The organism is Micromonospora sp. NPDC049102 (assembly GCF_043197485.1).
Classification (GTDB): Bacteria; Actinomycetota; Actinomycetes; order Mycobacteriales; family Micromonosporaceae; genus Micromonospora.
In genome coordinates, this window is sequence record NZ_JBICTE010000001.1 from 369,112 (window position 1) to 426,782 (window position 57,671).

Annotated in this window: 47 protein-coding genes and 1 riboswitch (2 of these 48 only partly in view); of the genes, 18 read left to right on the forward strand and 29 right to left on the reverse strand. The window is 71.9% G+C overall.

Annotation, left to right across the window (positions count from 1 at the left end; genetic code table 11):
- The 3 genes from alr to ACGFH9_RS01755 all read right to left on the reverse strand — a co-directional run.
- On the reverse strand, positions 1-784 hold the 5' portion of the coding sequence (gene alr, locus ACGFH9_RS01745; RefSeq protein ID WP_393213778.1) for an alanine racemase. Its footprint begins 335 nt before the window's first position; 784 of the gene's 1,119 nt are visible here — the first part of the coding sequence; the start codon lies at positions 782-784; its stop codon lies off the left edge, out of view.
- Positions 785-864: 80 nt separating this feature from the next.
- Positions 865-2,334 carry an NAD(P)H-hydrate dehydratase gene (locus ACGFH9_RS01750; protein ID WP_393213781.1) on the reverse strand — a complete coding sequence of 490 codons (1,470 nt, stop codon included), beginning with the start codon at positions 2,332-2,334 and terminating at the stop codon, positions 865-867.
- Between the two features lie 55 nt (positions 2,335-2,389).
- Positions 2,390-2,758 (reverse strand): holo-ACP synthase, encoded by a 369-nt coding sequence (locus tag ACGFH9_RS01755; protein WP_393213784.1) that lies wholly within the window; start codon positions 2,756-2,758, stop codon positions 2,390-2,392.
- A 175-nt stretch (positions 2,759-2,933) separates the two neighbouring features.
- Here ACGFH9_RS01755 and ACGFH9_RS01760 point away from each other — a divergent pair, with 175 nt between their 5' ends.
- Together ACGFH9_RS01760 and ACGFH9_RS01765 are read left to right on the forward strand one after the other, a co-directional pair.
- Positions 2,934-3,230: a hypothetical protein gene (locus ACGFH9_RS01760; RefSeq protein WP_393213787.1), complete on the forward strand. Its 297-nt coding sequence runs from the start codon at positions 2,934-2,936 to the stop codon at positions 3,228-3,230.
- Positions 3,227-4,954 (forward strand): alpha/beta hydrolase, encoded by a 1,728-nt coding sequence (locus tag ACGFH9_RS01765; protein WP_393213790.1) that lies wholly within the window; start codon positions 3,227-3,229, stop codon positions 4,952-4,954. Before ACGFH9_RS01760 ends, ACGFH9_RS01765 begins: the two co-directional genes overlap by 4 nt.
- A gap of 85 nt (positions 4,955-5,039) precedes the next feature.
- Here ACGFH9_RS01765 and glmS read toward each other — a convergent pair whose 3' ends face one another.
- The gene (glmS, locus tag ACGFH9_RS01770; RefSeq protein ID WP_393213793.1) at positions 5,040-6,953 is read right to left on the reverse strand and encodes a glutamine--fructose-6-phosphate transaminase (isomerizing); all 1,914 of its coding nucleotides are present in this window, start codon (positions 6,951-6,953) and stop codon (positions 5,040-5,042) included.
- Positions 6,954-7,192: 239 nt separating this feature from the next.
- Here glmS and ACGFH9_RS01775 point away from each other — a divergent pair, with 239 nt between their 5' ends.
- A complete protein-coding gene (locus ACGFH9_RS01775; protein ID WP_393213796.1) occupies positions 7,193-8,134 on the forward strand; it encodes an MmpS family transport accessory protein in 942 nt (313 codons plus the stop codon).
- A gap of 46 nt (positions 8,135-8,180) precedes the next feature.
- The gene (locus tag ACGFH9_RS01780; protein WP_393214232.1) at positions 8,181-9,365 is read left to right on the forward strand and encodes a pyridoxal phosphate-dependent aminotransferase; all 1,185 of its coding nucleotides are present in this window, start codon (positions 8,181-8,183) and stop codon (positions 9,363-9,365) included.
- A gap of 76 nt (positions 9,366-9,441) precedes the next feature.
- On the opposite strand, the gene glmM is transcribed toward ACGFH9_RS01780, so the two are convergent.
- The 7 genes from glmM to ACGFH9_RS01815 form a co-directional block, all read right to left on the reverse strand.
- Positions 9,442-10,800 carry a phosphoglucosamine mutase gene (gene glmM / locus ACGFH9_RS01785; RefSeq protein ID WP_393213799.1) on the reverse strand — a complete coding sequence of 453 codons (1,359 nt, stop codon included), beginning with the start codon at positions 10,798-10,800 and terminating at the stop codon, positions 9,442-9,444.
- 116 nt (positions 10,801-10,916) lie between these two features.
- Positions 10,917-11,408, reverse strand: coding sequence for a 30S ribosomal protein S9 (rpsI, locus tag ACGFH9_RS01790; RefSeq protein ID WP_393213802.1), 492 nt, complete (start codon positions 11,406-11,408; stop codon positions 10,917-10,919).
- A 20-nt stretch (positions 11,409-11,428) separates the two neighbouring features.
- A complete protein-coding gene (gene rplM / locus ACGFH9_RS01795; protein ID WP_053653864.1) occupies positions 11,429-11,872 on the reverse strand; it encodes a 50S ribosomal protein L13 in 444 nt (147 codons plus the stop codon).
- Positions 11,873-12,081: 209 nt separating this feature from the next.
- The gene (locus ACGFH9_RS01800; RefSeq protein ID WP_393213806.1) at positions 12,082-13,467 is read right to left on the reverse strand and encodes an MFS transporter; all 1,386 of its coding nucleotides are present in this window, start codon (positions 13,465-13,467) and stop codon (positions 12,082-12,084) included.
- Positions 13,468-13,598: 131 nt separating this feature from the next.
- Positions 13,599-13,892, reverse strand: a complete 294-nt coding sequence (locus tag ACGFH9_RS01805) for a hypothetical protein (RefSeq protein WP_393213809.1) — start codon at positions 13,890-13,892, stop codon at positions 13,599-13,601.
- A complete protein-coding gene (locus tag ACGFH9_RS01810) occupies positions 13,876-14,139 on the reverse strand; it encodes a DUF6364 family protein (RefSeq protein ID WP_393213812.1) in 264 nt (87 codons plus the stop codon). The genes ACGFH9_RS01805 and ACGFH9_RS01810 overlap by 17 nt, the downstream gene beginning before the upstream one ends.
- A gap of 83 nt (positions 14,140-14,222) precedes the next feature.
- The gene (locus ACGFH9_RS01815; RefSeq protein ID WP_393213815.1) at positions 14,223-14,918 is read right to left on the reverse strand and encodes a class I SAM-dependent methyltransferase; all 696 of its coding nucleotides are present in this window, start codon (positions 14,916-14,918) and stop codon (positions 14,223-14,225) included.
- A 458-nt stretch (positions 14,919-15,376) separates the two neighbouring features.
- Between ACGFH9_RS01815 and ACGFH9_RS01820 the strand changes: the two genes are divergently transcribed.
- The 6 genes from ACGFH9_RS01820 to ACGFH9_RS01845 all read left to right on the forward strand — a co-directional run bounded on the left by ACGFH9_RS01820 (position 15,377) and on the right by ACGFH9_RS01845 (position 23,610).
- Entirely contained in the window at positions 15,377-15,637 is a 261-nt protein-coding gene (locus ACGFH9_RS01820) for a hypothetical protein (RefSeq protein WP_393213818.1), read from the forward strand.
- 462 nt (positions 15,638-16,099) lie between these two features.
- Positions 16,100-18,220, forward strand: a complete 2,121-nt coding sequence (locus ACGFH9_RS01825; RefSeq protein WP_393213821.1) for a molybdopterin oxidoreductase family protein — start codon at positions 16,100-16,102, stop codon at positions 18,218-18,220.
- The gene (locus ACGFH9_RS01830) at positions 18,217-19,656 is read left to right on the forward strand and encodes an FAD-dependent oxidoreductase (RefSeq protein ID WP_393213824.1); all 1,440 of its coding nucleotides are present in this window, start codon (positions 18,217-18,219) and stop codon (positions 19,654-19,656) included. The genes ACGFH9_RS01825 and ACGFH9_RS01830 overlap by 4 nt, the downstream gene beginning before the upstream one ends.
- Entirely contained in the window at positions 19,653-22,175 is a 2,523-nt protein-coding gene (gene nirB / locus ACGFH9_RS01835) for a nitrite reductase large subunit NirB (RefSeq protein ID WP_393213827.1), read from the forward strand. The genes ACGFH9_RS01830 and nirB overlap by 4 nt, the downstream gene beginning before the upstream one ends.
- On the forward strand, positions 22,172-22,522 hold the full coding sequence (nirD, locus tag ACGFH9_RS01840; protein WP_393213830.1) for a nitrite reductase small subunit NirD: 351 nt from the start codon (positions 22,172-22,174) through the stop codon (positions 22,520-22,522). Before nirB ends, nirD begins: the two co-directional genes overlap by 4 nt.
- A complete protein-coding gene (locus ACGFH9_RS01845; protein ID WP_393213833.1) occupies positions 22,522-23,610 on the forward strand; it encodes a uroporphyrinogen-III synthase in 1,089 nt (362 codons plus the stop codon). The genes nirD and ACGFH9_RS01845 overlap by 1 nt, the downstream gene beginning before the upstream one ends.
- 86 nt (positions 23,611-23,696) lie before the next feature.
- Here the strand turns inward: ACGFH9_RS01845 and ACGFH9_RS01850 are convergent, their stop codons facing one another.
- The 4 genes from ACGFH9_RS01850 to ACGFH9_RS01865 form a co-directional block, all read right to left on the reverse strand.
- On the reverse strand, positions 23,697-24,320 hold the full coding sequence (locus tag ACGFH9_RS01850; protein ID WP_393213836.1) for an ATP/GTP-binding protein: 624 nt from the start codon (positions 24,318-24,320) through the stop codon (positions 23,697-23,699).
- On the reverse strand, positions 24,301-24,666 hold the full coding sequence (locus ACGFH9_RS01855) for a DUF742 domain-containing protein (RefSeq protein WP_007465174.1): 366 nt from the start codon (positions 24,664-24,666) through the stop codon (positions 24,301-24,303). The genes ACGFH9_RS01850 and ACGFH9_RS01855 overlap by 20 nt, the downstream gene beginning before the upstream one ends.
- Positions 24,667-24,755: 89 nt before the next feature.
- Entirely contained in the window at positions 24,756-25,163 is a 408-nt protein-coding gene (locus tag ACGFH9_RS01860) for a roadblock/LC7 domain-containing protein (RefSeq protein WP_007465177.1), read from the reverse strand.
- The gene (locus ACGFH9_RS01865; protein WP_393213840.1) at positions 25,160-28,354 is read right to left on the reverse strand and encodes a nitrate- and nitrite sensing domain-containing protein; all 3,195 of its coding nucleotides are present in this window, start codon (positions 28,352-28,354) and stop codon (positions 25,160-25,162) included. Before ACGFH9_RS01865 ends, ACGFH9_RS01860 begins: the two co-directional genes overlap by 4 nt.
- A gap of 446 nt (positions 28,355-28,800) precedes the next feature.
- Between ACGFH9_RS01865 and ACGFH9_RS01870 the strand changes: the two genes are divergently transcribed.
- Complete coding sequence (locus tag ACGFH9_RS01870) at positions 28,801-29,982, forward strand: ABC transporter substrate-binding protein (protein WP_393213843.1); 1,182 nt, start codon at positions 28,801-28,803, stop codon at positions 29,980-29,982.
- A 261-nt stretch (positions 29,983-30,243) separates the two neighbouring features.
- Here the strand turns inward: ACGFH9_RS01870 and ACGFH9_RS01875 are convergent, their stop codons facing one another.
- Together ACGFH9_RS01875 and ACGFH9_RS01880 are read right to left on the reverse strand one after the other, a co-directional pair.
- Positions 30,244-30,444 carry a DUF397 domain-containing protein gene (locus ACGFH9_RS01875; RefSeq protein WP_393213846.1) on the reverse strand — a complete coding sequence of 67 codons (201 nt, stop codon included), beginning with the start codon at positions 30,442-30,444 and terminating at the stop codon, positions 30,244-30,246.
- Positions 30,435-31,202, reverse strand: coding sequence for a DUF5753 domain-containing protein (locus ACGFH9_RS01880; RefSeq protein ID WP_393213849.1), 768 nt, complete (start codon positions 31,200-31,202; stop codon positions 30,435-30,437). Before ACGFH9_RS01880 ends, ACGFH9_RS01875 begins: the two co-directional genes overlap by 10 nt.
- A gap of 276 nt (positions 31,203-31,478) precedes the next feature.
- Between ACGFH9_RS01880 and ACGFH9_RS01885 the strand changes: the two genes are divergently transcribed.
- Entirely contained in the window at positions 31,479-31,814 is a 336-nt protein-coding gene (locus tag ACGFH9_RS01885) for a hypothetical protein (RefSeq protein WP_393213852.1), read from the forward strand.
- 133 nt (positions 31,815-31,947) lie between these two features.
- On the opposite strand, the gene ACGFH9_RS01890 is transcribed toward ACGFH9_RS01885, so the two are convergent.
- On the reverse strand, positions 31,948-32,808 hold the full coding sequence (locus tag ACGFH9_RS01890) for an ABC transporter permease (protein WP_393213855.1): 861 nt from the start codon (positions 32,806-32,808) through the stop codon (positions 31,948-31,950).
- A gap of 100 nt (positions 32,809-32,908) precedes the next feature.
- Complete coding sequence (locus ACGFH9_RS01895) at positions 32,909-33,937, reverse strand: ABC transporter substrate-binding protein (protein ID WP_355242072.1); 1,029 nt, start codon at positions 33,935-33,937, stop codon at positions 32,909-32,911.
- A gap of 268 nt (positions 33,938-34,205) precedes the next feature.
- Between ACGFH9_RS01895 and ACGFH9_RS01900 the strand changes: the two genes are divergently transcribed.
- The 4 genes from ACGFH9_RS01900 (at position 34,206) to ACGFH9_RS01915 (ending at position 39,218) form a co-directional block, all read left to right on the forward strand.
- Complete coding sequence (locus ACGFH9_RS01900; RefSeq protein ID WP_393213858.1) at positions 34,206-34,991, forward strand: ABC transporter ATP-binding protein; 786 nt, start codon at positions 34,206-34,208, stop codon at positions 34,989-34,991.
- Positions 34,992-34,993: 2 nt separating this feature from the next.
- On the forward strand, positions 34,994-35,944 hold the full coding sequence (locus tag ACGFH9_RS01905; protein ID WP_393214235.1) for an LLM class F420-dependent oxidoreductase: 951 nt from the start codon (positions 34,994-34,996) through the stop codon (positions 35,942-35,944).
- Complete coding sequence (locus ACGFH9_RS01910; RefSeq protein ID WP_266246239.1) at positions 35,941-36,249, forward strand: cupin; 309 nt, start codon at positions 35,941-35,943, stop codon at positions 36,247-36,249. Before ACGFH9_RS01905 ends, ACGFH9_RS01910 begins: the two co-directional genes overlap by 4 nt.
- Before the next feature lie 77 nt (positions 36,250-36,326).
- Positions 36,327-39,218, forward strand: a complete 2,892-nt coding sequence (locus tag ACGFH9_RS01915) for a hypothetical protein (protein ID WP_393213861.1) — start codon at positions 36,327-36,329, stop codon at positions 39,216-39,218.
- Positions 39,219-39,325: 107 nt separating this feature from the next.
- Here the strand turns inward: ACGFH9_RS01915 and thiC are convergent, their stop codons facing one another.
- The 7 genes from thiC to thiE all read right to left on the reverse strand — a co-directional run bounded on the left by thiC (position 39,326) and on the right by thiE (position 45,067).
- Positions 39,326-40,918 (reverse strand): phosphomethylpyrimidine synthase ThiC, encoded by a 1,593-nt coding sequence (gene thiC, locus ACGFH9_RS01920; protein ID WP_393213864.1) that lies wholly within the window; start codon positions 40,916-40,918, stop codon positions 39,326-39,328.
- Between the two features lie 17 nt (positions 40,919-40,935).
- Positions 40,936-41,721 (reverse strand): bifunctional hydroxymethylpyrimidine kinase/phosphomethylpyrimidine kinase, encoded by a 786-nt coding sequence (gene thiD / locus ACGFH9_RS01925; RefSeq protein ID WP_393213867.1) that lies wholly within the window; start codon positions 41,719-41,721, stop codon positions 40,936-40,938.
- A complete protein-coding gene (locus tag ACGFH9_RS01930; RefSeq protein ID WP_393213870.1) occupies positions 41,718-42,380 on the reverse strand; it encodes a thiamine phosphate synthase in 663 nt (220 codons plus the stop codon). Before ACGFH9_RS01930 ends, thiD begins: the two co-directional genes overlap by 4 nt.
- Complete coding sequence (locus ACGFH9_RS01935; RefSeq protein WP_393213873.1) at positions 42,377-43,156, reverse strand: thiazole synthase; 780 nt, start codon at positions 43,154-43,156, stop codon at positions 42,377-42,379. Before ACGFH9_RS01935 ends, ACGFH9_RS01930 begins: the two co-directional genes overlap by 4 nt.
- Positions 43,153-43,353, reverse strand: coding sequence for a sulfur carrier protein ThiS (thiS, locus tag ACGFH9_RS01940; protein WP_393213876.1), 201 nt, complete (start codon positions 43,351-43,353; stop codon positions 43,153-43,155). Before thiS ends, ACGFH9_RS01935 begins: the two co-directional genes overlap by 4 nt.
- Positions 43,353-44,447, reverse strand: coding sequence for a glycine oxidase ThiO (thiO, locus tag ACGFH9_RS01945; RefSeq protein WP_393213879.1), 1,095 nt, complete (start codon positions 44,445-44,447; stop codon positions 43,353-43,355). The genes thiS and thiO overlap by 1 nt, the downstream gene beginning before the upstream one ends.
- Complete coding sequence (gene thiE, locus ACGFH9_RS01950) at positions 44,444-45,067, reverse strand: thiamine phosphate synthase (protein ID WP_393213882.1); 624 nt, start codon at positions 45,065-45,067, stop codon at positions 44,444-44,446. Before thiE ends, thiO begins: the two co-directional genes overlap by 4 nt.
- Positions 45,062-45,171: riboswitch (TPP riboswitch) on the reverse strand. (Overlaps the previous gene by 6 nt.)
- A gap of 290 nt (positions 45,172-45,461) precedes the next feature.
- Between thiE and ACGFH9_RS01955 the strand changes: the two genes are divergently transcribed.
- Both ACGFH9_RS01955 and ACGFH9_RS01960 read left to right on the forward strand, forming a co-directional pair.
- Complete coding sequence (locus ACGFH9_RS01955) at positions 45,462-51,317, forward strand: ThuA domain-containing protein (RefSeq protein ID WP_393213885.1); 5,856 nt, start codon at positions 45,462-45,464, stop codon at positions 51,315-51,317.
- A 69-nt stretch (positions 51,318-51,386) separates the two neighbouring features.
- Positions 51,387-51,908 carry a hypothetical protein gene (locus tag ACGFH9_RS01960; protein ID WP_393213888.1) on the forward strand — a complete coding sequence of 174 codons (522 nt, stop codon included), beginning with the start codon at positions 51,387-51,389 and terminating at the stop codon, positions 51,906-51,908.
- A gap of 64 nt (positions 51,909-51,972) precedes the next feature.
- Here ACGFH9_RS01960 and ACGFH9_RS01965 read toward each other — a convergent pair whose 3' ends face one another.
- The 3 genes from ACGFH9_RS01965 to ACGFH9_RS01975 form a co-directional block, all read right to left on the reverse strand.
- Positions 51,973-52,935: an aldo/keto reductase gene (locus ACGFH9_RS01965; protein WP_393213891.1), complete on the reverse strand. Its 963-nt coding sequence runs from the start codon at positions 52,933-52,935 to the stop codon at positions 51,973-51,975.
- 37 nt (positions 52,936-52,972) lie between these two features.
- Entirely contained in the window at positions 52,973-54,652 is a 1,680-nt protein-coding gene (locus ACGFH9_RS01970) for an ABC-F family ATP-binding cassette domain-containing protein (protein WP_393213894.1), read from the reverse strand.
- 80 nt (positions 54,653-54,732) lie between these two features.
- Positions 54,733-57,671, reverse strand: the 3' portion of a protein-coding gene (locus ACGFH9_RS01975; RefSeq protein WP_393213897.1) for a hypothetical protein. 307 nt of this gene lie beyond the right edge of the window; 2,939 of the gene's 3,246 nt are visible here — the last part of the coding sequence; its start codon lies off the right edge, out of view; it ends in the stop codon at positions 54,733-54,735.

Below are 57,671 nucleotides of genomic sequence, written 5' to 3' on the forward strand. Positions count from 1 at the left end.
CGTAGGAGACGCCGGTGCCGGCGGGTACCCGTTTGGTGAGCATCACCCGGGCGCGGGCGGTCATCGCCGGTCGCAGCCCGTACGTCTCGCCGGCCACCGGGGACAGGCCGTAGATGGCCAGCCCGGGACGGACCAGGTCGAAGTGCGTGTCGGGGCGGGTCAGAGTAGCCGCCGAGTTGGCCAGGTGTCGCCAGTGGGGACGCAGACCGGCCCGCTCGACCATGGCCAGTCCCTCGTGGAAGACGGCGAGCTGCCGGTCGGTGGTCGGGTGACCGGGCATGTCGGCGTACACGAAGTGGCTCCAGACGCCGACCACCTCGATCAGGCCGTCGGCCTGGGCCTTGGCGGCGGCGTCGAGCAGGGCCGGCCAGTCGGCGACGGTGGCGCCGCCCCGGGACAGCCCGGTGTCGATCTTCAGGTGCAGCCGGGCGGGGCGGCCGGCACGCTGACTCGCCGCGACCATCTCGTCGAGCTGCGAGAGGCTGGCGGCGGCGAGATCCACTCCCGCGCCGACCCCCTCGTGCAGCGGCAGCCCGGGCGCGAGCAGCCACGCCAGCACCGGCGCGGTGATCCCGGCCTGACGCAGCGTGAGCGCCTCGTCGAGGGTGCAGACACCGAGCCAGTCGGCCCCCGCGCCCAGCGCGGCCCGGGCGGCCGGCAGCATGCCGTGGCCGTACCCGTCGGCCTTCACCACCGCCATCAGCTCGGCGGTCGTGCCGGCACGCAGTCGGCTCACGTTCTCGCGGATGGCGTCAAGATCGACGCGTACCTCGGCCTGCCACATGCGCCCAGCCTACTTTCCAGCCTGATCACCGTGGGCGGCGACGCACGGCCCGGCACACCGATCGGATGGGGACGGGACGATCAGCCCAGCCTGGCGATGACCGGGCGCAGCGCGGTCACCACGTCGGGCGCGGTCACCGGGCCGCCGCGGGCCGCCTCCCGACCGGCCAGCCCGTGCAGGTACGCGGCCCCGGCGGCCGCCCGGTCCGCCGGCACCCCGGCCGCCAGCAGCGAGCCGAGCAGCCCGGCCAGCACGTCGCCGGTGCCGCCGGTGGCCAGCGCCGGGGTGCCGGTCGGGTTGACGTACGCCCGGCCGTCCGGCGTGCCGATCACCGTGCGGTCCCCCTTGAGCAGCACGACCGCGTTCATCCAGGCGGCCAGTCGCAGCGCCGACCCGACCCGGTCGGCGCCGGGCTCCTCCCCGCACAGCCGGGTGAACTCCCGGTCGTGAGGCGTGACGACGATCGGGGCGTCCCGGCCGCGCAGCCGGTCGGCGAGTGCGCCGTCCACCAGCAGGGTCAGCGCGTCCGCGTCGAGGACCACCGGCACCGAGGTCGCGAGGACGGCCCGCAACTCGGCCGCCGCGTCGTCGCCGGTGCCCAACCCCGAGCCGCACACCCACGCCTGCACACGGCCGGCGTCGGCCACCCGCGGCGTGGCGATCACCGAGGGGTGCTGGTGCAGCACCTCGGCACGAGCCCCACCGGCGTACCGGACCAGGCCGGTCGGCCCGGCCAGCGCCCCGCCGACGGAGAGCACCGCGGCGCCCGGGTACGTCGCCGAGCCGGTCGCCACCCCCACCACACCCCGGGTGTACTTCTCCGACGCGGCACCCAGCTCGGGCCACCACCGCTGAAGGTCGGACCACTCGGTGACGTTCAGCGCGGGGGTGCCCCGCAGCCAGGGCCGCAGCCCGATGTCGACCAGCTCCACCTGCCCGGCCAGCGCGGCGGCCGGGCCGACCACGAGGGCGGGCTTGAGCGCGCCGAAGGCGACGGTCACGTCGGCGCGGACGGCGACAGGTCGGCCGGACGCGCCCAGTGGCACGTGCCCGGTGTCCACCGCCACCCCGCTCGGCACGTCCACGGCCAGGACGGTGGCCCGCTGGCCGTCGCGCCCGCGCAGGTCGTTCAGCCGCTGGGCGATCTCGTCCGCGTTCGCGCGCAACCCACCTGTGCCGCCGATACCGACGATGCCGTCGAGGACCAGGTCAACGGGACCGGCGGGGCGGTCGACCAACCGGCCGCCAGCGGCCCGCAGCGCGGCCAGCCCCGCGGCGTGCGCCCGTCCCGGAGTGAGCAGCAGGGCGGACACCTCGACGCCCCGGCAGGCCAGCCGCTCGCCGGCGTAGAGCGCGTCGCCGCCGTTGTCGCCGGAGCCGACGAGCAGCAGCACCCGGCCGCCGTACACGCCGCCGCGCTCGGCGAGCAGCAGCGCGGCCCGTCGGGCCAGCCCGGCCGCGGCCCGCTGCATCAGCGTGCCCTCCGGCAGCGTGCCCATCAGCCCCGCCTCGGCCGCCCGTACGTCGGCCACCCGCCACACCGGTCTCATGTCACCGTGTCCCATCCGTTCCGCGGGTCGGCCGACGCGGCCCACCCGGCCGAGGTCACCGTTCCGCGACCACCATCGCCGACGCGATCCCGCCGTCGTGTGACAGCGAGAGGTGCCAGTGGTTGATCCCACGCTCGGCGGCCACCGCCGCGACGGTCCCCGAGACGCTCAGCCAGGGCCGCCCGTCCTCGTCGGGCACGATCTCGCAGTCGTGCCACCGCAGGCCGGCCGGAGCGCCGAGCGCCTTGGCGACAGCCTCCTTCGCCGCGAAGCGGGCGGCGAGCGACTCCGGCGAGCGCGGACCGCCGGAGCGGGTGGTCCGCTCCGGCGCGGTGAAGAGCCGGTCGGCGAGCAGCGGCGTCCGCGCCAGCGACCGGGTGAACCGGTCCACCAGGACGACGTCGAGGCCGACAGCGACGATCACCAGATCACCCTACCGGCGGTCGGGGCGGCAGATTAGCCGTCGGGCCCGCCGTGGGCAACGCCTGTGGACACACCGGGGTACGGCCGCAGCCGGTGCGTCCACAGGGCACTCCGGGACGGTTCGGCGCCCCCTAGCGTTCAGCGCGTCGGTGCCGATCGAGCACGGGGGTGGGGTCATGGCCGAGGAGCCGTTCGACGTCCGGCCGCAGGAGCTGCGCGCTGTGGCCCGCGCGCTCGACGACGAGGCGTACCGGTTGACGGCGGGTCTGGCGCGGGTCCCGGGGCTGCTGGTGCCGGCACCGGGCTGGCGGTCGGCCGTGGCGCTGGCCGGGCTGGAGGCGGCCGGGCACGCCTGGTTCTGCCGGTTGGGCGCGGACGTGGCGGCGACCGCCGGTGGGGTCCGTGCGGCGGCCGAGGCGTACGAGACGGTGGACGACCGGGCGGCGGGCCGCTTCGCCGCCGTGCCCCGGTGAGCGGGGTCGGCTATCGGCAGCTCTGGGCCGCGGATCCGGCGGGTTGGCGGGCTGCCGGCACCGCCTGGGCCGGGTTGACCGGGCCGGTCGACCGGTACGCCGGTGAGCTGGCCGGGGCCGCCGGGCGGCTGCGGGGTGGCTGGTCCGGGGTGGCCGCCACGGCGGCCGACGGCCGGCTCGGCGGTCTCCGCGACGAGCTGACCTCGGTGGCACCGGCGCTGATCGAGGCGGACCAGGCGCTGGCCGAGCTGGCCCGGCAGCTCACCGTGGCGAAGGCCCAGCTGGCGGAGGCGGTCACCCGGGCCGAGGCAGCCGGCCTGGCGGTGGACCGCAACGGCGCTGTGCGGATGGATTCGGCGCAACCCGCGTCCGCCGGCGTGCCGGCACCCGGCTGGTCAGCGCCGGGATCGGGGGCGGGCGTCGGGGCACCGGCCGGGGCGGGAGACGGCGGGGCGGCCGGAGGCGCGTTGGCCGGCGCGGCGACGGCGTCGGCGGCCGGCGTGGGTGCGGGCGCGGCGGCGGGCATCGCGGCGGCGGGAGTGGCGGCGGCTCTGCGCACGGCGATCGGGCGGGCGGACGCGGCGGACCGGGCCGCCGCCGACCGGTTGGCCGAGCTGACCCGTTCCGCCGGCACCGGGTGGGCGTCCCCGCCACCGCCCGGCCGACCGGCCGCCGGTGCGTCGCCACCGGTGGTGCGCGCCTGGTGGTCCGGGCTGACTCCGGCCCAGCGGCGGTGGCTGGTCGGCCACGAGCCGGCGCTGGTCGGTGGTCTGGACGGGGTACCGGTGGCGGCCCGCGACCAGGCCAACCGCCTGCTGCTCGGCGTGCGGCGCGAGGAGTTGCTCATCGAGCGGCGGCGGTTGCTGGCCCGGGTGCCGCCGGGGCCGCTCGAATCGGTGCGACTGCGCGCGGTCGCGGGTCGGCTGGCCGGCCTGGACGCGCTCACCGAGCGACTGGCCGGCGGGGCACCGCGGGCGTACCTGCTGGGGTTGGACCCGACCGGTGAGGGGCGGGTGGTGGTGGCGCTCGACGACCCCGACCACGCCGATCAGGTGCTCACGTATGTGCCGGGGATGACCGCTGGGCTGGACGACGCCCCTGGCGAGCTGGGTCGGGCCGCCCGGGTGCTGGAGCGCTGCGCGGCGCTCGTGCCGGGTGAGCGCAGCGCGGCCGTGCTGTGGCTGGACTACGACGCACCGGACTTCCTGACCGAGGCGGCGTCGGCCAGCCAGGCCCGGGACGCCGGACCGGCGCTGCACCGTTTCCAGGAGGGGCTGCGGGCCACCCACGAGGGGCCGCCGGCCCGGCAGACGGTGCTCGGGCACAGCTACGGGTCGCTGGTGGTGGGCATGGCCGCCCGCGAGCACGGGTTGGCAGCCGACGCGCTGATGTTCGTCGGCTCCCCCGGGGTGGGCGTGGCGCACGCCGACGAGCTGGGCATTCCGGCCGGGCAGGTGTGGGCCAGCAGTGCCCCCGACGACGTGATCCGCCTGGCCCGGCCGGTGGACGAGCTGGTCCGTCCGGCCGTGCTCGGCGCCGCTCCGCTCGCCGCGGTACTGGGCTGGCCGGATCGGACCGGCCACGAGCTGTGGTTCGGCCACGATCCGGCGGATGCCGGGTTCGGCGGCCGGGTGTTCTCCAGCGGGCGGGGCGGGCATGCCGGCTACTGGGAGCCGGACAATCCGGCGCTGGACGGGATGGCCCGCGTCGTGCTGGGCCGGTGACGGCTCCGGTCCCGGGACGGGTACGGACGACGGAGCCCCGGCCACCGCGGGTACGGCGCGCCGGGGCTCCGGACGTGGGAGGCGTCTACTCGACGGTGACCGACTTGGCCAGGTTGCGGGGCTGGTCCACGTCGTGCCCCCGGGCGGCGGCGATCTCGGCGGCGAAGACCTGGAGCGGCACCGTGGTGACGAGCGGAGCCAGCAGGGTGGGCGTACGCGGCACGTAGATCAGGTGGTCGGCGTACCGGACGACGGCCTCGTCGCCCTCCTCGGCGATCACGATGGTCCGCGCGCCGCGCGCCCGGACCTCCTGGATGTTGGAGACGACCTTGTCGTGCAGCATGCCCCGGCCCACCGGGGACGGCACCACGCAGATCACCGGGGTGCCGTTGTCGATCAGGGCGATCGGGCCGTGCTTCAGCTCACCGGCGGCGAAGCCCTCGGCGTGCATGTACGCCAGCTCCTTGAGCTTGAGCGCGCCCTCCAGGGCCACCGGGTAGCCGACGTGCCGGCCGATGAACAGCACCGTCGGCTCGGACTTCAGCTCTCGGGCCAGCTCACGGACGGGCTCGATCCGGTCGAGCAGCTCGCGCAGCTTGCCGGGGATCTCCTGCAACTGCGCGACCACCGCGCCCACCTCGTCGGCGAACTTGATGCCGCGTACCTGGGCCAGGTGCAGGCCGATCAGGTAGCAGGCGACGACCTGGGTGAGGAACGCCTTGGTGGAGGCGACGGCGATCTCCGGCCCGCCGTGGGTGTAGAGCACGGCGTCCGACTCACGGGGGATGGTCGAGCCGTTGGTGTTGCAGATCGCCAGCACCCGGGCCTTCTGCTCCTTGGCGTGGCGCAGTGCCATCAGGGTGTCCATCGTCTCGCCGGACTGCGAGATCACCACGATCAACGTGGACCGGTCGAGGACCGGGTCGCGGTAGCGGAACTCGCTGGCCAGCTCCACCTCGCAGGGGATCCGGGTCCAGTGCTCGATGGCGTACTTGGCGACCATGCCGGCGTGGTACGCCGTGCCGCAGGCCACGATGAAGATCTTGTCGACGTCGCGCAGATCCTGGTCGCTGAGGCGGACCTCGTCCAGGGCGATCTCGCCGCTCTCGGTGAGCCGGCCGAGCAAAGTGTCGGCGATGGCCTGGGGCTGCTCCTCGATCTCCTTGAGCATGAACCAGTCGTAACCGCCCTTCTCGGCGGCCGACGAGTCCCAGTCGATGTGGAAGTCCTTGCCGCTGGCGGGCTGACCGTCGAAGTCGGTGATCTCGATGCTGTCGCCGGTGATCAGGACGATCTGGTCCTGACCCAGCTCCACCGCCTCGCGGGTGTGCTCGATGAACGCGGCCACGTCGCTGGCCAGGTAGTTCTCGCCGTCACCCCGGCCGACGACCAGCGGCGAGTTGCGCCGGGCGCCGACGACCGCACCGGGCACGCTGGCGTCGACCGCGAGCAGGGTGAACGCGCCCTCCAACCGCTGGCACACGACGCGCATGCCGGCGGCGAGCAGCTGCGGGCTGTCCGGTTGGCCGGCGGCCCGCAGGTCGGCCAGCGCGGCGGAGAGCAGGTGCGCGGCGCACTCGGTGTCGGTGTCGCTGGTGAACTGGACGCCGTCGGCCTCCAGCTCGGCACGGAGCCTGGCGAAGTTCTCGATGATGCCGTTGTGGATCACCGCGACGCGGCCGTCGGGGGCGAGGTGCGGGTGGGCGTTGCGGTCGGTCGGCCCACCGTGGGTGGCCCACCGGGTGTGGCCGATGCCGGTGGTGCCGTCACCGATGCCGATCGGACTGGCCGCGCAGGAGGTCGGGTCGTCGGCGGCACGCTCGGAGAGCACCTTCTCCAGGTTGGCGAGCTTGCCGGCCTTCTTCTCGGTCAGCAGCTGGCCGTCACAGACGATGGCGACGCCCGCCGAGTCGTAACCCCGGTATTCCAGCCGACGCAGCCCGTCGAGCACGATGCTCAGTGCCGGGCGCGCACCGGCGTATCCCACGATTCCACACATGGCCCGCAGCCTAACCCAGTTTCGCTCATCATGGGTGCTCGAAAGACGGCTAAACAAGCACCGGATTTGAGCGATCGGTTGTTGTCGGGCCGCAATGGGACGAGTGTCACGAGCCCGCTCACCGCGCCACCGACCGGACGGGGTTGCGGGACGGCCGGCGCGTACGACAGTCTGCCGGCGGGCTCGGCACGCGCTGCCCTGGCTCGTTGACCCCTTACCCACTCCCGCCCGGAGCAGCCATGTCCGACGCGCCGCCGCCCGATCCGTCTTCGACGCCATCACCCGACCCCACCCCGACGCCGCCGGAGCCGACGCCCGGGCAGACGCCGCCGGAGCCGACGCCCGGCTGGGCCGCGCCGGACGCCTTCCCGACGCCGGGTCCGATGGCGCCGGGCCAGCCCTGGGCACCCTCGGCGCCCTGGGCGCCCCCGCCCTCGTCCGCGTGGACACCCGACGCCACCGGCACCCAGTGGACGCCCGCTCCCGCCGCAGCCGGCCCCTGGCCACCACCCCCGCCGCCGGAGCACCCTGCGGCCGGCTATCCGCCGTCGGGCTACCCGGCACCGGGCTACCCACCGCCCGGCTACCCACCGCCCTATCTCTATCCCGGCTATCCGCCGGCCAAGAGTCCCGGTGGCGGAAGCGGTCGGGTGGTCGGGATCGTCGTCGCGGTCGTCGCGGCTCTCGCCCTCCTCGGCTGCGGTTGCGTGTGTGTGGCCGGACCCCTGCTCGGCCAACTGGTGCCGGATTCGGTCGCCGAGGACCCGTACGACAACGACCCGTTCGGCGACGACACCTGGCCGCCGAGCATGGCGCCGGAACCCAGCCCACCCGGCTCTCCCGTTCCGGACACCACCACCGCAGGGCCCACCAAGAAGCCGATCACCCGCCCGACCTCGGGTCCCGCGCCGGTGACGGTGGTCTACGAGGTCACCGGAGTCGGCAAAGCCGACATCGCGTACTTCGACGCCGAGAGCGATCTCATCCACGTCGACGGCGCGAAACTGCCCTGGCGCATGACCATCCGCACCAACGGCAAGAGCAGGGTCATGGTCGAGGCCGACTGGCCCGGCATCGACGATCCCGGGCCTCTCGGTTGCACCGTCACGATCACCGGCGCCGGCCAACCAGTGGCCTACGAGAGCGAGAGCTGGTACGGGGCCAGATGCGAGCCCGAGTGAGACTGGAGTCGGATCAGCGGGTGACCGTAGGCTGGCGCAGGTGACGATGAGCACCGATGTCGACCCGCTGGTGGCCCGGATGCGGCCGTTCGGCACGACGATCTTCGCCGAGATGTCCGCGCTCGCCGTGCGGACCGGGGCGGTCAACCTCGGCCAGGGCTTCCCGGACACCGATGGCCCGCCGGAGATGCTGGCCGCCGCCGCCGAGGCGCTGCGCGGCGGGCAGAACCAGTACCCGCCCGGTCCGGGCATTCCCGCTCTGCGCGCGGCCGTCGCGGCGCACCAGCGCCGGTTCTACGACCTGGCGTACGACCCGGACGGCGAGATCGTGATCACGGCGGGTGCGACCGAGGCGGTGGCGGCCAGCATCCTCGCTCTGTGCGAAGCGGGCGACGAGGTGGTGTGCTTCGAGCCGTACTACGACTCGTACGCCGCCTCGATCGCGCTGGCCGGCGCGGTCCGGCGGCCGGTCACGTTGCGTCCCGGTGCGGACGGCCGGTACGCCTTCGACCCGGCGGCACTGCGGGCGGCGTTCGGGCCGCGTACGCGACTGGTGCTGCTCAACTCGCCGCACAACCCGACCGGCAAGGTGTTCACGCCGGCCGAGTTGGCGTTGGTGGCCGAGCTGTGCCAGGAGTACGACGCGTACGCGGTCACCGACGAGGTGTACGAGCACCTGGTGTTCACCGACGCGTCCAGCCCTCACGTGCCGCTGGCGACGCTGCCCGGAATGCGGGAGCGGACGCTGCGCATCTCGTCGGCCGGCAAGACGTTCTCCTGCACGGGCTGGAAGATCGGCTGGGTGAGCGGCCCGGCGGCGTTGGTCTCGGCGGTGCTGCGGGTGAAGCAGTTCCTCACCTATGTCAACGCCGCGCCGCTGCAACCGGCGGTCGCCGTGGCGCTGGCCCTGCCCGACGACTACTACACGGGTTTCCGCGACGGGCTCCAGCAGCGCCGCGACCAGCTCATGGGTGGCCTCGTCGACGCGGGATTCGATGTGCTGACACCGGAGGGCACGTACTTCGTCACCGCCGACGTCACCGCCCTCGGTGGCACCGACGGGATGGAGTTCTGCCGGTCGCTGCCGGAGCGCTGCGGCGTCGTGGCGGTGCCCACCCAGGTGTTCTACGACGACGTCGAGGCTGGTCGGCGACTGGTCCGGTTCGCGTTCTGCAAGCGTCCGGAGGTGCTGGCCGAGGCGGTCACCCGGCTGCGCGCCCTGACCCGCTGACAGGCCGTGCCGGCCGGAAGCCCGGCCAGCACGGCGTGCAGACGGTGAAGACCCGGCGGGTCTGGCGTGCGGTCGACTACGACGCGGCGGGGCTGGCCGTACGCACCAGGGCGGCGATCCGCTCGGCGACCTCGCGGGCGGTCGCCTCGGTGGCGGCCTCGACCATCACCCGGACCAAAAGCTCGGTGCCCGACGGGCGCAGCAGCACCCGCCCGGTCTCCCCCAGCTCCGCCTCGGCACGCTCGACCTCGGCGCGGACGGCCGGCGCGTTGGCCCCGACGGTCCGGTCGCCGACCGGAACGTTGATCAGCACCTGCGGCAGCTTGGTGACCACCGAGGCCAGCTCGGCGAGCGACTGGCCGGTGGCGGCCATCCGGGCCATCAGGTGCAGACCGGTGAGCACCCCGTCGCCGGTGGTGGCGTGGGCGGGCATGACGATGTGGCCGCTCTGCTCGCCGCCGAGCGCCAGACCGGAGGCGCGCAGCTCCTCCAGCACGTAGCGGTCACCGACCTTGGTCTCGACCAGCCGGATGCCCTGCGCGGACATCGCCAGGCGCAGACCGAGGTTGCTCATCACGGTCGCCACCAGGGTGTCCTGGGTGAGGGTGCCGGCCTCCCGCATGGCCAGCGCGAGGATCGCCATGACCTGGTCGCCGTCGACCTCGTCGCCGTCGGCGCTGACCGCCACGATCCGGTCGGCGTCGCCGTCGTGGGCGATGCCCAGGTGGGCGCCGTGCTGCACCACGGCCTCACGCAGGGCCTCGATGTGGTTGGAGCCGCAGTCGTCGTTGATGTTCAGGCCGTCGGGCTCGGCGTGGATCGCGACGACCTCGGCGCCAGCCTCCCGGTAGGCGACCGGGGCCACCTCACTCGCCGCGCCGTTGGCGCAGTCGACGACGACCTTGATCCCTTCCAGCCGGTGCGGCAGTGCGCCGACCAGGTGCTGCACGTAGTGGTCAGCGCCGTCGAGCAGGTCGTGCACCCGGCCGACGCCGGCGCCGATCGGGCGGTCCCAGGCGGTGGTGGCGTTCGCCTCCACCGCAGCCTCGATCTTCATCTCGATCTCGTCGGCCAGCTTGTGACCACCGGCGGCGAAGAGCTTGATGCCGTTGTCCGGCATCGGGTTGTGCGACGCGGAGAGCACGACGCCCAGATCGGCCTTCGCCTCCGCGGTGAGGAACGCCACCGCCGGGGTGGGCAGCACTCCGACGCGCACCACGTTCGCGCCGGCGCTGGTCAGCCCGGCCACGACGGCGGCTTCCAGCATCTCGCCGCTGGCCCGGGTGTCCCGGCCGACGACGGCGAGTGGCGGGTGACTGCGGTCCGTCTCGGCGAGCGTGTGCGCGGCGGCCACAGCGAGCGCGAGCGCCAACTCAGGGGTGAGATCCGCGTTCGCCCGCCCGCGTACGCCGTCCGTGCCGAACAACCGACCCATACCCGCCAACCTCCGATGAGCAACTGCGATGAGGAGAAAGCGGAACGGCCGGTCCACCTCCCCGGTCGGGGGAGGCGGACCGGCCGTCCGTCAGAAGTACAACGCGCTGGGAAAGATCAGCGCTTCGAGTACTGGGGAGCCTTGCGGGCCTTCTTGAGGCCGTACTTCTTGCTCTCCTTGACCCGGGCGTCACGGGTGAGGAAGCCGGCCTTCTTGAGGGCCGGGCGGTCGTCCGGCTCGTTGATGATCAGCGCGCGGGCGATGCCCAGCCGCAGCGCACCGGCCTGGCCGGTGGTGCCGCCGCCACGCAGGTTGGCGATGACGTCGAACTGCTCGAGCTTCTCGGCGGTGACCAGCGGTTCCTTGATGAGCTGCTGGTGCACCTTGCTCGGGAAGTAGGCCTCGAGGTCCTGGCCGTTGCAGGTGATCTTGCCGGTGCCGGGGACGATGCGGACCCGGACGATGGCCTCCTTGCGGCGGCCCACGGTCTGGATCGGCCGGTCACCACGAGGCGCGCGGGCAACGGGCGCCGGCGCCTCGGTGGCCTCAGGGGCCTCAGAGGCCTCAGAGGCTTCCGGGGCGACCTCGGTCTCGATGATGTCGGTCATGCTGCTTCCTTCGCCCGCGCTCACTGCGCGATCTGCTTGATCTCGAACGGCACCGGCTGCTGCGCGAGGTGCGGGTGCTCGGCACCGGCGTAGACCTTCAGCTTCTTGATCAGCTGACGGCCGAGCTTGTTGTGCGGGAGCATCCCCTTCACAGCCAGCTCGATGGCCCGCTCGGGACGCTTGGTCAGCAGCTCGTCGTAGCCGATCTGCTTGAGACCACCCGGGTAACCCGAGTGGCGGTAAGCGACCTTGGTCTGGCGCTTGTTGCCGGTCAGCGCGACCTTGCCCGCGTTCACGATGACGACGAAGTCGCCCGTGTCGACGTGCGGCGCGAAAGTCGGCTTGTGCTTACCACGCAGCAACGTGGCGGCGTGGGTGGCCAGGCGGCCCAGCACGACATCAGAGGCGTCGATGACGTGCCACTGACGCTCGATCTCACCCGGCTTCGGGCTGTACGTACGCACAGGTCTACCTTGTCTCGTCGTCGGTCTGGGGTCGCGCGCCGAGGTGACCAGATCTAGCAGGCCGGACCAGCGCGCACGAACGACCAAGCGTACCTGATAGGGCACGCCTCTGGATGTCGTACAACAGCAGGCAACGATACCCGGCGCCCCATCGGCAGGTCAAAACGGGGGTCTGTCGCCGCACTCCGGCGCGCCGGGCATGACCCAGCTCACACGCCGGCGAGCCGGTTGGACGACCCCGGGCGACGGTAGGCGACCCAGGTCACCGCGAAGCACATCGCGTACCAGCCGATGAACGCCAGGTAGGCGGCGTCCGCGTTGCCGGAGCTGAGGAACGACTGGCGGAAGGCGATGTTGACCAGCACCCCGCCGGAGGCGCCGATCGCGCCGGCGATCCCGATCAACGCGCCGGTCATCCGTCGCGCCCACCGCGCGGCGTCCTCCGGGTCGCGCGTGCCGTTGGCCACCGCGTCCGCCGCCCGGGCCCGGAAGATCGCCGGGATCATCTTGTACGTGGAGCCGTTGCCGACCCCGGAGAAGACGAAGAGGGCCAGGAACCCGGCCAGGTAGAGCCCGAACGAGCGCTCGCGTGCCGCGTACAGCACCGCGCCCGCGCCGAGGGCCATCGCGACGAAGTTCCAGAAGGTCACCCGGGCTCCGCCGAGCCGGTCGGCGAAGTGCCCGCCCAGCGGCCGGATCAGCGAACCGATCAGCGGCCCGAGGAAGGTCAGCCAGGCGGCGTCGACGGGGGTGGGGAACCGGTCGGCGAACTGGAGCTGGAGGACCTGACCGAAGGCGAAGCCGAACCCGATGAACGACCCGAAGGTGCCGATGTAGAGCAGCGACATGATCCAGGTGTGCGGGTCCCGGGCGGCCTCGCGCAGCGCTCCCGGCTCGTTGCGGGCCCCGGGCACGGTGTCCAACCAGCGGGCCGCCGCCAGCGCGGCCAGCACGATCAGCGGCAGGTAGACCGCGGGCACCAGTCGGGGGTACGCGGCGCCGGCGGTGGCCAGCACCGCCAGGCCGACGAGCTGCACCGCCGGTACGCCCAGGTTGCCGCCGCCGGCGTTGAGCCCGAGGGCGCGACCCTTGAGGTGCTGGGGGTAGAAGAGGTTGATGTTCGCCATCGAGGAGGCGAAGTTGCCGCCACCGACGCCGGTGAGGCAGGCCAGCACCATGAGGGTGGAGTAGGACACCCCGGGTTCCAGCAGCACCGTCATCGGCACCGTCGGGATCAGCAGCAGGAGAGCGCTGATGGTCGTCCAGCGTCGCCCGCCGAAGCGGGCCACCGCCAGCGTGTACGGCAGCCGCAGCACCGCGCCCAGCGCGGCCGGCACGGCGGTGAGCAGGAACTTCCCGGCCGGGTCGATGCCGTACGCGGGGCCGAGGAAGAGCACGGTGACCGACCAGAGGCTCCACACGGAGAAGCCGACGTGTTCGGCGAAGATCGACACCCAGAGGTTGCGGCGGGCGATCGGCGCGCCCGTCGTACGCCAGAAGTCGGGGTCCTCGGGCCGCCAGTCGGAAAGCGGGGGCCGACGCCCGACGACGGCAGGTGGCTCGGCGGTGACTGCGATGCTGGTGAGCGTGCTCACGGCGGCTCCTCCTCGTCGATCTGACGATCGGAGACGCTAGGGAGACGGGGTTACCTGGCAGTGCCCGTCACGGGTCGGCCGGGAAACGGCTACCGCACCACGGCCGGACGGCGATGGTGAGGTGCCCGCATTCAGAGCTGCGCGAGGATGCGCAGCGCGCGGCCGACCCGGAGCATGGTCTCGGTGTCGGCGACGTCCACGCACTCGGTGAACCACTTCTTCATCGGCGAGGAGATCCGGTCGGGCATCACCACGTACGGGCCCATCGGCACGGCCAGGGGCGAGTCGCGCAGCAGCGACTCCTCGACCACCTCGACGACGATCACGATAGGGACGTCGGTGGAGTTGTAGACGTCCGAGCTGACCACGAGGCCGAGGCGTTCACGGGCACCCTCGATGCGCCAGACCTCACCCCTGCGCAGCACGCGGCGGTCCGCCGAGGAAGAGGTCGTCGACCATGCCCACCTCGCGGGCGTCGGCGAGGGCGGCGGACTCCAGGTCGAGGCCGGCTCGGCCCACGGCGGCGGCGTGCGCGGTGAAGACCTCGCGCAGCGCCTTCTCCCGGGCCGCCTGGTCCATCCACGCCGAAAGGGACAGCCCTTCGCGCTTGGCGAAGCGCCGGGCCTCCTCGATCGTCTCGTCCGTGAACGAGAGCGTCACCTTGGCAGTCATGCCGCCGAGACTACCCATCGGTATGACTGTCAGTCATCCACGCGCCGGCCGGCTCGCTCCCGGGTGTCGAAAGGTCCATATCGTCAGCGGGCACGTCCGCCGAACACCGCGAAGCGCCACTCCTTGAAGTAGCAGTCGACGTCGTCCAGGCCGGCCTCGGCGAGCCACCGGCACTGGTCGGCGACGGTCGCCGGGAGGTCGTAGCGCATGCGGTCCCGGGAGGCGGCGATCTCCTGCGGCGACGACCCCAACTCGGCGATCCGCGCCATCCACACCTCGTCGTAGCGCCGGTCGAGCGCGGGAGTCGGCCCCGCGACCTGCTCGGCGTTGACGAACACCCCACCGGGCGCCAGGGTGGCGGCGGCCCGCCGGTAGAGCGCCCGCTTGCCGGCGTCGTCCAGGTGGTGGATCGCCAGCGCGCTGACCACCGCGTCGTACCGGCCGGGCGGCAACTCGTCGGACAGGTCCGCCCGGACCGTCCGGTGCGGCACCGACCGCGCCGCCAGCTCGGCGGTGGCGCGGGCGAGCATCGCGGGCGCGGCGTCCACGAGGGTCAGTCGTACCCCGGGCACCGCCGCGGCGAGCAGCAGCGAGAGCAGCCCGGTGCCCGCGCCCAGGTCCAACACCTCGGGGGTACGACCAGCCGCCAGCGCGGCGCGCAGCGGTGGCGCGGCCACCTCGACGGCCGCGCCGTAGAAGGCGTCGAAGCAGGGCACGAGCCGCCGTCGCGCCTCGTCGTAGGTGCCGGCCACCGCGTCGAAGACGTCCACCACACCCATCGCGCACTCCCATTCTTTGGGAAAGATTTCCCACATTATAAGCTCACTGGTTCGACGCCGCCGACCCTGGACACGCGAAAGCCCCCGGCGCCATCTTTGGGTCTCAGGAGCCGGGGGCCTGCTGGGTCAAGCTGTTCAGGCCGGGTCGTGTGCCTTCGCCATACCGACGAACGCCCGCCAAGCCGCTGGCCCGAAGACCCACGCCGGCCCCAGGCGGCGCGGCCGGTAGGGACCAGACCCGGCGGACGCGTTCGTACAGGGGCCGCCCCTTGGCCCGTTCAGATCTTGGACAGTTTCCGTTCTCGGCTAACGGAAACTGTCCAAGATGTGGACGGGTGAGCATCGCGGGGCGGCCCCTTTCCCACAGTGACGAGCAGGGGGAGAGTGCCGTGCCGGACAAGCCGCCGGATCGGCGACCCGCACCGAAGCCCACACCGCGCAGGCCACACGCGGGTGATGTGCTGCACCTGACCCGTGCCGCGAGTGTGCAGTTCCTGCGCCCGATCTTCGTCCGCGTGATTCGCGTGCTCGACTGGCCGACGTACGACGGGTGCTTGTGGATCGACGCCTACGAGCTGGCCCCGAATGGCGACGCGGTCGCGCGCCGGCCCCTGTTCGTGATGCCCGTGGGCCTGATCTGGCCGGACACGTCCGCCCCGGCGGCCCGGCGCTCGACCGCCCGCACTCCCGTCAGGCGCGGTCCGGTGCGTGTTCGATGACCCGCCGTCCTCGCCCGCACCATCCGATGCGCCCGGCGTGGCTCTGCCGCAACTGTGCCGCTCCCTGGCCGTGCCCGCCGGCACAGCTCCACCTCGCGATCGAGTTCTACGGCCATTCGATCGCCCTGGCGTGCCACCTGGCCGCGAACATGCAAGACGCGGTTGACGACCTGTACGCCCTGGGCCTCCGTCCTGACCTGCGGGCACTTCACGCCCGGTTTCTGGGCTGGCTGTCGCTGTCCCGCCGACCGAACCGCGCCGACCTGGAGGGGTGCCTGTCGGTCACCGCCGTCGGGGCGGATGCGGTAGTGAGCGGTATACATCGACCCGGCGGGCGTGGCGGGCCAATCGCCGTCACCTATCCGTCACGCCCGCTACCCCGGCGCGGTGTGAGGCCCACTTGACAGGACCGAAACAGAAGGGACCCGGACTGGAAACCGCCCAGCGGCACGCTTTGCCGACATGACAGACAGTGCATGGCCGGCAACTGGATCGGGGCGTACGCCCCGCGAGGTGGCGACGCACTGCCCGTACTGCGCCCTTCAGTGCGGCATGACACTGCGCGAGGACGACACCGGGGTGACCGTGCTCCCCCGCCAGTTCCCCACCAACCGGGGCGGGCTGTGCCAGAAGGGCTGGACCGCCGCCGAACTGCTCGACCACCCGGAACGACTGACCACTCCGCTGGTGCGCGACCCGGCCAGCGGCGAGCTGCGTCCGGCGACCTGGGACACCGCGCTGGACCGGGTCGCCGCCGGCGTACGCGCGATCCAGGACAGCTCCGGCCGGGACGCGGTCGCGGTCTTCGGCGGCGGCGGGCTGACCAACGAGAAGGCGTACGCGCTCGGGAAGTTCGCCCGGATCGCGCTGCGTACCCGCAACATCGACTACAACGGACGGTTCTGCATGTCCTCGGCGGCGGCCGCCGGGATGCGGGCCTTCGGCGTCGACCGAGGGCTGCCGTTCCCCCTGGCCGACCTGGGCCGGGCCGACACGCTGCTGCTGGTCGGCGCCAACCCGGCGGAGACCATGCCACCGCTGGTCCGCTGGCTCACCGAGCAGCGCCGGGACGGCGGAAAGCTCATCGTCGTGGACCCCCGCGTCACCGCCACCGCCCGCCAGGCCGACCTGCACCTGCAACCGCTGCCCGGCACCGACCTCGCGGTGGCCAACGCGCTGCTGCACATCGCGCTCACCGAGGGCTGGGTCGACCAGGCGTACGTGGCCGAGCGCACCACCGGCTTCGACGCGGTCCGCCGCAGCGTCGCCGCCTGGTGGCCGGCCCGCGCGGAACAGCTCTCCGGCGTGCCGGTGGCCGACCTCGAGGCGACCGCCCGCGCACTGGGCACCGGCGGCCGGGTGATCATCCTGACCGCGCGCGGGGCGGAGCAGCACGCCAAGGGTGTCGACACCGTCAGCGCGTACGTCAACCTCGCCCTCGCCCTGGGCCTGCCCGGCCGCCCCGGCTCGGGGTACGGCTGCCTCACCGGCCAGGGCAACGGTCAGGGTGGGCGGGAGCACGGGCAGAAGGCCGACCAGCTCCCCGGCTACCGCAAGATCGACGATCCGGTGGCCCGGGAGCACGTCGCCGGTGTCTGGGGCGTACCGGCCGACGAGCTACCCGGTCCCGGTGTGCCGGCGTACCAGCTGCTCGACTCGCTCGGCACCGCCGACGGTCCCCGGGCGCTGCTGGTGTTCGGCTCGAACCCGGTGGTCTCCGCTCCCCGGGCCGCCCGGATCGAGGGTCGGCTGCGCGACCTCGACCTGCTGGTCGTGGCCGACCTTCTGCTCTCCGAGACCGCGGCGCTGGCCGACGTGGTGCTGCCCACCGCGCAGTGGGCCGAGGAGGACGGCACGATGACCAATCTGGAGGGCCGGGTGTTGCGTCGACGCGCGCTGCGTCCACCGCCACCGGGCGTCCGCACCGACCTGTCCATCCTCGCCGACCTGGCGGCCAGGTTGGGCGACGCCGAGACCGCTGCCGCGCGCTTTCCTACCGACCCGGCCATCGTCTTCGCCGAACTGCGCCGCGCCTCCGCCGGTGGCGCCGCCGACTACGCCGGCATCACCTGGGACCGCATCGACGCCGCCGACGGCGTCCACTGGCCCTGCCCGAGCGAGGACGGTCCGGACACACCACGGCTCTTCGCCGACCGGTTCGCCACCCCGGACGGCCGGGCCCGGTTCCACCCCGTCGACCACCGGCCCGCCGCCGAGGAGGTGTGCGCCACGTACCCGCTGCACTTCACCACCGGCCGGGTGCTGGCCCAGTACCAGTCCGGCACGCAGACCCGGCGCGTGCCGGCGCTGCGTCGGGCCGCAGCCGAGGCGTTCGTCGAGCTGCACCCCGACCTGGCAGCCCGGTTGGGCATCGACGACGGCGACCCGGTGCGGGTCACGTCCCGTCGGGGTGAGTTGCGTGCCCCGGCCCGACTCAGCACGGGTATCCGCCCGGACACGGTCTTCGCGCCGTTCCACTGGCCCGGCGTCGGGCGGGCCAACTCGGTGACCAACGACGCGGTGGACCCGATCTCCGGGATGCCCGAGTTCAAGATCTGCGCGGTCCGGGTGGAGAAGGCATGACCGCCCGGGTGGTGATCGTCGGCAACGGGATGGCCGGTGCCCGGCTCGCGGCCGAGCTGCACGCCCGCGAGGGCGACCGCAAGGTCACCGTCCTCGGGGCGGAACCGCACCGCGCGTACAACCGGATCATGCTGTCGACGCTGCTGGCGGGCCGCATCGACGAACCGGACGTGGAGTTGACCGAGGCCGCCGGGCACGGCATCGACAGGCGGTCCGGCGTCGCGGTGACCGCGGTGGACCGGGCGGCCCGCGAGGTCCGCACGGTCGACGGCGAACGCATCGCCTACGACCACCTGGTGCTGGCGACCGGCGCGCGGGCGGTGGTGCCGCCCCTGCCCGGCCTCGACCCGGCCGACCTGCCGGGGCGGGTCGCGCCCTTCCGGACCCTGGACGACTGCCGCCGCATCCTGACCGTGGCCCGGGGCGCACGCGCCGCGATCGTGCTCGGTGGCGGGCTGCTCGGGCTGGAGGCCGCCCGGGGCCTGGCCACGCGCGGTCTGGCCACCACCGTGGTGCACCCGACCAACCACCTGATGGAGCGGCAGCTCGATCCCACGGCCGGCGCGGTGCTGGCCGGCACGCTCGCGGGGCTCGGCGTCACCATCCAGCTCGGGGTACCGGCGACCGGGGTGGTGGCGGACGACACCGGCGTCCGCCTCGACCTGGCCGACGGCCGGTCGCTGCGCGCCGACCTGCTGGTGCTCTCCTGCGGTGTACGCCCCGACACCGCCCTCGCGCAGGCCGCCGGTCTCACCGTGCGACGCGGCGTGGTGGTGGACGACCGACTGCGTACCAGCGACCGGTCCGTCTCGGCGCTCGGCGACTGCGCCGAGCACGACGGGACGATCACCGGGCTGGTCGCGCCCGCCTGGGCCCAGGCCCGGGTGCTCGCCGACGTGCTGACCGGCACGGACCCGCTCGCCCGTTACCGGCCCCGTCCGGTGGTGACCCGCCTCAAGGCGGCCGGGATCGACCTGGCCGCGATGGGCGACGCGGCGAACGGCGGCCCGGGCGAGGAGTTGACATTCACCGACCCGGCCCGGGGCACGTACGCCCGGCTGCGCATCCGTGACGAGCGGTTGACCGGCGCGATCCTGCTCGGCGACAACCCGGCGATCGGCACGGTGATCCAACTCTTCGACCGGGGTCACCCGGTCCCGGCCGACCGGCGGGCCCTGCTGCTGGGTCGGGCGCTCGGCGGGGCCGTCGCGGCGCCGAGCGCGTCACCGGCGCTGATGCCGGACGCGGCCGTCGTCTGCCAGTGCAACACCGTGACCAAGGGCGCCCTGGTGCGCTGCTGGCGCTCGGGCGCGCGGACGGTCGACGCGGTGGTGGCGGGCACCCGGGCCGGCACCGGATGCGGCGGATGCCGGGACGCGGTCGGCGGCATCGTCGACTGGCTGTCCGAAGCGGAATCGGTGGAGGTGACGCGATGAGCGGCGCAGACCTGGTCGTCGTCGGCAACGGCATGGTGGGACAGCGCTTCGTCGACGCGCTGCGCGCCCGTGACCCGCAGGGCCACTGGCGGGTGACGGTGCTTGCCGAGGAGGGGCGTCCGGCATACGACCGGGTACGGCTCTCGGCGTACTTCGACGGGGTCAGCGAGGACGAACTGAACGTGCACACCCCGCACGACGGGGTACGGCTGCGCCTCGGTGAGCCGGTCACCGCCATCGACCGCGCCCGGCGGGTGGTGACCACCGCCGAGTGCGAGTACGGCTACGACGCGCTGGTGCTGGCCACCGGGTCGTACCCGTTCGTCCCGCCGGTCCCCGGAGCCGACCTGCCCGGGGTCTTCGTCTACCGGACGTTGGACGACCTGGCGGCGATCCGGGAGTACGCCCAGGGTCGGCGGGTCGGCGCGGTGATCGGCGGCGGGCTGCTCGGGTTGGAGGCGGCGAACGCTCTGCGTCTGCTCGGCCTGAGCACCGACGTGGTCGAGTTCGCGCCCCGGCTGATGCCGGTGCAGGTGGACCAGGCCGGCGGCGCGATGCTGCGCCGCTACGTCGAGGAGCTGGGTGTGCGTACCCACCTCGGGGTCGCCACCACGGCGATCCGCGCCGGGGCCGACGGCGCGGTCGCCGCCCTGGAGCTGTCCGACGGCCGGGTCGTCGACGCCGGGCTGGTCGTGGTGGCCGCCGGCATCCGGCCCCGCGACGAGCTGGCGCGCGCCGCCGGCCTGCCGTTGGGTCCGCGCGGTGGGGTGCTGGTCGACGAGACCTGCCGCACCGCCGACGAGCACGTCTGGGCCGTCGGCGAGTGCGCGGCGGTCGACGGCACCTGTCACGGCCTGGTGGCCCCGGGGTACGCGACGGCCGAGGTGGTGGCCGACCGGCTGGTCGGCGGCGCGGCGACCTTCCCGGGCGCGGACACCGCCACCAAGCTCAAGCTGCTCGGGGTGGACGTGGCGTCGTTCGGCGACGCGCACGGCACCACCGAGGGCTGCCTGGACGTCACGTTCACCGACCCGGCCACCCGGGTGTACGCGAAGCTGGTCCTCTCCGACGACGCGCACACCCTGCTCGGTGGGGTGCTGGTGGGTGACGCCAGCGCGTACCCGACGTTGCGGGCCAGCGTGGGTGGCCCGCTGCCGGCACCGCCGCTGGCCCTGCTCGCCCCCGACGGCGGCGGCGCGGACGCCGGCACGCTGCCCGCCACCGCGCAGGTCTGTTCCTGCAACGCGGTGACCCGGGGCGACGTGGACGCCGCCATCGCGGGTGGCTGTGCGGACGTGCCGTCGTTGAAGACGTGCACCAGGGCGGGCACGAGCTGCGGGTCCTGCGTGCCGATGCTCAAGCAGCTCCTGGACGCGGCCGGCGTGGCACAGTCCACGGCGCTGTGCGAGCACTTCGACGTGAGCCGCCGCGAGCTGTTCGAGATCGTGCGCGTCCGCGGCATCCGCACCTTCTCCCGGCTGGTCGCCGAACACGGTCGGGGACGCGGCTGCGACATCTGCAAGCCCGTGGTGGCCTCGATCCTGGCCTCGCTGGGCAGCGGGCACGTGCTCGACGGAGAGCAGGCGTCCCTACAGGACACCAACGATCACTTCCTGGCCAACCTGCAACGCGACGGCAGCTACTCGGTGGTGCCCCGCATCCCGGGCGGCGAGATCACCCCGGAGAAGCTGATCGTGATCGGCGAGGTCGCCCGGGACTTCCAGCTCTACACGAAGATCACCGGTGGCCAGCGGATCGACCTGTTCGGCGCCCGGGTGGAGCAGCTACCGCAGATCTGGCGGCGGCTGGTGGACGCCGGTTTCGAGTCCGGCCACGCGTACGGCAAGGCGTTGCGCACGGTGAAGTCCTGCGTCGGCGAGACCTGGTGCCGGTACGGCGTACAGGATTCGGTGGGCCTCGCCGTGGCACTCGAACTGCGCTATCGCGGGCTGCGCGCGCCGCACAAGCTCAAGTCGGCGGTCTCCGGTTGCGCCCGGGAGTGCGCCGAGGCGCGCAGCAAGGACTTCGGCATCATCGCCACCGAGACGGGCTGGAACCTCTACGTCGGCGGCAACGGCGGTTTCCGGCCCCGGCACGCCGACCTGTTCGCCACTGATCTGTCCACCGAGGAGCTGGTCACGCTCATCGACCGGTTCCTCATCTACTACATCCGCACCGCGGACCGGCTGCAACGCACGGCTGGCTGGATCGAGGCCATGGACGGCGGCCTGGACCACCTGCGCGCCGTGATCGTGGACGACTCGCTGGGCATCTGCGCCGACCTGGACGAGGCCATGGCCCGACACGTGTCGTCGTACTCCGACGAGTGGCGCGACGTGCTGGACGACCCCGAGCGGTTGCGCCGCTACACCTCCTTCGTCAACGCCCCCGACGTGCCCGACCCGTCGATCACCTTCGCGGTGGAGCGCGGCCAGCCGGTACCGGCACGCGGCGGCACCCCACCCGACGGTTCCGGCCGTCGTCCCGTCACGCTCGGCCTTCCGGAGGTACGGCGATGAGCCCCACGATGACCACACTCGGCTGGACCGCGGTCTGCCCCCTCGACCGGCTGGAACCGGAGCGGGGTGTCGCCGCCCTGGTCGACGGCGTGCAGGTCGCCCTCTTCCACACCGTGGACGGGTTGTTCGCGATCGACAACCGCGACCCGGTCTCCGGCGCGTACGTGCTGTCCCGGGGCATCGTGGGCAGCCGTGGCGGCGTCCCGACGGTCGCCTCGCCGCTGCACAAGCAGGTGTACGACCTGCGCACCGGCGAGTGCCTCGACCTGCCCGGGGTGGCCGTGGCCCGGCACGATACGCGCTGCCACGACGGGATCGTCGAGGTGCGGTTGCGACGGGAGGACTGATGCGGGAAGAACTGGCCGGCTTCACCATCGGGGTGACCGCCGACCGGCGGCGCGACGAGTTGGCCGCGCTGCTCGAACGCCGGGGCGCACGCGTGGTGCTCGCCCCGGCGCTGCGGATCGTGCCGCTGTCCGACGACACCGAACTGCGCGAGGCGACCCGCGCCTGCCTCGACCAGCCACCCGACATCCTGATGGCCAACACCGGCATCGGGATGCGCGGGTGGCTGGAAGCTGCCGAGGGTTGGGGTCTGGCCGAGCCGCTGCGGTCGGTCCTCGCCAGCTCGTACGTCGTCGCCCGCGGTCCCAAGGCACGTGGCGCGATCCGTGCGGCCGGACTGCACGACCAGTGGTCACCGGCGTCGGAGAGCTGCGACGAGGTGGTCGAGCACCTGCGCCGGCGGGGCGTTGCCGGGCAGGTGATCGCCATGCAGCTGCACGGTGAGCGCCAGCCGGAGTGCACCCTCGCCCTGGAGGCGGCCGGTGCCACGGTGATCGAGGTGCCGGTCTACCGCTGGGCGCCTCCGACGGACCCGGCGCCGCTGCACCGGCTGATCGACCTGATCGCCGGCCGGCTGGTGGACGCGGTGACGTTCACGTCCGCGCCGGCGGTCGAGGCGCTGCTGCGGGCCGCCGGCGACCGTACCGACGCCGTGGTGGCCGCGTTCCGCAACGACGTGCTGGCGAGCTGCGTCGGCGCGGTGACCGCGGAGCCGTTGCTACGGCACGGGGTGCCGGTCAGCGCGCCCGGCCGGGCCCGGCTGGGCGCGCTGGTACGCACCATCGTCGACGAATTGCCCCGGCGGACCATGACGTTCAAGGCCGGCGGCCATCTGCTCACGTTGCGCGGGCACGCAGCGGTCATCGACGGAGAGCTGCGGCCCCTGGCGCCCGCCCCGATGGCGGTGCTGCGGGCGCTGGCCCAGTCTCCGGGCCGGGTGCTGTCCCGTACGGCGCTGCTCCGGACGCTGCCCCGGGGCGCGGACGAGCACGCCGTGGAGATGGCCGTCGCCCGGCTACGGGCCGGCCTGCGCGCGCCCCGGGTGGTGCAGACCGTGGTGAAGCGCGGCTACCGGCTCCGCGTCGACTGAACCGCGCCACGGCCGGCGGTGACCCACCGGCCGTGGCTCTGCGACTGAGTCTGGCTCTGCGACTGAGTCGACAGTGACCCGACGGTTCAGCCGACCGGCGTGGGGAAGCCCCGACCGTGGTCGGCCTGGAGCCGGAGCATGGCGTGCTCGACCACCGTCACCAGCACCTGCTTGACCGAGTCCCGATGCCGGGCGTCGGTCATCACCAGCGGCACCTGCGGCGAGATGGCCAGCGCCTCGCGGACCTCCTCCAGCTCGTACTGGGGAGCGCCGTCGAACCGGTTCAGCGCCACCACGTACGGCAGGTTGCGGTTCTCGAAGTAGTCCAGCGGGGCGAACGCGTCGGTGATCCGGCGCGTGTCCACCAGGACGGCGGCACCCACCGCGCCCCGGATGATCTCGTCCCACATGAACCAGAAGCGGGTCTGACCCGGTGTACCGAACAGGTACAGGATCAGGTCCTGGGCCATGGTGATACGACCGAAGTCCATGGCGACCGTGGTGGTCTCCTTGCCGGGCACCTTGGACGGATCGTCGATGCCGACGCCGGCAGCGGTCATCACCGCCTCGGTCGTCAGCGGCGTGATCTCGGAGATCGCGCCGACCAGGGTCGTCTTGCCGACGCCGAAACCGCCCGCGACGACGATCTTCGCGGAGACGATTCCCCGGCCCGGCCGCCCCCCAGCGGGGTCATAGCCTGCGAAGTCCACTTAGCACCCTTCCAAGCAGTTCCATCCGCTCCTCGAACCCCTCGGCGGGAGCAGCAGTGTGTAACGTCAGCAGGCTCTCGGCCACCATGTCGGCGACCAGTACCCGGGCGACGCCCAGCGGCATCCGGGTGTACGCGGCGATCTCCGCCAGCGACTGTGCACGGCCCTCGCAGACCGTGGCGATGCGGTGCTTGTCGTGCCCCGCGAAGCGGGACTCGGCAACCTGGGTGGGCGAGGCGGTGAGGACCGCCTCGAGAGCGATGTCCTGCCGGGGTTCGGTACGACCACGGGTGACCGCGTACGGGCGTACCAGAGCGCCGCGCGGGTCAGCGCGTCGCTGGTCCATCCCCGATCACCTCCTCGTCCCCCGCGGAGCCGGCACACACCGCCTCCCCTCCCTGTTCCGGCGCGCGGGCCGCACGCCGGTTCGCGGCACTACGAACGCACCGCGTCCCGTGGCAGCGGCACCAGCGCGGCGCCCACCCGCTCCACCAGCAGGGCCATCTCGTAGCCCACCTGGCCCACGTCACAGCTCCGCGCGGCCAGCACGGCCATCGACGAGCCGTCGCTGATCGACATGAGGAAGAGGTAACCGCTGTCCATCTCGATGACGGTCTGCAACACCCCGCCCGCGCTGAACATCCGTGCCGCGCCCTCGGTCAGGCTCACCACACCGGAGGTGATCGCGGCGAGCTGGTCCGCCCGGTCCCCCGGCAGGTCCCGGGAGGACGCGAGCAGCAGCCCGTCGGCAGACACCGCCACCACGTGGGCGATGCCCGCCACGCTGTCGGCGAAGTTGGTGAGCAGCCAACCCATGTCCTGCATGGCAGCTGGCCTGTTCATCGGCTCTCCTTGGTCGAGGTGCTGTTCAGGTCCGTACCGGCCGTCCGACCGCGCTGCACGCCACGGTGGTAGGCCGACAACAGGCCGCGTACTTCGTCGGGGGTCCGCCGGCTGCGGTCCCGACCGCTCTTGGGCTCGATGCCGCCCGGCACGAGCTGCGCCTGCGGCACCCGCTTGGGCAGACCCGAACGGGTGGTGCCGGCGGCGGCCGGCTCGGCGGCCCGGCTTGCCAGCGTCCACCCCTCGTCGGCGGCCGTCCGCCAGGCGTCCCGGTCCGGGCCCGGGGAGGCCGCGGCCGGCGCGGGAGCGGCGACCGGCGCCGTCGGGGCGGCCGGCGGCGGGGTGTACGACGGTGGCGGCGTCGGTGTCGGTGTCGAGGTGCCCCGACCAGCGGTCTTCGCGGTGCCGAATCCGTCCATGCTCCCCACGCTCTGTGCTCCGGTGCCCTCGGAACTGCCCGGGGTCCGGGTGGGCAGCGGCGGTCGGGCCGGCGTGGTGGCCGGCGCGGACGCGGTGGTCGACGGAACACCGTTGGTCGCGCGCGAGCCGCCGCCGACGGGTGCGGGCGGGGTGTCGAACTGCGGCCGGGTGAAGATCGCGGTGGCGTCGTCGCCGTGCGACCGGAACCAGACCGCCTCCATCTCCCGGAAGATCGGCGCCTCGGCGGGGAACTCCGGCCGGGTGCTGACCGGCGCGGCAGGCGTCGGCGGCACCGCGGGCGACATGGACGGGGCCGGCACGACGGGCTGCACGGGCGGTGCCGGCCTCGCGGGCGGCGCCGGCGGGGCGACCGCGCCCGGCCCGGCGACCGGGCCGACCGGCAGCACCGGCGCGTTCCGGCCGTCCGGGGTGTCGGCCGTCGTGCCCCGCCGGGGCAGGGCGTCGATGGTCGGGTACGCCACGGTGGGGCTGCCCGCCGAGACGCCATTGCCGTACGCCGGGCGGTTGGGCGGCACCGGAACGGACGGCGCGGCGGGCGGCATCGTGGGGCGTGCCCCGGCGTAACCGCCGGCCTGCACCGCCGGGGCGGTGTCCCGCGCGTCGAGCGGGGACTGCCACTGCGCGGGGGCCGGGGCGTTGGTCCGCCACTGATCCGGCAACGTCGCCGCCGAGGCGGTCGCGCCGGCGTACGACTCGGCGTGGCCGACCGGGGTGAGCGGCGTCTGCTCGACGGCCATCGGCTGGCGCGGCCGGGTGATCGCCTGATCGCGGCCACGGCCGCTGGGCAGGATCACGGTGGCGGCGGGCAGCGTCACCTGGGCGACGGTGCCGCCCTCGACGTTGCGCCGCAGCTCCACCCGGATGCCGTAGCGGGAGGCGAGCCGGCTCACCACGGCCAGACCCATCAACCGGAACGCGGCGACGTCCACGCTCGGCGGGGCGGCCAACCGGCGGTTGAGCGAGTCGAGCTGCTCGTCGGTGAGGCCGAGCCCGCGGTCCTCGATCTGGATGAGCACGTAGTCCCGGATGCGGCGACCGTCGGCGACGACAGTGGTGTTCGGCGGCGAGAACCGGGTGGCGTTGTCGAGCAGTTCGGCGACGAGACGTACCACGTCGTTGACCGCGTGCGCGGCCACCGAGATGTCGGTGTCGACGGTGCCGAACTCGATGCGGTTGTAGAGCTCCACCTCGGACTGCGCGGCGCGCAGGACGTCCACGACCAGCGCGTCGTCGCGGCGCGGTACGGCCGAGTCGGCGCCGGCCAGGACCAGCAGGTTCTCGTCGTTGCGGCGCATTCGGGTGGCCAGGTGGTCCAGCTCGAAGAGCTGGGCCAGCCGCTTCGGGTCCTCCTCGCCGCGCTCGATCGCGTCGAGCTCGCCGATCATCCGGTCGACCAGGGTCTGACTGCGGCGAGCCAGGTTGAGGAACATCGCCGAGACGCTGGTCCGCAGCGCGGCCTGTTCGGCGGCGACCCGCACCGCCTCGCGGTGGACGACATTGAAGGCCGACGCCACCTGGCCGACCTCGTCGCGGCTGTTGAGCTGGATCGGGTCCCGTACCTGCCGGACGATCTCGTCCACGCCGCCGTCGCCGACGCTGCCCATGTTCTGCAGTCGCTGCACGGCGTCGGGAAGGTCGTGGTTGGCCACCGCGAGCGCGCCCTCGCGCAGGCGGCGAAGCGAGTCGTTCAGCGACCGGGCCAGTACAACGGCCAGCGACACGGCGATGATCAGGGTGAGCAGCACCAGGATCGACTCGACCACGGCCTGCCGGATGACGTCCGAGCGCGCCTCGTCGGCCTGCTCGAGCAGCCGGTCCTGTAGCTGGATCTCGGCCCAGCGCATCAGGTCGTTGACCGCGCCGATGGCGGCGGTGGCGTCCTGCGCGCTCACCAGCGGGCGCTGCCCGACCGAACGGGTGATGTCGCTGGCGACCCGGTCGGAGAGACCGACCGCGTCACCGGAGACGGTGCTGTCGACCAGAGCCCGCTGCACCGGGTCGGCGGCGAGCGAGAAGGAGACAAGCGCCTCCTGCTGACTGGTCAGCGTCGCCACGAAGGAGGAGAACTGCTCCGGGTCGAGCTGGCCGGCGGTCAGCGCGGTGAAGGCGACCGCCTCCTCCTCGGCGACGGCGGCCTTGGCGCGGGCGAACGCGGCGACCGCCCGGCGGCTGTCCGACAGGCTCTCGTCGCCGGGCAGCTGAGCCAGCCCGTCGCCGTAGCTGATCAGGTCGGTGAGGATCACGCCGTAGCGCAGCACCGCCTCGGCGACCGCCATCTGCCGGCGGTCCAGCACCTCCTGGCGGGTGCCGTCCAGGGTGGCCAGGTGGTCGTCGATCGCCGCCAGCCGGTCCCGCAACGCCGTCGGCACCTCGCCGATCCGGTCACGCTCGGCGCGGTACTCGTCCACCCGCTGCTGCGTCTGGCGTACCCGAAGGTTGTACGCGTCGGCCGGCTGCTGCGGAGCTGCCAGGTAGGCCGCCGCCGCCATGCGCTCGGCCTGGAGGTCCTGGGTCAGCGCGCTGACGTCGATGGCCAGCGCGGTGAGTGACCGGGCCCGGGTGGCGTCGTAGGCGCCCTCACCCACCGAGATCAGACGGACGGTGGCCAGCGCGATCACCGCCGCCACCGGAACGACCAGGATCAGCGCCAACTTGGACCGGATCCGGGCGTCCCGCAGTCTCGGCATGCGCCGGCGCGTACGCCCGGTATCGCCGCCGAGCGCGGGCAGGGTCGTCGGTCCGGTGCTCACGACATCGCCTCCGTCGTTTCTTCCCCGCCTGACCCGCCGAACCGTGCCGGGAGCGGAGGGGACCACGCGCGGCACGGCCGCGATTTCATCAGAGAAGATCGTGTTTGGGAAGCCGCAGTGATGTAGGAAACGGTCGGACGGCGCGGAACCCTTGATGCGGTCAACTGATACCTTCATTTCCGCAAGCCCCTGAACAGGGCATGTAACTCCAGAGTGGTCACGCGTGTATGCAAAGTGAGGTTTTGCAAACATTGCGTTACCCCAGCATGTGGGATGGCCGTCCCGAAAATGCAACCGGGGTCCGCGCTTGACCACAGCGCCGGCCATTGGCAAGGTTTTGCAGGCTTCGCGCACACACCGTACGGCAGACGAGATCCCGTCCTCCAGTGAGGACGGATTAGCGGCGGTGACCGGGCTGCGCCCGCGCCCGCACCTGGAGGACTGAGTTGAGCCCCATCCGCTCCGCGACCATCGCGGCGCTCGCATCGGCCTTAGTGGCCACCACGCTCACCGGCTGTCAGTTCGGCGAGGCGGAGCAGGACACGAGTCCGATCGTGATCGCCGCCGACCTCGAACTTTCCGGTGCCGCCGCGCCAATGGGCCGGGCATACCAGCGCGCGCTGGAACTCAAGAGGGACCAGTTGAACTCCTCCGGAGCACTGAACGGCCGGAAGATCGACCTGAAGGTGAAGGACAACCGTTCCGACGCCGCCGAGTCACTGCGCAACATCGCCGACTTCAGCAGCGATTCGCGGGTCAGCGCGATCGTCATGGGCGGTTGTAACGAATGCGCGGTCGGCGCGGTCGGCGTCATCAACGAGAAGCAGATTCCCACCATTGCGCTCGCCGCTTCTGGGGCGATCTCGAACCCGGTCGCCGATCGTCGCTACGTGTTCAAGCTGGGCCCGAACGCGGCCGACAGCGCCTCCGCCCTCACCACCGAACTGCGCCGCAAGAACGTCAAGAAGGTGGCCCTGCTCGCCAGCAACGACGACTACGGCCGCGAGGGCGTGGTCGCGCTGCGTCGCGAACTGGGCAAGGCCACCATCAAGGTGGCCGGCGAGGGGTCGGTGAAGACCACCGACACCGAGGTCAGCCAGCAGGTCGGCAAGCTCGCCAAGCTCAAGCCCGACGCGCTGGTCGTCTGGACTCCGCCGGAGCAGGCCGCGCTGGCCGCGACGAGCGCACAGCAGGCCGCGTTCCGCGGGTCGCTCTTCTTCGACGCGGGCGCGGCCGGGGACCTCTTCCTCGGCGCGGCGGCCCGAGCCACCGAGAAGGCCACGATGGTCTTCACCCAGACCATGGTGATCGACGACGTGATCGCCACCACGCCGGCCAAGGCGGCCCGGCGGCAGTGGTTCCAGGACTACACGGCCCGCTACGGCGGCTACAACGGTTCCTCCTCGTTCGCCGCCGACGCGATCCAGTTGATCGTCGACGCCGAGCAGCGGGCCGGCGGGCCGGCGGGGAAGGTCGACCGGGGCGGCATCCGCGACGTGTTGGAGACGTCCCAGATCGACGGCCTCTCCGGTCCGATCCGTATGACGCCCGACAACCACTCCGGCCTCATGCCCCAGGCGCTCACCACGCTCGTGGCGCGTAACGGACGCTGGCGGCTGGCGGGGTAGCTCAGGTTGGGGGTGGTGGCCTACCGCGCCCGGCTCCGGGCGGTCAGGCTTGATCCCTGCGCCGGGCACGGTAGGCCACCACCCCTCCGCGTCACCGTGAGCGAAAGAGCCGGCCTCTTCGGGAGGCCGGCTCTCGCGACTCAGAAGGAGTACGAGCTGGGCCGCGCCGGCGACCGCGAGGGTAATTCCGTTCTCGCACGAGCGTTCGGGACCGGGGTATGCCAAAGGCCCCCGAACCGGGGGCCTTTGGGGGGTGCTGAGTCAGGAGACGGGGCCGACAGCCTTCGCCAGGGCGACGAAGCCCTGCCACTGCGCAGGCCCGAAGGCCAGCGTCGCGCCATCGCGGTCCTTCGTGTCCCGGACGAGGACGACGCCGGGAAGGTTGTCGGCGACCTCGACGCAGTCACCGCCGTTGCTACCGCTCTTGGTGCTCTTGCGCCACTGCGCGCCGGTCATGTCCATGGCGTTGCCGCTTCTCTCAAGAGTTCCACTGATCGCCCCCGGGGTAGTGCCTCGCTCCGGATGCGTTCCCACCGTCGTTCGAGCGTAGCAATTTCGGACGCCTGCTCAACGATCTGAGCTTGCGCCTGGCTATCTACGTGCGCCACTCGCGTCCCGTCCGGGAGATCGGCAATGGTGAACGGTCCGTTTAGGCCGGGATAGGCTGTCGCCTCGCGCGGCACTACGTGAAGCTCAACGCTGGGTAGCTCAGCGCAGCACACCAAGTGTTCTAGCTGACGGGCCATGACCGACCGATCTGCGGTGATAGGGCGCTCCAGCACGGCCTGGTCAACGACGGCGACGAACAACGGGCCCCGCTCGCGAGTCAGGACGGATTGCCGGTTGATGCGCGCAGACACCAGCTCGTCTATCTCGGTTGGCGAGAGCGCCTCCCATGCGAGTGTGGCCCGCGCATACGCCTCGGTCTGAAGCAGGCCAGGTACCCATGCGAGTTGGAAGGCGCGCAAAGCGACCGCCTCCCGCTCGATGTCGACCCATGGCCGAAACCAGGAAGGTTCCCGACGTTTCAAGACGTCCGGCCATAGCTCTGTTTGTTCGCGACCGAGTAGCGCGGCAACCTTCGCGCGGTGACGGGTCTGCGGGATGCTCCCCGGGTTCGCCCACTTGGCTGCGGTCTTGGGGTCGACGCCGATCTGAGCTGCGAGGCTGTCCGCTGTCTCGCCCGTGGCAGACATGGCCTCGATTACGGCGTGGTTCATCCGCCACCTCCGCGAAACGTCGTGTACGTCTAAAGGAGATAGTGCTACGCAGTGTATTCGTCGCGCAACAGTCGGCAAAGTGCCTTCTAGACGGCGCGGCCGGTGGAGGACCCGAACCCGGCGGACGCGTTCGTACGGGGCCGCCCCCTCCGGCAAGCACGTTCGGGGGCGGCCCCTCCCAAGGTCACAGTGCGAAGGAGGCATCGTGCGCTTCACGTTCTGGCGCGGCAAACCGGTCCCGAAGGTGCAGGACCTCCGCGTGAACGGAGGTCAGGAATGATCTCCACGCAGGTCTCCGTCCCCGAGCGGGGTCCGGTCGCGGACCGCCCGCGTCGGCACGGCCAGGCCCCACCGCACACGCCCTTACGGCCGCACTGGGCGTGCCGCGCCGACGGTCAGCCATGGCCGTGCGCGACCGCGCGACTCATGCTCAAAGCCGAGTACGAGAACAAGATGCCGAGCCTGTCGATCTACCTGGCCGGGCTGCTGTACGAGGCGATGCGCGACCTGTACCACCTGAACCCGCACGACGGGCCGAGCCCGCGAGCCCTGTACGACCGGTTCGTGGGATGGGGACCGTTCCGTAGACCGATCGTCGAACATCCGCGTTGAAACACCTCCCAGCACGGCTGCGGCGTGCCGCTGCATCCGCCATCGCCGGCGATCTTGGACAGTTTCCGTTAGCTGCCAACGGAAACTGTCCAAGATCTACGCGTGCCACCTGCTCGTGACGTGGCGGACATGGTCAGCGGCTGCTGGTGGTCTCCCGTACCCAGGGCAGCGCGATCCGCTCGACTAGCACGAGTGCGCTGTAGAGCAGGATGCTGACCAGCGCCACCAGCATGATCGCCGCCCAGGCGGTGGCGGTGTCGCCGACGCCCGCGTACTGCGTGATGACGTACCCCAGGCCCTTCTCCCCGGCCTGGAACTCACCGATCACCGCGCCGATGGCCGCCAGCGGCATGGCCACCTTGAGCCCGACGAAGATCTGCGGCAGCGCGGCCGGGAACCGCACCTTGCGGAACGCCTGCCAGCGGGAGGCGTTCCACGACCGGACCAGCTCGGCCAGGTCGGCCGGCGTGGTGGTCAGACCCGTCGCGGTGGACAGCACGATGGGAAAGAAGCAGAGCAGGAACACCATGGTCAGGATCGGCCTCTGACCCCAACCCAGCGCGACCACCAGCAGTGGACCCAGGGTGATCTTCGGCACGGCGTTCACCGCCACCAGCAGCGGGGTGAACATCCGCTCGACCGTCCGGGAACTGGCCAGGGACAGTCCGATCAGGACACCCGCGGCGGCCGACAGGACGAACCCGATCAGGATCTCCAACAGGGTGGCCCAGGTGTGCTCCAGCATCTGGGCGGGCTTGTCGACGAACGCGGTGAGCACGCCCCCCGGCGGCGGCAGGGCCGCCGGGTGGACCAGCTCCAGCCGGGCGACCAGCCACCACACGGCCAGGGCGACCACGAGACCGGCCGCGGGCAGCAGCGCCGCCCCGGTCCCCGCGCGCAGGCCGGCGCCCCGACCCGCCCGACGTGCCTGGAGTCCGGCACCCGGGGGTGGGGGCACCGTCACCGCCGGCTCGGCTGAGCGGACGTCGGTCATCTTGTCCTCCTCGTGAATCGCCGACCTGGGGGCCGACGAGCGACGGGGGTACGCCCCACCGGAGACCGGCGGGACGTACCCCCTGGTGACGACCGGACGATCAGGCCTTCGGCGCGAGGCTGAAGTCGATGATCTGCTCGGGGGTGATGTTCTGCTTGAGCGCGCCCGCGCCCTGCAGAATCGCGATGCTCTTCGCCACGCGGCCGCTGTCCAGCGTGCCGATCGCGGTGCCGGAGTTGCCGGAGCGCACGTACGCGGCCATCAGGTCCAGCTCGGCGGCGGCGGCCACCGGGTTGGCGGCGTCGACGTTCTTCTTCAGGATCTCGCCGGCCTCCTTGGAGTTCGCCAGGCTGTACTCCAGGCCCTTGAGCAGCGCAGTGGTGAAACGCTTCACCATCTCGGGCTTCTCCTTGGCGATCTTGCTGGAGGTGATCAGCACGTTGCCGTAGAGGTCCTGCATGACGTTGCTGTACGGCAGCATGACGGCCTTCTTCTTGGCCACCGCCTCGATCGTCGGCTGACCGACGACGAACTGGCCGATGCCGTCCACCGAACCGGAGGCCAGCGTGCCGATCAGCGCCTGCGCCTCACCGTTGACCCAGGTCACCTTGCTGGCGTCCACGCCGGCGAGCCGGGCGTACGTCGGGAACAGGTTGCGCACCACGGAACCGGGGGTGTCGGCGAGCTTCTTGCCCTCAAGGTCCTTGGGCGAGTTGATGTTCTTGCCCTCGACGGTGGCGATGCCCGCCATCGTGCGCTGCTGGATCGCGGCCACGGCGGTGAAGTCCTTCGCCTGACCGTTGCCGAGCTGGAGCAGACCGCCGGTGAGGTCGATCGGCCCGAAGTCCGCCTGGCCGCCGACGACCGTCTGGATCACGCCGCCGGTGCCCTGGCCGGCCTTGATCTCGACGTCGAAACCGGCCTCCTTGAAGAAGCCCTTCTCCTTCGCCACCCAGGCGTAGGAGTCACGGCCGAAGTTGCCGAAGGAGGTGAGGTAGGTCACCTTCTCCAATGCTCCATCCTTGCCGCCCTTGGCGTCGGACGAGTCCGACCCGCTGCTGCAGGCGGAGACGAGGGCGAGGGCGGTGGCCAGCGCGGCCGTAGCGACCGTACGGGTCAGCCTTCTCATCAGTAGCACCATGTCCTTTCCGACCGGGGCCGGGGGCCACCGGAGGGGGTTGTCGCGACAGTACCGGCGGGAGGGGCAAGCCGGGCACCGCCATCGTGAGGGGACTCTTCGCGGCCACAGCGTACGAGAAACCCACAGTTGCGATGCCAGGCGTACCGGGTTGCGGATCGGAAACATCCTGACGACGACCCCGGACGGCGCGACTTGTCAACAGGGCGGCTAGCCTTTGTCGGATTCCTGACCGTCCACTCAGCGGAGGTCCGCGCAGATGATCCGACTGTCCGGGGTGTCGCGTACCTTCGAAGGCCGGTCCGGCCAGGTCGAGGCCCTGCGCGGCATCGACCTCGACGTCGCCGAGGGCGAGTTCGTCGCCGTCCTGGGGCGCTCCGGCTGCGGCAAGTCCACCCTGCTGCGGTTGATCGCCGGGCTGCTCCCGATGACCTCCGGCGAGATCACCGTGGCCGGTACGCCCATCACCCGACCCCGCCGCGACATCGCCATGCTGTTCCAGAAGCCGGCGCTGCTGCCGTGGCGCAGTGTCCTGGACAACGTCCTGCTGCCGGTGGAGATCTTCGGCTGGAGTCGTGCCAAGCACCGCGAGCGGGCCCGGGAACTGCTCGACGTGGCAGGCCTTGCCGGGTTCGAGAAGCGGCTGCCGCACGAGCTCTCCGGCGGCATGCAGCAACGGGTGTCGCTGTGCCGGTCGCTCATCGGTGAACCCCGGGTGATGCTGATGGACGAGCCGTTCTCCGCGCTCGACGCGCTCACCCGCGAGGAACTCTCCGGCGAACTCCAGCGCGTGCACATGGAGAACAAGCCGAGCATCGTCTTCGTCACCCACTCGATCGACGAGGCGGTGCTGCTCGCCGACCGGGTGGTCGTGCTGAGCCCCCGCCCCGGCCGTATCCGCAAGGTGGTCGAGGTGGCCATCCCCCGCCCGCGCACCCTGGGCCGCAACGCCCACCTCGCCGACGTCGCCCAGGTCAGCGCGGACCTGCACGAGCTGTTGATGGAACGCGACCAGCCGGCCGAGGCCGGCGTGGAGGGACGATGACCATGCGGGTGTCGGTATTCACCGAGCCGCACCGGGGCGCCGACTACGACACCCAGCTCCGGTTCGCCCGACTGGCCGAGGCGGGCGGCTTCGAGGGCTTCCTCCGCGCCGACCACTACCAGTCGATGGGCGACGACAGCGGCCTGCCCGGCCCGACGGACGCCTGGCTGACCCTCGCCGCGCTGGCCCGGGAGACCGAACGGATCCGGCTGGGCACCCTGGTGACGTCGGCGACCTTCCGCCTGCCCGGCCCTCTCGCCGTGCTCGTCGCACAGGTCGACCAGATGAGCGGCGGCCGGGTCGACCTCGGTATCGGCGCGGGCTGGTACCAGCGCGAGCACACGTCGTACGGCATCCCGTTCCCGGCCGTCGGCGAGCGGTTCGACCGGCTGGCCGAGCAGCTCGAGGTGATCACTGGGCTGTGGTCCACCCCGCTGGGCGAGACGTACAGCTTCACCGGTGACCACTACCGACTGGTGGACGCGCCCGCGCTGCCCAAGCCGAGGCAGGTGCCCGGCCCGCCGATCATCGTCGGCGGGCGCGGTCCCAAGCGGACCCCCGAGCTGGCCGCCCGGTACGCCGACGAGTTCAACATGCCGTTCAAGTCCGTGGCCGAGACCGCCGGAGCGTACGACCGCGTCCGGGAGGCGTGCGACCACGGGGGTCGGGCGGAGAGGGGGCGAGCCCCGCTGGTGCTCTCCGCCGGGATCGTGGTGGCCGTCGGACGTACCGACGCGGAGGCCGCCCGCCGGGCCGCGCCGCTGCACGAGAAGAGCGCGCTGCCACCGGAGGACCCGGTGGTGGGCTCGCCGGCAGAGCTGGTGCAGCGGATCGGCGAATTCGCCGAGATCGGCGCCACGCGGGTGCACCTGCGCCTCACCGACCTCGACGACCTCGACCACCTCGAACTGATCGCCGCCGAGGTGCTTCCCCAACTGGACGGTGGACGATGACCGATGTGATCGACGGCACCGAACTCGGGCCCGTGGGCCAGGAGATCGTGTACGAGAACGACCGGGTCCGGGTCTGGCACATCCGGCTCGAACCGGGCGAGCGCCAGCCCCTGCACCGGCACGACCACCCCTACCTGGTGGTGGCGATCCAGGGCGCGAAGAACGTCGTGCAGACGATCGACGGCACCCGGATCGACGCCGACGAGCCCACCGGTGGGGTCGTCTACCGCGACCCCGGAGCGGTGCACATGCTCACCAATGTCGGGGACACGACATACCTGGCCCGACTGGTCGAACTCAAGTAGACCCGCCGGGCGCGCCTCGGCGCGCCGCGCGGCGCGCCGGTGGCGATCGGGTGTACCAGGTGCGTAACGTGCCGGACATGGCCTATCGGACCTGGGGCAGACTGCTGCTCACCGCGCTCGGGGTGAGCGTGCTGGCCGGAGCCGGCCAACTCGGCGTCGCGTACGGCTTCGGCATCGTCCGGCTCACCGGCGCCTTCACCGGCTCGACCGTCAACCAGTGGCCGGCCCAGCTCGTCTGGGTGGGCTGGTTCGCCGCGAACGCCGCCGTCGCCGGCGCCGTCCTGACCGGACGTCTGGCCCGCCGGGACACCCCGCCGGCCAGCACCGGCCGACACCTGGCCATCGGTGGCGCCGCCGCGCTCGGCGCGACGGCCGTCGCCCCGCTCTGCATGCAGCCCGCCCGAGCCGCCGAGTTGATCTCGGTGGACCCGGTCTGGGCGGTCGGCATCTGCGCCATCCTCGGGGCGGTCGTCGGAACGGGGGCGGCCATCGCCGTACTGCTCCGGCCGGAACTGGGCTGGAACATGGCGGCCGTGGCGGGGACGATCTGGCTGCTGGCGTTGATCTCCGTCCTGCCGTCGCTCGGCACGACCGGTCCGCTGCCCACGGTCCGACTCGGCGTACTCGAACCGAACTGGTTGGACGCCGCCGCCGCGCAGAGCCTGGCGCTGCTCCTGCTGCCGATCGTGGCGCTGCTCGCGGGAGCGGCGACCGCCGGACTGGCCCGCTGGCGCGGCCAGGTCCCGCTGATCAGCGCGGCGACCGGGGTGGCCGGTCCGGTGCTGGTGGCATTCGCGTACCTGGCCGCGGGCCCTGGCGACGCCGTCGACCGCTACCAGACGACCCCCTACTACGCAGCGCTGATCGCGGTCCTCGCTGGCGCCCTCGGCGCGACGGCAGCCGCCCTGCTGCGCTGGCCCCTCGGCGTCCGCGCCGCCGACTCCGAGGCGATCACACCGACCGACATCCTGCGCCCGCTGCCCGCCGGCCCGACGCTGCCGGGCAGCGAGCCGGTGACGTCGACGGATCGGACCGAGGACCACTCCGGGCACGCCGGCGGACAGCTGGTCGAGACGGCTCCGGGTCCGCGCGCCGGTGACGACACCCCCGGTGTACGCACCGTCCCCGCCCACTGGGACTGGCCGTCTGCCACGGCGAGCGGCCAGCACGGCCCGGTCCCCGCCGAGGCGACGCGCCCGGGCCAGGCCCCTCGACCCGCCGGCCCCCGCCAGCGGTCCGACACCGCCGTGTCGGCAGGGGACGCCGCGACCCCGGACGCGTTCGCCGCCAGCGGGCGGCACGAGCCCACGCCGCCCCGCGCCTCCTGGCTGACCGACCCGACCGGCGAGTTCACCGCCGGGCGGCAGCAGTCGAGCCGCGACGAGGACGCGACCGCCGGTGCCGCCGACCCGGTCCGTGCCGTTGCGAAGCCCACCACGGCCGGGACGGCAGCCGTCAGCCCGACGCCCGACGCGGTCGACGACAGCGCGAGTAACAGCGGCACGACTGGCCGCAACGAGCCGGGCAGCGACCACACGACGATCAGCGGCACCGTGGCCCCGCTCGCCACCGATGCTCCGCTCACCACGGACAGCTCCGGTGAGACCGGCACTCCGGTCGCGGGCACCACCGTCACTCCGACCACGGGCACCACCGTCACCCGGACCACGTCCAGCGCAGGCACGCCGAGCGCGGACAGCGCAGGCACGCCGAGCGCGGACAGCGCGGGCGACCGGGCCGCCGACGCGTCCCCGCCCAAGCCGCGTCGCTCGCGCAAGCCGAAGTCCGTCCCGGCCGCCACCCCGACAACCGCCGCCGACGACGGCACGGCGGCAGCCACCGGAACGGCACCCACCGAGACGAGCGCCAGCGCGACGGCCACGGCCGGTACGGCACCCACCGGGACGAGCACCGAGGGGGCGACCGGCGGACGCGCCAAGCGGACGACCCGCGCCGGCAAGGGCGCCGACGTGCCAGGCGTCGACCCCGATCGGGCGCTCGACCAGGACGCGCCGCGCCCCTGCGCCGACGAGAGTGGAAGCGCCGAGCCTGGCGAAGCGGCACGGATTGCCGGAACCGACTCGCAGGCCCAGACCGCCGAAGAGGATGCGAGCCGGCTCGCCGAGACCGCCGAAGGTTCCACGCCGGTCACGAAGTCCAGGGTGGGCCGCCGCACCGAACAGGCAACGACCGAGGGCCGCGCCGGCACGTCGCTGTTCGGCGAGCCCACTGCCGGCGACGCGGGGGGCGACCGGTGGACGCCGGCGGCTCCCGCCTGGTCGGCCACCCCGTCCTGGACCACGGCGTCGACCGACCCGGAACCGCCGACCGCGGACACGCCCGCGAGCGCCGAGGCCTCGACCGACTGGACGCCCCGCTTCCGGCACCGGGCACCCCTGCCCGACCTGAGCCGGGTGCCCACCTGGGACGCCTTCGACACCACCCGCCGCGCCAGAACACCGGATCAGAGCACCGGTACGCCGGACCAGAACACCAGCGCGCCCGAGGGAAGCGCATCGCCCGCCACGACCGCCGACACCACCGGACCAGCCGTCAGCACGCCGGGCCAGACCCTCGGCGGGACCGGCCGGACCGACCAGGCCAGCGCGATGGCCGCCCTGGCGAGGTCCATCGTGCCGCCGTCGATCACCCCGGTCGTACCGGAGCAGGGCGGTGCGTCCATCACCGCCGACAGTGCCGAGCCGGCGGACGATCCCGCGCGGGCGTCCACCGACGACGGGCGGCAGTCCTCCCGGCGGGGGCGGCTCGGCGGCCTGTTCCGGCGTAACCGGGTGCGGGCCGACGAGGAGAGCCGGCCCGCGCCCGACGCGGCGGAGCCGCTCCCCGCGCAGGACGAGGAGTTCGTCGACTGGGTCGCCGGCCTCAGCAAGCCGGTCACCGACAACGAACCCGAGCCGGAGAACGGCCGTCGCTCGCTGCGCTCCACCGGCCGTCACCACCGCGAGTGAACGGCGAGCTTGATTGACTCTGGTTCCGTGAATCCGGGGCCTTCCCGCCGGCCAGGACACCCGGACTTCCCGGAACCAGAGTTGACCATGCCGAAGCGGCCGCTCCGTCAGGCGAGCGGTAGGTAGACCTTTCCGCCGCCGGAGACGAACTCCTCCGACTTGTCCTTCATGCCACGGGCCGCGTACTCCTTCAGCTCCTGCGTGATCTTCATGGAGCAGAACTTCGGACCGCACATCGAGCAGAAGTGCGCCGTCTTCGCCGGCTCGGCGGGCAGGGTCGCGTCGTGGTACGACCGAGCGGTCTCCGGGTCCAGCGAGAGGTTGAACTGGTCCTCCCAGCGGAACTCGAACCGCGCCTTCGACAACGCGTCATCCCACTCCTGCGCGCCCGGGTGACCCTTGGCCAGATCGGCCGCGTGCGCCGCGATCTTGTACGCGATCACGCCGGCCTTCACGTCGTCGCGGTCCGGCAGGCCGAGGTGCTCCTTCGGAGTGACGTAGCAGAGCATGGCGGTGCCGAACATGCCGATCATCGCCGCGCCGATCGCGGAGGTGATGTGGTCGTACGCGGGCGCGATGTCGGTGGTCAACGGCCCGAGCGTGTAGAACGGGGCCTCGTGGCACCACTCCTGCTGGAGGTCCACGTTCTCCTTGATCTTGTGCATGGGCACGTGGCCGGGGCCTTCGATCATCACCTGGACGTCGTGCTCCCAGGCGACAGTCGTCAACTCGCCGAGGGTGCGCAGCTCGGCGAACTGCGCCTCGTCGTTGGCGTCCGCGATCGAGCCGGGCCGCAGCCCGTCGCCGAGCGAGAACGTCACGTCGTAGCGGGCGAGGATCGCGCACAGCTCGGCGAAGTTGGTGTAGAGGAAGTTCTCCTCGTGGTGCGCCAGACACCAGGCCGCCATGATCGAGCCACCCCGGGAGACGATCCCGGTGACCCGGTCCACGGCCAACGGCACGTACGGCAGCAGCACCCCGGCGTGCACCGTCATGTAGTCGACGCCCTGCTCGGCCTGCTCGATCACGGTGTCCCGGAACACCTCCCAGCTCAACTTCACCGGGTCGCCGCCGACCTTCTCCAACGCCTGGTAGATCGGCACCGTCCCGATCGGCACCGGCGAGTTCCGCACGATCGCCTCGCGGGTCTCGTGGATCCGCTTGCCGGTGGACAGGTCCATCACCGTGTCCGCGCCCCAGCGGGTGGCCCAGGTCAACTTCTCGACCTCCTCGGCCACCGACGAGCTGACCGCCGAGGTGCCGATGTTGGCGTTCACCTTGACCAGGAAAGCCTTCCCGATGATCGCCGGCTCACACTCCGGGTGGTTCACGTTGAGCGGCAGCACCGCCCGACCGGCGGCGATCTCGGCCCGCACCAGCTCCGGGTCGACGTTCTCCCGGATCGCCACGAACTCCATCTCCGGCGTCACCACGCCGGCCCGCGCGTACGCGAACTGCGTCGGACGACGACCGTCCATCCCGGCCAACGGCGTACCCGCGCCCCGCACCGGCGCCACGTCACCCCGCTCGGCTATCCACGGGCCGCGCAGCGGTGGCAACCCCACCTGCGGGTCCGATCCCGGGCCGGACGTGTCGTAGAGCCGCACCGGCGGATGATCGCCGGTCAGCGCCACCTCCGCGAACGGCACCCGCACATCCGGCCGCGAACCCTCGACGTACACCTTGCCTCGTGCCTGCATGACAACCTCCCTGGTGATCAGGCGGACCAGCCGAAGTGATCCAGCGGTCCGCGCCCCGCGCCCAGCTCCCAGTTCCGCCCGCCGGTCAGCGCGCGGAACACGTACTCCTTGGCGACCTGCACGGCCGCCGGCACCGGATCGCCCAGCGCGAGCCGCACGGCGATGGCCGCCGAGAACGAGCAACCGGTGCCGTGGGTGTGCCGGGTGTCCACCCGGGGCGCGCGCAGCAGGGTGGTGACACCGCCGCCGCACAGCACGTCGACCGCCTCGTCCCCACCCACGTCACCACCGGTGACGACCACGTACTCCGGACCGCCGGCGGCCAGGGCCTCGGCGGCCACGACCATCGCGGGCACGTCGTCCACTCCTCGTCCGGTGATGGCCGCCGCCTCCGCGCAGTTCGGCGTCGCCACCCGCGCGTACGGGAGCAGCCGCTCCACCGCGCCCACCACGCCCAGCCGGTGGCCGCTCGTGGCGACCAGCACCGGATCGACGACGAGCTGGGGCAACCGGCCGTCCCGGGCGGCCTGGGCCACCACGTCGGCGACGGCCGGCGTGCCGAGCATCCCCGTCTTGACCGCGCCCACGGTGAAGTCGACGAGCACGCTGTCCAACTGCTCCCCGACCGTGCGCGGCGGCAGCGGCAGGACGGCGTCGACACCCCGGGTGTTCTGCGCGGTGACCGCTGTCAGGACACTCGTGCCGTACGCGCCGAGCGCCGCGAAGACCTTGAGGTCCGCCTGGATTCCGGCGCCGCCGCCGGAGTCGGAGCCGGCGATGGTCAGGGTTGTTCTTGGTGTCATGTTGCCTCTTTGGTTGCGCTTTGGGGCTGCGGCCGACCGTGCCGGCTTTCTAGGAGCTTCTGGGTGACCGCCTCGGCGAAGGCGCTGGTCAGCAGGTGTGCTGTTGCAGACGGATTGTCTGCTCGCATGAGTGCGCCGAGGACTGCTACTCCGGCGGCTCCTGCCTCGACGCAGGCGGTTACCTGTTCCGGGGTCTCCACTCCACCTAGGGCCAGGAGTGGCACCGGGCTGGCGTCGACAAGCGTGCGCAGCCCTTCGACGTGCAGGGGTGGGCCGTAGCCGGGCTTTGTCCGGGTGGGCCAGATCGGGGAGACCGTGGCGTAGTGCTCGGTGGTCAGACGGTTCAGCTCGGCCACGCTGTGGCAGGAGCGGCCGACCAGCGGCAGAGCCGGCGGCGGGTAGGGGCCGGCGGCCGGCAGGTGGACGGCGTCCCCGCCCAACGGGTCGGGGCCGGCCACGATGAGGGTCCCGCCGGCGTCGGCGAGGATCGCGCGCAGGTCGACGGCGAGAGCGGCGCGTTCGGCGCGGGGCAGGTCCTTCTCCCGGAGCACGACCCAACGCACTCCCCCGGCGACCGCCCCCGCCACGACACGTTCGAGACCGCCCCTGGCGACCAGCCGGTCGGTCAACAGGACGACCCCCGGCAGCAACCCCGTCACAGGTCCGGTCTTCCCTCGTCGGAGGTGGAGGGCAGGGCGTGGAAACGCCGGGCGATCCGGCCCGCGCCCGCGGCGAGGCGTCCGGCCTCGACTGCGTACCGCATCGCCGTCGCCATCGCCACCGGGTCGGCGGCCCGGGTGACCGCGCTGGCCAGCAGGACCGCGTCGCAGCCCAGCTCCATGGCCAGCGCCGCGTCGGACGCGGTGCCGATGCCGGCGTCGAGGATCACCGGGACGTCCACGCTCTGCCGGATCAGCCGGATGTGGTGCGGGTTGCCGATGCCGAGCCCCGAGCCGATCGGCGCGCCGGCGGGCATCACCGCGGCGCAGCCCACGTCGGCGAGGCGGCGGGCGAGCACCGGGTCGTCACTGGTGTACGGCAGCACCGTGAAGCCGTCCGCGACCAGTTCCTCGGCGGCGCGGAGCAACTCCACCCCGTCGGGCAGCAGCGTCCGCTCGTCGCCGATGACCTCCAACTTCACCCAGTCGGTGTCGAACGCGTCGCGCGCCAGTCGGGCCACCTTCACCGCCTCGGTCGCGGTGTGGCAGCCGGCGGTGTTCGGCAGCAGCCGTACCCCGCGCCGGTCCAGCAGTTCCAGCAGCCCACCCCCGGTGCCCGGCGCGGTGTCCACCCGGCGCAGCGCCAGCGTGACCAGCTCCGTACCGGACGCCCGGATCGCCTGTTCCAGCACGTGCAGGTTCGCGGCCCCACCGGTGCCCAGGATCAGCCGGGAGCCGAACGTCGTCCCACCCAGTTCGAACGGCACGCCGCTCACCCGCCCTGCGCTGCGGTGAGCACTTCGACGCGGTCGCCGTCGTGCAGCTCCGTGACCGGCCAGCCGGTCCGGGGCACCACCTCGCCGTTGACCGCGACCGCGACGCCACGCTGGTGCGGGGCGACGTCACCGACCAGATCGGCCACCGACGCGCCGCCGGGGACAGTGCGCCCGGTCCCGTTCACCGTCAACTCCATCACTCCTCCTCGAAACCGCGCATCGGGCCGGCGAACCGGTCGGCGCCGAAACCGGTGAGCAGCGGGTCGGGTACTCCGGTAAGCACCAGGTCGGTGATCGTCTCGGCGGTGACCGGGGTGAGCACGATGCCGTGCCGGTGGTGTCCCGTGGCGGCGAGCACGTCCGGCCGGCCGGGCAGCGGCCCGAGGATCGGCGCGTTGTCCGGGGTGCCGGGCCGCAGACCGGCGACGGCCTCCACCAGGTCGTACTCGGCCAGCTCGGGTAGCAGGTCGACACCGGCGCGCAGCAGTCGCTGCACCGCGCCGGCGGTGACTGTGGTGTCCGACCGCTCCTCGACCGTCGCCCCGAGCACCACCTCACCGTCGGTGCGGGGCACCAGGTAGACGTGCTCGCCGTCGGCGTACCCCCGGATCACGTGCCGGAAGCCCGGCGCGACGCCGCCGGGCGCGCGCAGCCGCAGGATCTGGCCCTTCACCGGCCGCACGGGCAGTCCGGTGAGGGCGGCGGCACCGCAGCCGGCCGCAACCACGGTGACCCTGGCGTCCACGTCGGACAGCCGCCGGACCGGTCGCGGCACGAACGCCGCGCCAGCCCGCCGCGCGGCCGTGCGCAGCGCCGGTACCAGCAGCCGGGGATCGACCTGGTGGTCGGTGGGCGCGAGCGCGCCACCGCGCACCCGCGGGGCGAGCGCCGGCTCGCGGTCGCGCAGCTCGGTGGGGCGCAGCGGCGTCACCGGCAGACCAAGACCCTGTTGGTACGCCCAGAGCCGGCGCGCCTCGGCCAGGTCGTCACCGGTCAGCCCGACCATCAGCGTGCCCTCGCTCCGGTAGCCGATGAGGGTGCCGCTGGCCTCGGTCAGCTCGGCGGCGAACGTGGGCCAGCGGGCGGCGGAGGCCACCAGCAGCTCGGTCAGCCGACGCTCACCGAAGTACGCCTCGGCGACCGGAGAGAGCATCCCGGCGGCGACGCCCGACGCCCCCGATCCGGGTGCCGCGTCGTGTACCTCGACGCGCAGGCCCCGGCTGGCGCAGCGCCACGCGACGGCCAGCCCGATCGGGCCCCCGCCCACCACCGCCACCTCGGTACGCGTCACGCCAGCGCCCGCAGCAGTTCGGCGGTCGCCCGCGCGGGGTCGGCGGCCGCGCAGATCGCCCCGACCACCGCCACCCCGTACGCCCCGGCGGTCCGGAGCGCTGGCACCCGGTCGGCGGTCACCCCGCCGATCGCGATGACCGGCACGTCGACGGCGTCGGCGACGTCGCGTATCCCGACGGTTCCGATGGGGTCGGGCAGACCGACCTTGGTGCTGGTGGCGTGGCACGGGCCCACGCCCAGGTAGGTGGCCCCGGCGACGACGGCCTCGGTCGCGGTCCTCGGCTCGCGGGCGGTGGCGCCCAGCACGCGGGTTGCGCCGAGCACGTGCCGGGCCGCGGCGACCGGTAGGTCGTTAGCGCCGACGTGGCCACCGGCGGCGCCCACCGCGAGCGCCACGTGCAGCCGGTCGTTGACCAGGCACGTCGCGCCGTACGACGCGCACAGCGCCAGCACCCGGGCGGCCAGGTCGTACGCCTCGCGGTCGGTGGCGGAGTCCTCCACCCGGACCTGCACGACGAGGTCGGCGCGGGCCGCCGCGAGGGCGGCCCGGACCACGGTGAGTGGATCGCGCCCGGGTCGGGTGTCGGTGATCAGATGCAGTCGGCCAAGGGACGGCACGGCAACGCTCCTCCCTGCGCCGGCATTACCCGGATCAGGTTCGACGGTCGGGGGCTGTCAGCCCCCCTCTCAGCCCGGTACACCGGGCTCCCGTGGGTTACTTGCGTGTCACCGTACGACATATCGCCTCCCCTGCCAAGGGAGAACCCGCCGCCCCGGCGCGAGAGATCGATCGGGGTGCTTTCTCCGGTCCTGTTCGGAATGTCGCCCGCCGTTGCAGAACCGTTACCCGCCGGCATCTTGCCGGACATCGATGCAGCAGAACTAATTTGTTCAGCGAATCGACAAAATGCCGGCGTGGACGCCCTGGCACGGCGTCTCCACCGGCTCCATCTGGGACGGTCTTCGGCGAGCCGGCCCCGCGAGTCCTGTCCACCGCGACATTGGAGGCGGCGTGTCCCGTTCTCGTCGTGCCCCTGTACCACTCACCGCTACCCTGTTGTCCCTCGCGCTCGCGTCGACGGCCCTGATCGGGTCTCCGGCGCAGGCGGCTCCGGTCGCAGCGCAGGTCCCCCCGCGAGACGCGCAAGCCGCGACTCCCTTCTCCAAGGTGGTGCAGAAGGCACCACCGAAGGCAGCGAAGGCCGCAGCGGCCGACCCCTACTCCGTCCTGGTCTTCTCGAAGACCGCCGGTTTCCGGCACGACGCCATCCCCACCGGCATCGCCGCCATCCAGCAGCTCGGTGCCACCAACGGCTTCACGGTGGACACCACCGAGGACGGTGCCGCGTTCAGCGACGCTAACCTCGCCAAGTACCAGGCTGTGATCTGGCTCTCCACCACCGGAGACGTCCTGAACGCCGACCAGCAGGCGGCCTTCGAGCGGTACGTGAAGGCCGGCGGCGGTTACGTCGGCGTCCACGCCGCCTCGGACACCGAGTACAGCTGGGCCTGGTACGGCGACCTGGTCGGCGCGTACTTCGCCAACCACCCGCAGAACCAGCAGGCCACCGTCAAGGTGGAGGACCCGGCCCACCCGTCCACCACCGGACTGCCGGAGCGCTGGTCCCGGTTCGACGAGTGGTACAACTTCCAGACCAACCCCCGGTCGGACGTGCACGTCCTGGCCAGCCTGGACGAGAAGAGCTACACCCCGGGCGCCGGCGCGATGGGCGCCGACCACCCGACGGCGTGGTGTCAGGACTTCGACGGTGGCCGCTCCTGGTACACCGGCGGCGGGCACACCCGCGAGTCGTACGCCGAGCCCGAGTTCCTCAAGCACCTGCTCGGTGGCATCCAGACGGCGGCCGGCGTGGTCGACGCCGACTGTGGCGCGTCGAAGACCTCCAGCTTCGAGAAGGTCACGCTGGACAGCAACACCAGCAACCCGATGGAGCTGGACATCGCCCCCGACGGGCGGGTCTTCTACATCGAGCGCGACGGACGGGTCCAGATCATCAAGCCGGACACCGGCAACACCGTCACCGCCGTCGACCTGGACGTCTTCACCGGCAACGAGGACGGCCTGATCGGCATCCGGCTCGACCCGGACTTCGCCACCAACAAGTGGGTGTACCTGTACTACGCCCCGAACGACAACGTCACGCGCAACCTGCTGTCCCGGTTCACGGTGACCGGCGACACCATCGACCTGGCGAGCGAGAAGCAGGTGCTCCGGGTCGACACCCAGCGCAACACCTGCTGCCATGCGGGCGGCAGCATGACGTTCGACAGCGCCGGCAACCTCTACCTGGCCACCGGTGACAACACCAACCCGTTCGAGTCCAACGCGTACGCGCCGCTCGACGAGCGGGCGGGTCGCCAGGACTACGACTCGCAGCGCACCTCGGCCAACACGAACGACCTGCGCGGCAAGGTGATCCGGATCCACCCGCAGGACAACGGGACGTACACGGTTCCGTCCGGCAACCTCTTCGCCCCGGGCACCGAGAAGACCCGTCCCGAGATCTACGCGATGGGCTTCCGGAACCCGTTCCGGATCGGCACCGACCCGAAGACCGACACGCTGTACGTCGGTGACTACGGGCCGGACGCCAACGCGGACAACCCGAACCGGGGCCCTCGTGGCCTGGTCGAGTGGAACGTCGTGACCCCCGGCAACTACGGCTGGCCGTACTGCACGGGCACGAACGAGGCGTACAACGACTACACGTTCCCGTCCGGTCCGAGCGGTCCGAAGTTCGACTGCGCCGCGCCGGTGAACAACTCGCCCAACAACACGGGCCTGACCAACCTCCCGCCGGTCGTTCCGGCCACCGTCGACTACGGCTACGCCGGTGACGCGCGGTACCCGGAGATCGGCGGCGGTGGCGCCCCGATGGGCGGTCCGGCCTACCGGTACGACGCCAACCTCAACTCGACCCGCAAGTGGCCGGCCTACTTCGACGGCAAGGCGCTGCTCGGCGAGTGGAACCAGAACAAGATGTACACGATGCAGATGACCGCCGACGGCAAGTCGTTGGTGGACATCAACCAGCTCCTCCCCGGTATGTCGATGATCCGCCCGATGGACTTCGAGTTCGGTCCGGACGGCGCGCTGTACCTGATCGAGTGGGGTAGCGGATTCGGCGGTAACAACGACGACTCCGGGGTCTACCGGATCGACTACACCGCCGGTGACCGCGCGCCGATCGCGGCGGCGACCGCCAACCCGACCTCGGGTCCGGCGCCGTTGACGGTGACGTTCTCCAGCGCCGGCTCCCGGGACCCGGACGGCGGCGCACTCACCTACGCGTGGACGTTCGGCGACGGGCAGACCTCCACCGAGGCCAACCCGACGCACACGTACGCCACGGCGGGCAACTACACCGCCCAGCTCACCGTGACCAACCCGAAGGGCCGCACCGCGGTCGCCAACGTGCCGGTCACCGTGGGCAACACCGCACCGACGGTGAAGATCGACTTCCCGCCGGACGGTGGCTTCTTCAACTGGGGTGACCAGGTCCGTTACACGGTCACGGTGACCGACCCCGAGGACGGGCAGATCGACTGCACCAAGGTGAACCTCCAGGTGCTGCTCGGTCACGACGAGCACGCCCACCCGCTGGAGCAGCACACCGGCTGCACCGGCACGGTCCAGACGTCGCTCGCCTCCGGGCACGGCGCCGAGGCCAACGTGTTCGCGGTCTTCGAGGCCACGTACACCGACAAGGGTGGGGCTGGCGGGTCCGGCGCGCTCACCGGCCGGCAGATCGAGATCCTACAGCCGAAGCAGAAGCAGGCCGAGTACTTCACGGCCACCGGACGGGTTCCGGGCGGCACCGGCGGCGGAGACGCCGGCGTGCAGCGGGAGGCCGCGACCGACACCGCCGGTGGCGGCCAGAGCATCGCGTTCATCGAGGACGGCGACTGGTGGTCGCTCGTTCCGGCGAACCTCACCAACATCACCGAGATCCGGTTCCGGGCCGCATCGGCCGCCGCCGGCGGTCGGATCGAGGTCCACGCCGGTGCGGTCGACGGACCGGTGGTCGCCACAGCCGTCGTGCCCTCGACCGGAGCGTGGCAGACGTACACGGACGTGAGCGCGCCGGTCACCGGTGCCGCGAGCGGCTCGCTGTACTTCGTGGCCCGTGACCCGAACGGCGGAACGGGTTCGCTGTTCAACGTCAACTGGATGGACTTCGTCGGTCGCGGCGTCACCGAGAACGGGCCGCCGGTGGTCACCGCCACCGCGACCCCGACCACCGGTACCGCGCCGGTCACCGTCGCCTTCGACGGCACGGCCACCGACGCCGAGGGCGACACCCCGCTGACGTACGCCTGGGACTTCGGTGACGGCGGTACGGCGTCCACCCTGGACGCCAGCCACACGTACACCAGCGTCGGCACCTTCACGGCCACCCTCACGGTGACCGACAGCAAGGGCGCCAAGTCGTACGCCACGGTGCCGGTGCGGGTGACCGCGCCGGACACGTCCTGCTTCGGGGCGCGTTCGGACGACTTCAACGGCAACACGTTGGACAAGGGCCGGTGGACCAGCGTGGTCCGGGAGAACCAGCTCTACTCCCTCAGTGGCGGCGCGCTGAAGCTGCCCACCTCGGTGGGTGACCTCTACGGCGCTCGCAACGACGCCACCAACCTGGTGCTCCAGGCGGCGCCGACGGGTGCCTGGGAGATGACCACCAAGGTCACGCTGCCGGTGACGGCCAACTACCAGCAGGCGGGCCTGCTGGTGTACGGCGACGACGACAACTACGCCAAGGTGGACCTGCTGTACAACGGCAGCCGTCGGGTGGAGTTCATCCGGGAGACGGCCGCGACGCCGCGTAACGACGCTGCCGACGCCGCTGACGCGCCGGCGGGTGACACCGTGTACCTGCGGATCACCAGCGACGGGACGAACCTGACCGCCGCGGTTTCGGGCGACGGGCAGACGTTCACCCCGGTCGGCCGCTCGGCCGCGCTCGCCGGCATCACCAACCCGCGGATCGGGGTCTTCGCGCTCAACGGAGGCACCGAGGCGCCCGTGGTGGACGCGGCGTTCGACTCGTTCGTGGTCACGCCGGACGCTCCGGCCGGCCCGGTCGAGCCGTCGGACGAGTTCACCGGCACCACGCTGGACAAGTGCCGGTGGGACGCGATCCTGCGGGAGGACCCCAACGGCTACCGGGTGACCGATGGCGCGCTGCGGATCGACGTGCCCAACGGTGACATCTACGGCACCGACAACACCGGGCCGAAGAACTTCATCCTCCAGACCGCGCCCTCGGGCGACTGGACCCTGGAGACGAAGGTCGACGGCAGCCTGCTGAACGAGCAGTACCAGCAGGCCGGTCTGCTCGTGCAGGCCGACGACGACAACTATGTGAAGTTCGACTTCATCGCGGACAACCAGGCCGGCCAGGCGGTGACGCGGCGGATCGAGTTCCGCAGCGAGATCGCCGGGGTGGTGCAGAACCCGCAGCCGGAGGCAGCCAGCCTGACCTCGGCGGTGTGGTACCTGCGGCTCGCCCGCACCGGTGACACCTTCACCGCGTCGTACTCGGCCGACGGGACGACCTGGACCGCGTTGCAGGCGCTGACCAACAGCGCGGTGGGTGCCACCCCGAAGGTCGGTCTGTTCACCCTCGGCGCCAACCAGACGGCGTCGAAGACGGCCGCGTTCGACTACTTCCGGCTCAGCACCAGGGCGGTCGACGAGACCGCTCCGGTGACGACGGCGGCGGTGTCGGGCACCCCCACCGACGGGTGGTACACCGGGCCGGTGACGGTCACCCTGACCGCCGCCGACGAGGCCGGTGGCAGCGGACTGGCCGGTACGCAGTACCAGCTGGATTCCGCGACCGCCTGGACGGACTACACCGCGCCGGTGGCGATCAGCGGGGACGGCGAGCACGAGCTGCGGTTCCGCTCGACCGACAAGGCCGGCAACGTGGAGTCGACGAAGACCGTCTCGGTCAAGATCAACGCCACCGCACCGGTCACCACGGCGACGTTCGCTCCGGCGAACGACGCGGGCTGGCACAACGGGACGATCCCGGTGGTGCTGACCGCGACCGACGCCGGTTCCGGTGTGAAGACGGTCGAGTGGTCGCTGGACGGTGGCGCGTGGACGCCGTACTCGGAGCCGGTCGCGGTGACCGGTGACGGGCAGCACGAGCTGCTCTACCGCTCGACCGACAAGGCGGGCAACGTCGAGACGCTCAAGTCGGCGATCCTGAAGATCGACGGCACCAAGCCGACGCTGCTGGTCTCCGGTATCGCCGACGGCCAGCTCTACGGCGACAGCCAGGACGTACGGGTGTCGTGGCAGGCCGTCGACCCGACCTCGGGCATCGCGTCCGTGGTCGGCCAGCTCGACGGCAAGGCGTACGCCAGCGGCACCCTGCAGGCCATGTACGAGCTGTCGCTCGGCCTGCACGAACTGACCGTCACCGCGACCGACAAGGCCGGCAACACGACGACCTCGAACGTCCGGTTCTTCGTCACCACCTCGTTCCGGGACATGCAGTTCCTGCTGGACCGGTTCAAGGCGACGGGGCGGTTGTCGGCCAAGGCGCACAAGCAGTTGACGGCCAAGCTCGACGCGGCCCGCCAGGCCGAGGCGGCCGGCAACGACAACAAGGCGGTCAAGCAGCTGACGCAGTTCCGGGACCTCGCCACCGACGCCACCCTGGTGGCCGAGGCCGAGATCCGGGACACCCTCACCCGGGACGCCGACGCCATGATCGTGCGGCTCGGCGGTACGGCCAGCAAGGCCGGCGTCAAGGCCAATGACGGCGAGCCAGTCAAGGGCACCGGCCGACTCGGTGGCGACGCCACCCGGCTGGCACCCGGTCGCCAGCTCTGATCCGATCGAGGCCCCTTCCCGACGCTCCCATGTCGGGGAGGGGCCTCCCTCATGAGGGAGTAGACGTCCATGACGCGTATCCGCACGGTGGTCGCCGCCGTCCTGGTCGGACTGACCCTGACGCTGCTCGCCGCGGCCCCGGCGGCCGCACGGGCCGACAAGCTCAAGCTGGTCGTGGCCGGTGACGGGGCTGTCGGGGTCACCATCCAGGCGACCTACTCGGACGGCCGTCGGCTCGACAGGGTGGTACGGCTGACCCTCACCGCCACCGGCCCGGACGGGCAGCAGGTCGGTCCGGTGCAACTGGAGCCGGCACCCGAGGGTCAGGGTTTCTACAGCAGCGGTCCGGTGCTCTCCCCCGGCACCTGGAAGGTGACGGTGAACGCCCCGGCGCCGTACGGCACCAGGACCACGGCGACCGTGCAGGCCCAGGTGGCACAGACCCCGCCGCCGCCGACGCCGGTCGCGCTGACCAAGCCGACCAGTGGATCTGGCGCTTCCGGTTGGTGGCCGATCGCGGCGGCCGGGCTGGTGCTCGTGGCAGCGGCGATGGGTGTGGCCATGCTGTTCGGTCGTCGCCGCGCCGACTGACCGCCCGACGACGACAAGGGGCCGGGCCGCATCGAGAGCGACCCGGCCCCTGTCGTCGTACGGCTCAGAGGATGTCGCGCAGGGCCGTCAGGTCGTCGTCGGTCGGCTCCCAGGTGCCGGCGGCGGCGTTGGCGTGCACCTGCTCGGCGGTGGTGGCACCGGCGATCACCGAGGTCACCGCCGGCTGGGCGGCCAGCCCACCGATCGCCACCTGGAGCATCGTCAGACCCCGCTCGTTCGCGTACGCCTCGATCGCCTCGATGGTGTCCCAGTCCGCGGCGGCGAGCCGGTCGGCGTACCGGCCACCGCCGGAGAGGCGGCTGCCGGCCGGCGGCTGCTCGCTGCGCTTGTACTTGCCGGTGAGCAGGCCGTTGGCGAGCGGGAAGAACGGCAGCATGCCGAGGCCGAACCGCTCGCAGGCCGGGATCACCTCGGCCTCCACCGAGCGTTCCAGCAGGCTGTAGTGGTTCTGCGCGCTGATGAAGCGGGCCCGGCCGTTGGACGAGGCGACCCAGTCCGCGTCGGCGATCTGCCAGCCGGAAAAGTTGGAGTTGCCCAGGTAGCGCACCTTGCCGTCACGGACCAGGTCGTCCAGGGCGGCGAGGGTCTCGTCGATCGGCGTACCCGGGTCGGGCTCGTGCATCTGGTAGAGGTCGATGTGGTCGGTGCCGAGCCGGCGCAGCGACGCCTCGACCGCGCGGGCGATGTACCGCCGCGCGCCCCGGGCGCCGAAGTCGGGCCCGTTGAGGCCGTTCATGTCCATGCCGAACTTGGTGGCCACCACGACGTCGTCCCGGCGGCCCTTGAGCGCCTGCCCGAGCAGCTCCTCCGAGCCACCCTGCGGTTCGCCGTAGATGTCGGCGGTGTCGAACAGGTTGATCCCGGCGTCCAGGGCCGCGTCCACCACCGCTCGCGTGCCGTCGAGGTCCAGCTTGCGGCCGAAGTTGTTGCAGCCGATTCCGACGACGGACACCACGAGCCCGGAGTCGCCCAGCCGGCGATAGGTCATCTCAGTCACGAGATCCACCCTATGCCGGCCGGACGCGCTCCTGCCCGACGTCCGATCAGCCGACGTCCCAGACCGGTTCCGGGGTCTCCACCACCTCGTTGTCACTGCGGAACAGCACGAACCGGTCGAAGGAGCGGGTGAACCACCGGTCGTGGGTGACCGCGATCACCGTCCCCTCGAAGGCGTTCAGGCCGGTCTCCAGCGCCTCGGCGCTCGCCAGGTCGAGGTTGTCGGTCGGCTCGTCGAGCAGCAGCAGAGTCGCCCCGGACAGCTCCAGCAGCAGCACCAGGAACCGGGCCTGCTGCCCTCCCGAGAGCGTGCCGAAGCGCTGGTCACCCTGCCCGGCCAACTCGTACCGGCTGAGCACCCCCATTGCCGCGTGCCGGTCCATCCCCTGGCGGTGCTCGTCTCCCCGCCACAGGATCTCGACGAGCGTCTTCCCCATCAGTTCCGGTCGGTCGTGGGTCTGCGAGAAGTGCCCGGGACGGACCCGCGCGCCGAGCCGGGCCACACCGTCGTGCGCCACCGGGGCGAGCGCACCCGCGCCGTCGACCGGCCCGTTCGCCGGGTCCGGGTCGCTGCCGCCGCGCGCCAGCAGCCGCAGGAAGTGCGACTTGCCGGTGCCGTTGGCACCGAGGACCGCCACCCGGTCGCCATACCAGATCTCCAGGTCGAACGGGAATGTGAGGCCGTCCAGCTCGAGCTTGTCGCAGACGACCGCGCGCTTGCCGGTCCGCCCGCCGGTCAGCCGCATCCGGATGTCCTGGTCCTTCGGGGGTACGGGCGGAGGCCCGGCCTCCTCGAACTTGCGCAGCCGGGTCTGCGCGGCCTGGTAGCGCGAGGCCAACCCGTCGTTGTACGCCGCCTTCTGCTTGTACATCAGCATCAGCTCGCGCAGCTTCTGGTGCTCCTCGTCCCAACGTCGGCGCAGCTCGTCGAGGCGGGCGTGCCGGGCGACCCGCGCCTCGTACCAACTCGAGAAGCCACCGGGGTGCACCCAGGCGCTGCCGCCCTCGACGGCCACCACCCGGTCGGCGGTCTGGGCCAGCAACTCGCGGTCGTGTGAGACGTAGAGCACCGACTTCGTCGACTCGCGCAGCCGCGCCTCCAGCCACCGTTTGCCGGGCACGTCGAGGAAGTTGTCCGGCTCGTCGAGCAGCAGCACCTCATCCGGGCCGCGCAGCAGCAACTCCAGGGCGAACCGTTTCTGCTGCCCGCCGGAGAGCGTGCGCACCGGCCGCTCCCGAACGGCGTCCCACGGCTGGTCGAGCACGATGGTCGCGACGGTGTCGAACAACACCTCGGCGTCGTACCCGCCGGCCTCGCCCCAGGCGCCCAGCGCGTCGGCGTACGCCAACTGTGCCTTGCCCGCGGTGTTGCTGAACTTGCCGTGGGCCTCGGCCACCCGCATGGCCGCCTCGGTTTCGCCGAGCCGGCGGCCGGCGTCGCGCAGCGCCGGCGGGGCCAGCGACAGGGCGAGGTCGTGCAGCGTCGTCTCGTCACCGATCATGCCGATGAACTGCCGCATCACGCCCAGCCCGCCGGCGCGCGCGACGCCGCCCGTCTGTATCGGCAGGTCACCGGCGACCATTCTCAGCAGCGTCGTCTTGCCCGCGCCGTTCGGCCCGACCAGGGCGACCTTGGCGCCCTCACCGACCCGGAACGACACGTCGGCGAAGAGTTCCCGACCATCCGGCAGGCTGTGCCCGACCGCTGCCACGTCCACGTATCCCACGCGGGGATACTGCCCGAAACCCGTGCCCGGGGGTATCCAATTACCACCTGCCGGTGGGGTGACCCGCTTCCACCACAACCTCAACGGGCCGACCGCTTCGGCGCGCAGTTGAGAACGCTTTCGGCCAGGATCTGAAGTTGCGGGACGCGTTCGGGCATCGCGGTCTTCAGGCCGACGATAGCATCGACCAACTGCGCCTTCTCCCCACCGTCAAGCCTGCCGGCGTTGTCGTCGCCAAAGCTCTTGGCCTTTTCCAACCTGCCATTCTTGATGTCGTCCATGACCTCAAGGAGGGACAGTGTCACGGCCACGGTGTCCGAGCTACCCCCGACCGCATCAACCATTGATGCCAAATTGGCGGTGGTAAGGCCGCCGTTCAGCGGCACCGGGGACTCCCGGGCGAACTGTTCCAACCGGACGACTGTTTCCAGCAGGATCGCTGGGCGGTCCGTCTCCTCGACGGCCGCGTAGTCGAACACGAGGTCCGAATGGCCCGCCTCGACGAATTCCACCACTGGAGCAAAGATCTTCAGCGCTTGCGAGTGCGGCACTCGCTGGATCATCTGCTCGACGCGGGGAAGGTTTCGCTTGATCTCCTGCGGCGACCGGCGCCTCTGTAACCGGCGGAAGGCATCACGGCTGGCCTGCAGACTGTTTGCCCAGATCATTTCGCCGAGTGCGTCGTCGATGCGCGAGACGGCGTCGGTGGGTCGGGCCAGTTGGTTTGCGGCACTCAGTACGCCGGCGGTGATCAGATCCCAGCTGTCGCTCGAGGTGGCGACCGCCCCGACCTGCCGGTGAGCAGTGGCTTTCCAACGGTTGTCAAGTCGTGCGACACCGTGACCGGCCTTCTCCGAGGCCGGGTGAAGAATGGCAGCACCATACCTTCCTGTGACCGGAAGCAACGCGGCGATCCTGATGTCGCGGCTCACCACAACGGGCAGTTGGCCGCGTTGCGCGAACTGTTCGAGCAGTTCGTTCAGCACATTGATACCCTGGGCATCCGCTCCTTCGTGGCGCGCCGCGTCACCGAGCAGGATCACCGGGCGCCCGGCATCGGCGGCCGCGACCAGTTGATCCAGGAACCTCTGCGGTGCGCCCTCCCTACCCCGCGAGATCTCGTAGACGTTGGCGTGTTCGATGACCCTCTGCGTCAACCGCAGCGACCACGTCGGACGTGGAGCCGGCCCTCCGGCACTCACCTCGGTGCCGGCGGTCTCCGGCCCGGCGATGGTGACGGTCGGGCGGTTGACCTGCTCCGGGTAGTGCGCCGTCAACGCCGGGTCGGCGAGCTTCGAGCCCTCGCGGTAGGGGTGGACCGTATGCCAGAGATCCGGGTGGGGTTGGCCCACGGTGCTAAACTCTCGCCTCCACAGGGGGACCTCTTGCACCACTGGAGGGGATGCCGGCAGCCGATCGAGCCGAATCTGTGCCCGGCCTAGCCTCCACATGTCGGACCCGTCGGGCACCACGGTCTGGGTCGCAACCACCGTGTGTAGGCGGATCATGTAGCGGTCCAGCGTCACCGCGGCGGGCACGAGCGGCCAAGGATCGACCACCACACTGTTCGGATGCCCCAGCGGCCCGAGGATAATAAACGTGTGTGTTCGCCCAATTTCGTCGTTGGCCAGGACACGAGTGATCGGCACACCCAGACAATCCGACCTGCTCCATAAAGTGGCGCATGCCAATGCTGCATATTCGTCACAGAATCCGGTGCGAAAGAAGGCGGCCAGCCAGGCCTGAGCGGCGACTGCCTTCCGAATGTCTCGCCCTGGTCGCGGTCCGGACACACCAAGCAAATCCGGATCTTTTTGATATATCGGGTTCCTAACGCCTCCGAGAACCAACTGGTGAAGGCGATTCTGATATCGATCGATGATTACGCTGTTGTTGGCCGGGCCGTAGGTCAATACTCGGTTCACCTGGCCGATCACTTCGCTGGCAAGCGGGAGCGCGACTCGCAGCCATTCACGCTCCGCCCCCCTACCGCCCGCAATCTGTGTGATGTGCGGCTCCAGGCTGCCAGCGATGGCTGCCAGCTGGCCACGCCGAGCGCTCAGGGATGATCGAATTTCGCCGACAGCCTGCTTCAGTGCGCTGGCCGCGCTCTGGGGCCCGAGGCTCGCATTCAACGCGCTGATATCAGCTCGGGTTCGCGAACCGCCCCGCGATCGGTCGGTCACCTCGTAATACCCCAAGACTGCTTCGATCATCTGGCGCCGCTTCGCTTTCAGATAGCGGCGTGCCAGCGCCTTCAGCTCGTTCCTGGCGGACGCATTTTGCGCAATCCTCGCGGGCGTAAGCTGCTGGAGGTTATCGAACGAACCCTCAAGAGCGCCAGCCTCTTCGCGCAGGTGCGTCTGAACACTCCGCGCTGCGCTGAGGACATCCTCCCGAGCCGACTCGACGCCATGCATCGTGAGCCCGGCGAAGTTGGCAGGTCGCTCATACGAGGGCGCCACCGGAGTAATCCGGTGGGTCTCCTGGAATCGCGCAGCGGCAGTCTCGAGTTGTCGGTGGCCCGCCTGAACGGCCCACTGGCTCAGCCATCTGGCTGCGCTGGCCGCTGCGGAACGGGCATTCTCGACACGGCGGTACGCCTCGCGCAGTGAATACTGCGGACGCGGAGAGCCTGAGGTCTGGTCGGCACCGGCTGACCGGTGGTCGCCGGCAGCCAGGGCCGGTGTGCGTCGCTTGTCCAGCGCGGGAGTGTTCCCACCAACCGGCCGGATTTCCAGGGACACGGAGCGAGCCGCATCGCCGCTCGTGGTGACCTGCAACAGGACGGACGACCCGGCGGGCACTTCGTCGAGTTCACGCAGGAGCCCGGCTACTCCACTGTTGGCGCGGCCGGGGCCACCGACTGCGGCCCTGATGCCGGATGCCGTCCGAACGTCCATCCTGCCGGCACGGGCCTCGAAGGTCAGCAGAGCGAGGCCCGCCTCGAACAGATCACCCGCTAACCAGGTCGGGCGAGCCGTCGCAGGGCGGGCGACGGTCACCTCAGCACCATGGG

What these genes read in the sequence shown, in the direction of transcription:
- ACGFH9_RS01960 (WP_393213888.1), top strand. Translation starts at nt 51,387, where the DNA reads ATGACGCGTATCCGCACGGTGGTCGCCGCCGTCCTGGTCGGACTGACC.
- ACGFH9_RS01750 (WP_393213781.1), bottom strand. Translation starts at nt 2,334, where the DNA reads ATGAGACCGGTGTGGCGGGTGGCCGACGTACGGGCGGCCGAGGCGGGG.
- ACGFH9_RS01775 (WP_393213796.1), top strand. Translation starts at nt 7,193, where the DNA reads ATGTCCGACGCGCCGCCGCCCGATCCGTCTTCGACGCCATCACCCGAC.
- ACGFH9_RS01760 (WP_393213787.1), top strand. Translation starts at nt 2,934, where the DNA reads ATGGCCGAGGAGCCGTTCGACGTCCGGCCGCAGGAGCTGCGCGCTGTG.
- ACGFH9_RS01875 (WP_393213846.1), bottom strand. Translation starts at nt 30,444, where the DNA reads ATGGACATGACCGGCGCGCAGTGGCGCAAGAGCACCAAGAGCGGTAGC.
- thiS (WP_393213876.1), bottom strand. Translation starts at nt 43,353, where the DNA reads ATGGAGTTGACGGTGAACGGGACCGGGCGCACTGTCCCCGGCGGCGCG.
- ACGFH9_RS01885 (WP_393213852.1), top strand. Translation starts at nt 31,479, where the DNA reads ATGATCTCCACGCAGGTCTCCGTCCCCGAGCGGGGTCCGGTCGCGGAC.
- glmS (WP_393213793.1), bottom strand. Translation starts at nt 6,953, where the DNA reads ATGTGTGGAATCGTGGGATACGCCGGTGCGCGCCCGGCACTGAGCATC.
- ACGFH9_RS01815 (WP_393213815.1), bottom strand. Translation starts at nt 14,918, where the DNA reads ATGGGTGTGGTGGACGTCTTCGACGCGGTGGCCGGCACCTACGACGAG.
- ACGFH9_RS01890 (WP_393213855.1), bottom strand. Translation starts at nt 32,808, where the DNA reads ATGACCGACGTCCGCTCAGCCGAGCCGGCGGTGACGGTGCCCCCACCC.
- ACGFH9_RS01855 (WP_007465174.1), bottom strand. Translation starts at nt 24,666, where the DNA reads ATGGACCAGCGACGCGCTGACCCGCGCGGCGCTCTGGTACGCCCGTAC.
- ACGFH9_RS01905 (WP_393214235.1), top strand. Translation starts at nt 34,994, where the DNA reads ATGCGGGTGTCGGTATTCACCGAGCCGCACCGGGGCGCCGACTACGAC.
- ACGFH9_RS01830 (WP_393213824.1), top strand. Translation starts at nt 18,217, where the DNA reads ATGACCGCCCGGGTGGTGATCGTCGGCAACGGGATGGCCGGTGCCCGG.
- nirB (WP_393213827.1), top strand. Translation starts at nt 19,653, where the DNA reads ATGAGCGGCGCAGACCTGGTCGTCGTCGGCAACGGCATGGTGGGACAG.
- thiD (WP_393213867.1), bottom strand. Translation starts at nt 41,721, where the DNA reads ATGACACCAAGAACAACCCTGACCATCGCCGGCTCCGACTCCGGCGGC.
- ACGFH9_RS01860 (WP_007465177.1), bottom strand. Translation starts at nt 25,163, where the DNA reads ATGAACAGGCCAGCTGCCATGCAGGACATGGGTTGGCTGCTCACCAAC.
- ACGFH9_RS01910 (WP_266246239.1), top strand. Translation starts at nt 35,941, where the DNA reads ATGACCGATGTGATCGACGGCACCGAACTCGGGCCCGTGGGCCAGGAG.
- ACGFH9_RS01845 (WP_393213833.1), top strand. Translation starts at nt 22,522, where the DNA reads ATGCGGGAAGAACTGGCCGGCTTCACCATCGGGGTGACCGCCGACCGG.
- rpsI (WP_393213802.1), bottom strand. Translation starts at nt 11,408, where the DNA reads ATGACCGACATCATCGAGACCGAGGTCGCCCCGGAAGCCTCTGAGGCC.
- thiC (WP_393213864.1), bottom strand. Translation starts at nt 40,918, where the DNA reads ATGCAGGCACGAGGCAAGGTGTACGTCGAGGGTTCGCGGCCGGATGTG.
- ACGFH9_RS01780 (WP_393214232.1), top strand. Translation starts at nt 8,181, where the DNA reads ATGAGCACCGATGTCGACCCGCTGGTGGCCCGGATGCGGCCGTTCGGC.
- ACGFH9_RS01900 (WP_393213858.1), top strand. Translation starts at nt 34,206, where the DNA reads ATGATCCGACTGTCCGGGGTGTCGCGTACCTTCGAAGGCCGGTCCGGC.
- ACGFH9_RS01895 (WP_355242072.1), bottom strand. Translation starts at nt 33,937, where the DNA reads ATGAGAAGGCTGACCCGTACGGTCGCTACGGCCGCGCTGGCCACCGCC.
- ACGFH9_RS01810 (WP_393213812.1), bottom strand. Translation starts at nt 14,139, where the DNA reads ATGACTGCCAAGGTGACGCTCTCGTTCACGGACGAGACGATCGAGGAG.
- ACGFH9_RS01825 (WP_393213821.1), top strand. Translation starts at nt 16,100, where the DNA reads ATGACAGACAGTGCATGGCCGGCAACTGGATCGGGGCGTACGCCCCGC.
- glmM (WP_393213799.1), bottom strand. Translation starts at nt 10,800, where the DNA reads ATGGGTCGGTTGTTCGGCACGGACGGCGTACGCGGGCGGGCGAACGCG.
- nirD (WP_393213830.1), top strand. Translation starts at nt 22,172, where the DNA reads ATGAGCCCCACGATGACCACACTCGGCTGGACCGCGGTCTGCCCCCTC.
- ACGFH9_RS01915 (WP_393213861.1), top strand. Translation starts at nt 36,327, where the DNA reads ATGGCCTATCGGACCTGGGGCAGACTGCTGCTCACCGCGCTCGGGGTG.
- ACGFH9_RS01880 (WP_393213849.1), bottom strand. Translation starts at nt 31,202, where the DNA reads ATGAACCACGCCGTAATCGAGGCCATGTCTGCCACGGGCGAGACAGCG.